Below are 57,671 nucleotides of genomic sequence, written 5' to 3' on the forward strand. Positions count from 1 at the left end.
GCCGTAAAGAAAGATTTTTTTACCTACTTGGGATTCGTTTAATTCTCCGGCCCAAGAACGATTTTTATAGTTTTGCTGTTCCAATGAATTCCGTTTCCTCATTAATCTATATTATCAAATCTGCTAAGCTCGGGCCTAAAGGCAAGATGAAAAGAGCCGATAGGACCGGAGCGGTTTTTGGCGATGATAATTTCCGCCTTCCCCCGCATCTCTGGACTGATCTCGTCTTCTCCTTTTACTTTTTCTTCTCGATAGATAAACGAAACGATATCCGCGTCTTGCTCGATCGCACCCGATTCTCGGAGATCGGAAAGTTGCGGTTTTTGATCCTTAGATCTTTGTTCCACCGCTCGGGACATCTGAGAAAGGGCGATGATCGGACATCTTGCTTCCTTGGCCATCTGCTTAAGAGAACGAGAGATCGAAGCTACCTCTTGTTGACGACCTCCATCCTTGTTTTTCGGATCACTCATAAGTTGTAAATAATCCACAACAATCAAACCGATCTTTTCTGTGGTCAAAAGTTTACGCACGCGACCTTTGAAATCGTCTATCGTCAAACCACCCGAATCGTCGATATAGATCGGAGCCGCGGTGACTCGAACGATGGATTCTAAAAGCTTGGGAGCATCCGCCCGGGTAAGTTCGGATTTTTTGAGCTTCATGGATTCCACTTGGGCGTCGGCGCAAACCATCTTGAGAAGAAGTTCGATCCGACTCATCTCCAAAGAAAATATGACAACGGGCTGATTGTAAACAAGTGCAACGTTAGACGCTATGTTGAGAGCGAATGTGGTTTTCCCGTTCCCGGGACGAGCGGCAAGAATCATCAGCTCGTGTTCTTTGAGTCCCGAAGTCGCCTCGTCCAACTTGGTGAAGTTGGTACGAAGTCCGGTGATCTGTCCCCGATTCTTCATGATCTCCATGATGTAATCGGAAAGAGCGGTCTTATCCGAAGAGACCGGAAGCAGACCCTTCGCGTCTATACTTCTGGAGATCTCGGTAAGATTCTTTTCTACCGTGTTAAAGACGGATTCGTTGTCTCCGGGTTCTTTACGAACGAACTCTAAGGATTCTTGAAGAATTTTGGCGTATGTCCTGCGTTCGGAAAAACGTTTGATCCGAGCGGCATAATACGTAAGCGGCTGAGTGACTACCGTATCACGGTAGAGAGAATAAATATAATTGAATTCTTTTTCTTCGTCTTTAAGAAGGGAATTTTCCTTCAGGAAGTTCAGAACGGAAACCGGATCGATGGTGATTCTCTTATCAACAAGATCACCGATCGCCCGATAAACCCTTCTGTGAAGGTCCACATAAAAGTCTTCGGGAGCGACTGGAATATCGATCAGATTGTCCGTCCCTTTGAGAAGCAGAAATCCTAAAAAGGCCCTTTCGGATTCCGGTTCGTATAAAGAATCGGACTGCATGTCCCTAAAGAAAAATCACTCTTCTTCTTTTTTAACGTGAAGTGTAATTACGGGCTGAATTCCTTCCGCAAGACGAATCTTGATTTTGTAGGAACCCAGGTTGCGGATCGGTTCTGCGATTTCGATCTTTCTTTTATCCAGCTCAAAACCGTTTTTCTTCAAGATAGAAGCCACATCGATCGGAGTCACCGCTCCGAATAATTTCTCGCCCCCTCCGGTTTTTACAAGAATATCGTATTCTTTCCCGTTCAGGTTTGTCGCTACGGCTTCCATAGCTTTTTTACGTTTTTCCTTTTTTAATTCGCCCAGTCTCTTTTGATGAAAAGCGGCTTTGGTATTTCCTTCGTTGGCACGGACTGCAAGTCGTTTGGGAAAAAGAAAGTTTCTCGCGTAACCGTCGGCAACTTCCCTTAAATCTCCCGCGTCTCCGAGATTGATAACGTCTTTTTGTAGAATCACTCTCATGTTCGTACCTCAGTTCACCTTGTAAGGAAGAAGCCCGATACTTCTCGCTTTGCGAATTTCGCGAGCGAGAACTCTTTGATAACGAGCGCTCGTTCCAGTGATTCTTCTAGGAATAATCTTTCCACGATTTGTGATAAATCTTTCCAAAAGTTCGATGTTCTTATAATTGATTTGTTTTGCAAGTTCCGGATCGGCCGTAAAACGACAGACTTTCTTCTTGTATTTATTTTGTTTTCTTTGCGGCTTGCCTTCCATTTCGACGGAAGCATCGCCTTGTTCCGGTCTCTCGGAACGTTCTTCTTTGATTTCATTCTCGCTCATAAATGTACCTCATTAAAACGGTATGTCGTCGTCTCCGTCCGGTGCAGGAGGGTTATAAGATTCCGGAGAGGACGAATTTCCTCCGAATGTCGAAGATCCGCCGGAAGAAGATCCGCTCATCGAATTAGAATCGTCTTTAGAACCTAAAAGTTGAAAATTCTCCACGACGATACGAATTCGAGACGCTTTTTTACCTTCCGGTGTTTCCCATGTGTCCTGCTTTAATCTTCCTTCAATGGCAATCTGTTTTCCCTTTTTACAATACTGTTGAATGATATCGGCCGGTTTTCCCCAGACCTCACAATCGAAAAAATGAGACTCCTCTCTTTTTTCTCCGTTAGACACATAGGTCCTACCATTGGCCAGAGAGAAATTTACAAGAGAAGTACCATTGATCGATTTGAACTCCGGGTCCCGTGTTAAACGACCGACCAGAGTCACTCTATTGATATCATTAGCCATCGAGGCGAACGACCATGGAACGAAGGATGTTCTGATTGATTAAAAATTCTTTTTCCACTTTTTCAATGGCACTCGGCTCGGCGCTACATTTGTAATGATGGAAAATTCCCTGTTCTTCGTGTTTGATCGGATGCCAGAGTTTTCTTTGGCCCCAATCTTCGTCGGCGGTAATACTCACGGAAAATTTATTCAAAGTATCCTGAACTTCAGACTTTGTAACTTCCCGAGAGCTCACAGGTGTAATCGTGGTGAGTTCGTAGTTTCTCAAAAGTTTCTCCTATGGTTATAAGCCCGCCTACAATTTGCGACGAGCAGAAGAACCGATAATTTAGCCTATTTTTTGCGCCGAAAGGTCGGGGTCAAGGGGGAATTTGTCGGAAGATCTAGAAACGCTCTGTCTCCCTCGATTCGGAATCGAGTACCAAATTCCGCCGAAAGAACCGCGATTTCATGTAGGAACTCCTGTGCTTCCCGACCTATTACCGGTCGGATCCTATGATCTTCTTTTTGAAATTTTCCGAAAATCGGAACGAGCTCTACCCGCTCCAAACGGTTACGACGGATATGAAAGATTGCAACTAAGTTGTGATTAAGATAGGAATTTCTACTTCCGAAAATCAAATTCCCCAAAGAATAGAGAATCACCCCACCTCTGTAAATCTCGACACCTTGCGGAATATGAGGATGATGACCGATCACGATCTTTACGCCGGAATCGATGAGAGTCCTTGCAATTTTCCTCTGATCGGAAGTCGGAAAGGGAGAATACTCAATTCCCCAATGCAAAGAAACGATCCGAATCGGAGAAGAATGATTTTTAAAACGGGAAGGATGTTTTTCAAAAAACGCCGCTTGCAAAGAAGAAAGCATAAAAGGAGCGACACCCGACTTCGTGGGAGTCGCATAGTGAGACCGTTCGGCAACCGCGGTCACGGAATGAATACGTAGGTCCGTACCTTTCAAACTTAAATTCAGAGGATTCAAAACCTGCGGGAGTTTTTTTCCCGCGCCCACGTTCAGAATATTATTTTTATTTAATATACTAAGAGTCTCGTCCATTCCTCTTTGACCATGATCGAAGGAATGATTATTTCCGAGGAAAACCATATCCACTCCCAAAAATTTGAGAGAATCCAAATCTTTTTCATGAGCGGTAAAAATATAAGCTTTTTTAGATTCTTCCGTTTTGGAGGCAACAACAGGAGTTTCCAGATTGACCATTCTGAAGTCGGCTTCTCTAAAAAGGGATTTTAGACCTTTTACGGGCGCAATCTCTCCGTGTTTTTGAATCGTATCCCGGATCCCCCAATTAAACATAACGTCTCCTCCCGCAAGAACTTTGAGTAATTCCGGATCGTGATTATGTTCTGGATATAAAACGGAATCGATTTTGTCTTGAAAAGCCGTGAGAGTTGATGGGGAATTCGTCTCGGAATTTTGAGAAGAAGAATGCTTTAAGGATTCGGAAGAACAATAAATAGATAAAAAGAAAAATACCAGAACCCATCCTAATAAAGGAAACTTAGAAGTCACTCTTATAGTCACAACTCGGATCGTAGAATACGACGCGAGAACATTCTGAATCTTATTTGGAAATTTCTGACGATTTATACGGCACCGTAGAGCACTCTTACGTTTGAGAATCCAAAAAATTGAAAAAGCTGAGAAAAAAAATCTTAACGCAAGTTCCGATAGGAAACAGTAAAGTTTTCCATTTGATATTCCCAAAAGACGAATCAAACTCTCCGAAAAATAAAACCGATTCCAGCTTTTTTGATTTCGAACCCTTAATACCGGATTTTTAAAAATTTCACGGATCTGGAAAAGAGAAAAAAACACTGAGGATAAACTATTAATCTCATTCAAGATTGGAAAGATTTTTTTTAGAATCGAACGCGAAACACTTTTGAATCTGCCCTTTTTAAATCATACGTAAAAAGATAAATTCAGTCGTATACCGTAGATCGCTTGCATCAAGAATTTATGGACTTATTTTCTACAAAATTTTTCTTTTACAAAAGTTCAGGCCAACTTCAGGAAAAAATCTAAATCTTTTCAGATATATTTATCCTCATATCGAAATCTCTACAATGAGATTATCTTTAGGGCACTTCTATAAAATACAATTTTTTGTAAAGGACATCCGACCAGTGAAAATTGATTGAGCCTGAATGTAGCTTTTAAGTAAAAGATCTACCTTTAAAAAATAGAACTATCTCAAAAATACTTTATCTTTGTTTAAAAGACCGATTATTCTAAAATATTCTTGAGACGGCTTCTAATAAAAAACAGAACTGCGTTTAGACAAAATAATTCGAAATCAACTTCCTAATTCATAAAACGTTTCTTTTCGTTCTAATATCTCCAAGGCTACTTCCCACGTTTTTTATTTTTTTATATCTTGAATCCAAAAAAGGACCATTAACATTCTTTCTCCGAGCCAAAAACTTTTTCATAGTTTGGGTTTTGATTCAAAATTTTTGATATAAGAAAGTCTGGTCAAATCGCTTGCAAACTTCATAGCTAAAATGGCTCGCGAGTTGAAACACTTTCGTAAAAAGCATTTCACCTGAGTTTTTTAAACTAAAGTGTTGCTCTCTCCGATGTATCTCGCGTCAGCCCTTTTGCAATTTTTTTTTACATAAGAGCATATTGAGCTAATTTTCGCGCCAACACCACTCCAGGCATAGAATCAAAAAGTTCTCCCATATAAATCATTGTATAAAAAATTGCGATCATTTGTGAGAAGTCGCTATGATTGATTTTTTAGCACCTTTTTTAGGATATAATCTTTGATAGAATTCCTTTATCTTTTCGCCATATTGACAATGGACAAGACTCCAAGCCACCTGAACGATCATTCTTCGAATCGAATGGCTTACGATCCTTCCGTATCGGACCGTGTCTCCTGGAGATATCTGGGAACCAATCCCGCGTAGTAAGCAGCTTGTTTAACCGAAGAGAATCGTTTACAATCATCCATTTAGATTTAGAGTCTATCCCAAAACTGGATACATTCAGAAAACGGAATGATATAAATATAAAATGGACAAATATTCTTCAGAGGTTCCAGATGCACTTTGGAAAAAAACAGCACCATGAATCCCGAAAGATAAAACGAATCTCCAAGAAGGGCGTAATTGTGTTTTTGCAAGAATAGGAATCATCCATCAAATGAAAACAAGATGTCAGTGGCGTGTAATTCTCAATGAATTTGGATTTGGCCAAACTTGTCATAGAAAATTTCAAGAATGGGAATGAGCAGGAGTATTTAAAAAGATCTACAGCACGTCTCAAAACCTGCGGAAGCGATCTTTAGAAAGCAGCACTTTAGCTTTCTGCTTTATCAGAAAGTTCAAGCTGGTAACTAAAGCGTCTCGTTTCCATTGGCGCTCGACGGGCCCTACAAATCCATTTTAAAATATTATAATATGCAGAATAAGATAGCACAGGACTGAGTCTCGGTGGATTCCGTAATTGTTAAAGCTCCCAAAGGGAAGTTTAATCGGGAAAACTCTACAGACTGTGCCGAATTAGGGGCTAAATAGCATATTCCTACAGATAGAAATGGAAGCCTACTGGCAATTACATTGAGCGGAGCCAATGCTCACGATAAACACACAATGTAAAAGATATGTTGGATTCAATCCTACTCATTCCTGCAAAAATAAGTATCCACAAGTAAGAAGAAAAAAGATGGTTATATGAAAAATGAAAAGAGATTCAAGAATTTATAGAGAAGAAGACAAAAGGGAATTCGTTTACTTGAGAAAAGCTACACATGTTATGGAATAACCAAAGAACTTGAAGTTAGTAAACAATCAGTAATGCGTTAGCTTGCTCAATATGAAAAGGAAGGAATAGAAGGAGTCAAATGGGATTGCATTCTTGGCAGACCGTATAAGTTAATGCTTGAACAAAAAAAAGAATTAAAAAGAATCATCTTGAAGAACCCGATAAGTTATCCGCTCTCCAAATGAACTCTGGTCAACGTATCGTATATCAGAAATCATACAAAAAGAATTCGAAGTAACGTTTCATCAAGATTACGCAGGAACCCTCTTACACCAAGAGTATATCTGGCGTATGGTGTAGCCGGAAGAGAAAGGGCATGCCAATTTTTGTCTGGAGAATCTTGGCCCATTGATTCAAAGAGCAAAATCTACTTTAGGAAAATTGAAATCAACTACGAATAGTTTTGAAAGTCATCGGAAGCAAATTGACATTTAGGCGCTTATTTTTATAAGGATGAGTAAAATAGAATCTACAATCGATTGTGGAAAAGATCCACCAAGCGGAGCTAAGGAGGTGTGGAGCAAATTAAAAAAACGCAAAATAGCTGGACAAAACGACAATCAAACCAAAAATCCCAATCGGCAAACCAGCACGAATCATATCCTTGATTTCAATCCCCCCGACCGAATATGCAATCGCATTTGGAGGAGTGCTTACAGGGAGAGACATAGCCAGAGAAGCACTAAGAGCAATTCCTAAACATACTTCCAAAAGATACACATTCGATCCGGGAAAAAGTATCGCAGAAAACGGAAACGCAAATGGAACCAGAAGATTTGTCGCAGCGGTGTTCGACATAAAAGTGCTCAACAAAAGAGTTAGAACACAAAGAAAGAATAATATACTTATTGCATATTCTGGTTTAGCAATATGCTTTAGGATTCCCGAAAACCAGGGGCCCATTCCGCTCTGCTGAAAACCTACTCCGATACCGATTCCACCCGAGATTAGAATTAAAACGGACCAATCCAAGGAGTTTATATCTTTCTCGTTCAAAATTCCGAACATCGGAAATAAAATCAAAGGAAGAAGTGCAACAACTCCCGCTGGAATTCCGTGCAAATTTTCGGTAAACCAAAGGACAACTGTTCCCAAAAAAATCATCGAAGTAACTCGGAACGAAAAGGATTTCATTCCGCTTTCCGGTTCTTGAAACTCCACCACTAAGTCCAAGGAATCCTTCTGCGGAAACAATTTCATAAGAAGTATCCAAGCAAATAAAATTAAAACGACGACAAGAGGAACCGCAAAAAACATCCAAGTTCCGAAGGGAATGACAATACCTTGTTGCCTAAGAATTCCCATCGCTATGATATTCGGAGGAGATCCAATCGGGGTTCCCACTCCTCCTATGTTCGCCGCAAATGGAATTCCCAGTATCAATGCTTTTCGAAAGGGTTCCTTTTCCGGTAAAACCCGTAATAAGGGAAAAGAAAGGGCAATCATCATAGAAGTGGTCGCCGTATTGCTCATCCACATTGATATAAATCCGGTTGTGAACATAAAACCGAGAAGCACCTGATGACTCTTTACCCCGAATTTACGAATGATTCGATTGGCAAAAAAACGATCCAAACCCGTCTTTACGCAAGCTTTTGCCAATACAAAACCGCCCAAGAACAGTATAATCGAAGAATCCGCCAAAGAAGAAAGAAAGACTGCAGCAGGCGGATTTTTATTTTGAGGAAATACAAAACCCGGAATGCCGATAGGATTCGCAAAAAAGATAATTTCCAAAAAAATCACGAGAATCGAAGTGGCGTATCCGGGAATCGGTTCGGCCACCCAAAAAACAGCGGCCAAAACGAAAATACAGATCATAATGGCAACGCTTAAAGGAAATTCAAAAATAACCTGAACGAAAAATAAAATTCCAATTAAAAGCAAAGTTCCAATAATTAAAATTAAGTCGCGCTTCATTCGGGTGTTTAAAATATAAAAATAGAATTTTATAATGTTCTAAATAATCTTCCAGCCGAATTTCATAAAAAATCGATACGCGGAAACAATAAAAAGTTTAATGTGCAAAAAACCTTTCTTGGAAGAGTTTCCGCCCTTGTGAAAAATTTGGATCTTAGGAAAATAATCCTTACGACTCAAACGCATCGAAAGGTCAAAATCCTCGAAATACAAAAAGAACCTCTCGTCAAATCCTCCGATTTGTTTTAAAGATTTCGTTCTTGCAAAAATAAAACAACCGCTAATCAAAGGTACGTCTTCCTGAGTTTGATTCCAATCCCTTTCCCTTAGGTCGTATCGGTCTAAGTATTTTCGAAATATTTTTTTTAAAACATTCGGCGCAAAAGACCTCAAAAATAATACAAAAACTGTGGGATAAGATTTTACTAAGAATTGAATATTATGTTTTCCATCAGAACCACTTTCCCAATCCCAAACGGATGGAACCACCGCATCGCAGCCTGGGTGTTCTTCCAGATAACGAACGCATAGATCCAATGTTTCCGGAATCATTTTAATATCCGGATTGAGAACTAAGTGGAATTCGTTATTTGATTTCAAGATGGAGCGATTGTTGGCCACCCCGTATCCAGGATTTTCAGGAAAATGAAAATACTGAAATTTAACTCGATCTTTAAACGAAAACTCATTTTCTAAATCGTTTACTATATTTTTTATTTCTTCTCCGTATCCCGGAGTATTATCCAATACTTCGATTTTATATAGAATCGTTTTCGAAACATTAGAAATTTGATATATGATCGAATTCAGAAGAGACGAAAGCGATTCTTTAAAAATTAGTGCATTCTGCTTATATAATACAATTGAAATGGTAACTCCAAATTCCAAAACTCAGTCCTCAAGTAAATTTTATCAGTTTAATATTTTAGAAATGTGGGAACCCACGCAATTTCCGGGTTTGACAGTTGAACTTAGAAATGTAAGAACTCATACTTTTAGAGAATTCTTTCTCATTTTATTTTCAATTCTCTAAAAATTCACAAATAAGTATTTGAATTTAGATTTGATCTAGGTTGTAGAAAAAGTTTTACCGACAATATGTTTGTAAAAAGAAGATTCTCTTCCGGTAATTCCATCACGAATCCCGCAAAGAATATGAAGATACGTTTGATATTTAGAATCAGAAAAAATAGGCAAGATCAAAAATCGAAAGAATGTTTTCAGAACAACTTCCAGTTTAAAGCAAAACGGAATATGTGACATTTTACAAATATACACTCCATTCCTAAAAAGGAAATACCACCTAAAGGGAGAATGAATTGCAACTTTAAAAATTCCGAATATACTCCTGGAATCAGTTCCTATAGAATGTTTCATTTTCACATCGGAAACGATTTTATGAATGTAACCTTTATTATTGGCCCGAAAACACCACTCGTAATCCAAATAATCTATAAAGAAATCCTGATATAACAAACCTACCTCTTTTAAAACTTCCAATGAATAAAAACTTCCAGAAGTTATTAGAAACTTTGCAGTTAAAATTCCAGTTTGGTTTTTAGGAATTCCATAAATATTACGATTCTTGATTGTATCAAAAATATTAGGGCCGAAAGATGCGACTTTCTCGTTCCGGGACTTTTGTGTCCCATACTCTCTGACTTTTTGCAGAAAAGTTCGGATCGCCGACGTTTCCAAAAAACTATCTTGATCAAATAACCAAACATGTGTATATCGATTCGTTTGTGCGTATTCGATTCCTCGATTTAAAGCAAATCCCAAACCTAGATTGGATTCGCTTTCCACAAGAAAGTTCTGTTTTCCAATCTTGGAACGGATTAAAGATACGTTTTTAGATCGGTTATCTACGATCAAAACTGGAATTGAATTTGAATTCAGATTTTGAACGTTTTTGTAAGTTAAAGTTATATCAGGATTAAAAGTAACAATAACAGCTAATGGAGAAAAATTTTCTGGCATATTCCTACTTTTTACGAAAAGGGGTAAACCATCCTCGGCTCATCCATATTAAAATTTCGTCAGATCGATAGTTTGCAACATTACAAATCTCAAATCTTTTACGGATGATTCCAGGCAACATCTTTAAAAAACCGAAAGGTACCCCCAACATTTTAGGGCTCGTAAAGATCGCATGAAAACAAATACTTGCTCCGAAAAAAAACATATGATGAAATATATAACGCAAAGCATAAGACAGCGGCATATTTTTCCAATAAACGACTAACGCGTTTCTCAGGCCATAATAAAGGGAAAAAGCGCTTTTTTCTTTGGTGGATCCAAATCCGTGATGATAAACTTTAATGTTCGGACTAAAAAGTACTTTTTCTCCCGTAAGTCTGGCACGAAAACTTAAATCCACGTCTTCCATATAACAAAAAAAATCGGAGTCAAATCCGCCCATTCTTTTATATACTTCCGTTCGAATTGCCATCGCACCGCCACACGCGGAGAAAATTTCAGATTCTCTCAAATACTCTTCAGAAAGAACTCTCTTATATCCCCTTCTCCATGCAGCCCCAGAAACGTGATAAATATCGCCCGCTCCGTCTATTAACTTCTTTTCCACTTGATTGTCTTTAAGCATTAAAAAGGAAACAATAGAATACTCCTTTCCTTTCGATTCAAGTGTCTTCTCACATTCGGAAAAGAAATCGTCACTCAAACGAGAATCCGGATTGATCAGTAAGGTCCAATCCGACTTAGGCGCTATTTTGATCGCTTCGTTGTTTCCACCCGCAAAACCTAAATTCTTAGGGCTAAAATGAATCAATCTTCTATCTTTTTCAGAAAGTAATTTGAGTTGTTCCTGCGTACCATCCTTGGAATCATTGTCCCAAATCACCCAAGTCCAATTGGAAGGCAACTTTATGGACCGATCCAATGCAGATATGTATTTTTCAGAATTATATGTAACTGTTATAATATTATAATATTTCATTCATTAAAATGAAACCGCCTTTCAAAATCACGGTTCAAAAACTCATCCACCCGGAACTATATACTAAACTAAAATATCCGACCCAATAGTTTACATTTCAAGAGCGTGAAGTTCAGCGAAAGAAAGCTTGGGCAAATCCAGCCTTTTGTACCGCACTTTCAGCTTCGATCGATAAATTGAGGGTTCGGTTGAAAACAAAATCCTCTTCTGAATTCAATTTGTTATAAAACGCAATCCGTCGAGCGATCTGGAGAACTCAGCGAATGCCACTCCAAGAATCGACATTCAGGGATGAGACAGCTTGAACTTCCCTACACCTCAATCGCGTTCACATTGGGTTATAACGAACCTACGTTAAACGGTACTTCACCACAACATGTACTGGTACTCAACTTTATAGGAATGATTGATATCAATCCTTAGGAAATTGAGACCTTAGATTTTAAGGCAAATCACGATATTTTAGAACAGAAACTTCCAGGAGAGTTAAGAACACGAAACGTCTATAAGTCATCGATATGACACAATCCATGGGAACTACTACTTTTTATATTGAATTTACTAAGATGACTATAATTGATTTTTTTCAGGTTTTAGGACAGATTTTTTATCTCAACAGGAATTTTCGATAAATTCAAACTGCGTTAGTAAGATTCAGCGATTCTATAAAAATCTACATTCAGTTGAATTCAATTTTTGAACATACCGAATAATACAAATCGTTCAGAATGAAACTATCCTTAAGCGCTGCCAAAGTTAGACATTGTTATGAAGGAAAATATTAATATTATATCAATACCCTAGATTCAAAAGGTAAACACTTATTATACGATCAGACAATAACCAAAAAATGATATACTGATAGTAAAATCAAAAAACAAATAGTTTGAAAATGTAAAACCTCTATGGAATTTAGTAAACCTTTTCCTGAAGTATTTTCACAAGATATTCTCCATAACCTGTTTTTTTAAGAGGAACTATCAATTTTTCTAATTGAGACCCATCTATAAAACCTTTTCTAAATGCGATTTCCTCCGGGCAGGCAACTTTAAGTCCCTGTCTTTTTTCAATCGTTTCTATAAATACAGATGCCTCTAAAAGAGATTCGTGAGTCCCAGTATCCAACCAAGCGTATCCTCGTCCCATCACTTGAACGTTTAAAATTCCTCTTTCTAAATAAATCCTATTTACGTCCGTAATTTCCAATTCTCCTCTTGCAGAAGGTTTAATGGACTTGGCTATACTCACAACCTCTTCATCATAAAAATATAATCCAGTGACTGCGTAATTGGACTTCGGCTTAAAAGGTTTTTCTTCGATCGAAACCGCACGTCTTTCCGAATCAAATTCCACCACTCCATACCGTTCCGGATCATGAACCGGATACGCGAACACAGTAGAACCCTTAGTTTCTTTAGAAGCGTTCTCTAAAAGAACAGCAAGATTATGACCGAAATAAATATTATCTCCAAGAATCAATACGGACGGATGCCCGTTGACGAAATTTTCTCCGATCCAATATGCTTGCGCCAATCCCCCCGGTTCGGGTTGAACCGCATATTCGATAGAAATTCCCCATTGTTTTCCGTCCCCTAACAGTTCTTTATACATAGGAGTCGCTTGGGGCGTGGAAATCAAAAGTATTTCTTTAATACCCGCTAGCATAAGCGTTGTTAGTGGGTAATAAATCATCGGTTTATCGTAAACCGGCAAAAGTTGTTTGGAAACAATGTATGTAACCGGATAAAGCCTTGTTCCAGAACCGCCTGCGAGTATAATCCCTTTTCTCGATTTCATCTAATGTTTCTCATACTGATTTTGATAATATTCTTTATATTGACCGGAAAGAATTTCCTTCCACCAAGACTCGTTGTCTAAATACCACCGAACCGTCTCTCTGAGAGCCGATTCGAACACGAACTTTGGTTTCCAGCCCAGTTCTTTTTCAATTTTGGAAGGATCAATTGCGTAACGAAAATCGTGTCCAGGCCTGTCCTTTACATATTGAATCAATTTAGAATGCGGAACGCCGGAAGGATGAAACTCATCCATGATCGAACAGATCGAATTTACTATATCTATATTCTTTTTTTCGTTTCGAGTCCCTATATTATAAGTTTCTCCCGGCAATCCCTGGAATAAAGCAAGACGCAATGCTTCGCAGTGATCCTTAACATATAACCAATCCCTAATATTCTTTCCATCTCCGTAAACGGGAAGAGGTTTTCCCTGTAAACAATTTAAAATCATCAAAGGAATCAATTTTTCCGGAAAATGATAAGGTCCATAGTTATTGGAACAATTTGTGGTCACTACCGGCATATGATAAGTATGATAATAGGATCTTACGATATGATCCGAACCGGCTTTAGAGGCCGAATAAGGAGAGTTAGGCGCATAAGGGGTCTCTTCAGTGAAATATCCAGTATCACCTAACGTTCCGAATACTTCGTCTGTGGACACATGAAGGAACTTTTTTCCTTCGTAAGATCCATTCCATTGTAATCTAGCTGCGTCTAAAAGATAAAAAGTACCGAGTATGTTCGTTTTGATAAATTCTTCCGGACCCAAAATAGAACGATCCACGTGGCTTTCCGCAGCAAAGTGCGCCACGTAATCGAAGTTATGTTCTTGGAAAATAGAAGATACATTTTCTTTATTGGCGATGTCCGCCTTTATAAAAATAAACCTAGGATCTTTTTTCCAAGATTCCAAACTTTTCAAATTTCCAGCATAAGTCAGTTTATCGAATACGATTATCTGATATTCTTTACTTTCGTTTAAAATGAGATTCACAAAATTGGAACCTATAAATCCGGCTCCACCGGTGACTAAAATTTTTTTCATACTTTTTTTCCGGAAATTTCTGCGATTTCTTTCAGACAGAGAGTTAAATCTTCTTTCCAATGCGGAACGGGGCCAAAAAATTTTCGAGTTTCATTTAAATCTAAAATTGAGTATCTAGGTCTCGGGGCAGCTGTAGGATAACTTTCCGTAGGAATCGGGGAAATCGGTTTTAAATTCTCTATCAATGAAAAAGAATGCGAGATATCTCGAATTGCAATCGCAAAATCATACCAACTCGCAATTCCGGAATTGGAAAAATGCAAAATCTCCGGATACCCCCTCCCTTTTAGAATTTCATAAATTAAGAATATTATAAAGTCAGCAAGCCTACCCGCCCAAGTAGGCCTCCCCAATTGATCTTCGATTACTTTTAATTCGGTACGCTTAGGGTCTTGTAAAAGTTTCAAAATCGTTTTAGGAAAATTATTTCCATAAGAGGAATATACCCAACTTGTTCGGACTATATTCGCTTGTTTAGAATCCGCAAATATTTTTCGAATCCACTTTTCTCCTTCCGCTTTCGATAAACCATAAATTCCTTTCGGGGAAAGTGTAGAATCCGGTTTCCAAAAACGAATTGTATCCCCGATCGTTCCCGAATTTGCATCGAACACAAAATCAGTGGATATATAAATCAGATGGATTTTTCTTTTTAGACATTCTTCCGAAATTTTTTTTACAGATAAGGAATTGATCTTGTAAACGTTCTCCGAATCGGACTCTGCTTTATCCACAGCGGTATAAGCTCCACAATGAACTAAAATTTTAGGAGAATCTTTTAAAATTTTTTCTACAGAATCAAGATCAGTAAGGTCCCATTCTGCTCTACTAAATCCTATAGATTCCAAATCCAAAGATTTGAATCTTTTGGTCAACTCCCAACCTAACTGACCACTTTTTCCAGTATAATAAATCATATTCTAATATACGAATGGGCTTTTAAAGCTCGCAAGAAAAGGAGTTTCCTGATCCCTTTGAGACACTATAAACTCAGAATCAGACAACCAGGTTTTCCAAGGAATGCCTAATGTAGGATCGTCCCAGCGAATTCCAACTTCATTTTGAGGACTATATTCTTTCGTCACCTTATATAAAAAATCCGTTTTATCTTCTAGGGTTAGAAATCCGTGAGCGAATCCGGGAGGAACCCAAAATATATTTTTATTTTCCTCCGATAGTTCCACGGAAAACCATTTTCCATAATTAGGAGAACCTATCCGGACGTCCACCACCACGTCTATCACCTTGCCTCTCACTACTCGGACTAACTTTCCTTGTTCGTAAGGAGGAACTTGTAGATGCATCCCCCTCAATACTCCTCGAGAGGATCTAGAATGGTTATCTTGAGAGAAGTGAGTCGGTATACTCTCACTTTCGAATAGTGACGTCTTAAAAGTCTCAAAGAAAAAACCTCGTTCATCTCCAAAAACTTTGGGTTTGATTAGAACGGGACCTTCTATGGAAAATCTTTTAAATTGCATATAAATTAACTTGTTTTAGGCGATAGGGTCTTTCAAAAACTATGGCAAAAACATTTCGCCTTCGAATAAAATTATTTCGAAACTATAATAAATTATTCTTGAGATAAGTTATAGTTTCGTAAAGCCTTTCGATCTACATCCCAGGATTACCACAAAATCCTAATTGCTTAAGATCGCGATCAAAATTTTCATCTTTCTCATTCACAAAAAATATCAATTTATTTCCGACGATTTCTTTGGAAATTCTAAGTTTTGGTGTAAAACATAAAGTTTTTTTAAATCGATTTTTTTACATTCACTTTCTCAGCTCAGGTCCCATTTCCTTCTGCAAACCCTATACTGCAAACTATGAAAAAAATTTCTAGGATACATATCAGATCCTAATAAGTCGCTATGAGGAGAATAAAATCTGTCGGATTCCAATGAACTTCCCCATTTTCCAATTAGTAATTTTCGATCCGATCTACCAACTTTATATTTAGGATCATATTCTTGAAAAGATCTCTTAAGTGTATAAGAAGAGACAAAACTTGAGAAAGGATTACTTACGATCCTAAAATTTTCCTCAAGGAGTCTTAGAGAAAAATCCACGTCCCAATAATCGTTTTGAAAAGATTCATCAAGTCCCTTTAATAAATCCCAATTCTTTCTAGATACCAAAAACACATTACGCGAAATTACAGAAACGTTCTTCTCGATAAATTCTCCAGACCAAATTTTAGCTTCCTCTACCCTAACCTTATTACCCGCAACGCCAATGAATCCTTTTTTTCCGAGAAGCAAAGAAGAATAAATGAGTTCATTTTTCTGATTGAAAATAATCGGACAAACTGCGCCTATTTCCGAAGATTGCGCATGTTGTAGCAACTCATACAGCCAATTCTCATTCTTCGGTTTAAAACAAGGATTCCAAAATAAAACGTAAGAACCTTGTGTATCAGAAACAATTGAATTGATATTTTTTGCGGAAAGATTCGGCTCAAAAAACTCAAGTATTTTAAATAGAACTCGACCTTGAAATTTTTTCAAAACAGACTGAGGGATTTCAAACTTCGTCCGATTATTTCCAACGCTTAGAAAAATTTCTAAGTGAAAATCGGAAGGAGTCAATCTAATCATTTCATAAATATCTTGAAATCCATTCTCTAGTATAGCCTCTATATCGAGAACAACAATCGAAATCAATTTGTTTGGCTTCAACCTACGGATCGGATGATAGGTAAACGGATAATACCCTGGAACGATTTCTTTCACCGGCTCATTTTGATCTTTATAATATTCTAATATAGCTTTTTTAGAGCTTTCTTCGCAGATCTGCGCCCTTTGTTTTGAAAAACTTTCCCCATGAAGACGCCATACGTATAAAAAATATGGAAGTCTTCTAATACGATCGGTATGTCTACACGCGCGAAGTACAAATTCATGATCCTGACTTCCGTCGAAACCTTCCCGAATACCTCCCATTCGATAGATTAAGTTTTTTGAAACTATCACAAAATGACAGATATAATTATAAGATATCAATCTTTCGGGCGAGAATTCCGGTTTTGTAGAAAGTGAAAAAACTCCCGGAATTTTTGATTGAAAAATCTCATCGGAATAAAGTAACTCAGGTCTATTTTCTTCTTCTTGGAGAGCTTCCAATACGATCAATAACGCGTTTTTTAACAAACGATCATCGTGATCTAAAAATGCCACGTATTCCCCCGCGGCACATTCGAACGCTTTCCGAGTCGCTAAACTGATTCCTTCATTTTTATCCGAACGAAAATATCGAATTCGAGAATCTGTTTCACATCGTTCTTTCAGATAATTCCCGGGACTTTCATCCGGAGAGGCATCATCAAGAAGAATTAATTCCCAGTTTTTATAAGTTTGCATCTCAACGGAGCGAACCATTTCCTCTAGATATCCTCTTTTGGTGTTGTAAACGGGCACAAGTATGCTAATTAAAGGTTCATAATAATATTCTGATTTATAAATATTCTTATCCCACGAATAGAGGAAAAAATAATATTGATACTGCCTCAGCCAATAGAGAATTTTCCTTACGAAGGCCTTCATTCAAACCTCTTCAACACTGCAATACGATATAGATCAACAAAATGCTTTTAAGCCCAAAGCGATTTCGTTCTTTGAACATCACATTTGATACATTTCAAATAAGTAAGGATCAATTCGAATCCTAATAAAGTTTTTAACTGAATTTGTTTTCGAATAATTTTACGTGAGTTCGGCGCAAGAAAACAGGAGCATGATTTAAATACCGAGACTTCCACAAAATCAGAATTGCTTATTACTGCATTATCCCGATTATCGTTAATTGGTGTAAGAACCTGTCGAGACTGCATTGTGAAAAATTCTCTAAAACAAGTAAAGAAACGTAATTTACGGTAACGGACTGCTCTTAAAATGATTAGAAGTTCGTTTCAAAATCTGAAGAAAAACCTACTCGCAATAAAAACGCCGGGTTCCTATAGATTACGTCCTTTTGAGGATTTATGGACTTCATTGCTGGAGTGCTTTGCGATGAACTCCGACATTTTATTTTTATAGAAAAATGAACATATGAAAGAAACACTAAATTTACGTTATTTTAGCTTTGCTACAGTTAAAAATGTAAGAGCTACTTTTTTAGGGAACCTCTATAGAATGAATTTTTCATTGATGACGGCTCCCAAAGCTACGGAAATTCGATTTCAAAATCGCTCTTTTAAGATTTTTTTAAGGTCTTTCTGCCGTTTACAGTTAAACGAAATCTCAAGCCTTACATTTAATTTTGAATCAGACGTTTAAGAATTTTCTTTTTAATAGGGAAAGATACTTTAGAAAAGTTATCAGCATCTTTATAAACGAGTAAACGAATGGATTTTTAGTCAAAATTAAAAATTCGTCTTCCAGCCGCTTAGCCTCCAAATGTCTCTGAAATAAAAATTGAATATTATTTAAATACAATTCTTTATGATTTTCATATAGTTGCATATATAATGGAAGAAAATGTTTGAGAGATCTTTGCGAACGGGACGAATGCCCAATCCTATAGTAAAATAAAACCTTGGGAATTCTATAAACCTTTCCCCCTTTTTCAATCAATGAAAGCCAAAAATCATAATCCTCCCATTCGTTTTTCATATTTTCATTAAATCCACCGACTTCCTTCCAATCCGACTTTTTAAATACAGCGGACACAAATATACAATTGTCCAAAAGTATATTCGGAAAACGATATTCAGGAAGATTCCATTTCCCTTTTATAGATCCGAAAAACTCCGCTTCGCAATATACGATTCCTAAAGACGGATTCTTTTCGTAAGCGGATATCGCCTCCAAAAGATAATCCTCGTGAATCATATCGTCCGAATCCAAAGGAAGTATAAACTCTCCTTGAGCCGTATCAATCCCAATATTACGTGCTGTAGAAGGTCCAGAACGCGGAATAGAAAGAACCGTAAAACCGGATTTATTCTTGTATTCCTCTAGAATTGAAATTGTAAATGGATCGCTAGACCCATCATCTACGATTATTACTTCCCAATACTTATATCTCTGCCTCAATATACTCTCAACGGTTTCGTGAATATATCGACCATAATTATAACATGGAATTACGATAGAAACTAAAGGATTCATTTAGGTAAAATTATATTATTTTAATATCTCTTTTTAAGAAGCACTAAAGATAATCCAACTTATATATCTCTTACTTTGAACTTGCCAAAAAACATCCCGGCAAAAAATAAGATTCAAATAAATCTAAAACATCCACCAAGATAAATAAAAATACTTTATGCCGTCTCTATAAAATCCAAATGCAAAGGTTGTAGAAATTAAATTTCCACATAGATTGCCGTTTTAGCAACTACCATATAATGAAAAATGTATTTGTTAGAAGACTTGTCATTTCAAGTAGACGTTACTCCCCAACGCAATAAAAAAGTTTTTTCGAAAACAACTCGAAGAAAAAATTCTGATTCTACGGCGCAAAAACTAACTCTTGCAAATTGAATTATGAAAATACCATCGGAATATATCAAAGTCTGCACCAAAAACTTAGAACTGTATGTTATTTAACGATGAGAAAACGATTTAAAATCAAAACGTAAATCAGCGAAAACTACTATGTTTTGCCGTTGGGGACTTAAAAATCATAATTAATCGTGGTTTCCTCTTCAGACTTTAAGACAAGTTCTTAATAAAATAAATGTTTTTCTCAAAAAAAACCTTCCTAACGAAAATAAAAATCGAATTACCTTCAAAAGATCTCTATATAAAAATAAAGTTATACGATTAAAATAAAGTGATTGAGCCTTCTTCCTCTCTTGAAGAAGAACATTCTGATTTTGCGGTGCAGAACTCAATCCTTGCAAATTGAATCGAGAAAATATTACAGGAATATATTTTGTTGAAACACCTGCTGAAAAAACCTTCAGCCAAAATTCGTAATCCGCAGCAATTCTAAAATTAAGATCATACAACCCGTACCGTTCAAACAACTTTCTTTTTATCAAACACGCTGGATGCCAAATTGTATCAAACAGAAGATGACTTAACGTCATCACAGGAGGCTGCCTACCCAAACGTAGATTCCCCTCCTTAGACTCAATAAGCATATCTCCATAAATCAAATCGGAACTCAGTTCGAATGAAAGTATCTCAGTAAGCGTATTCTCACTCGCAAGGGTATCGCCCGAATTTAAAAAAAGGATATATTCTCCTTTCGAATTTAAAATCCCTTTATTTTGACCATAGTAGATACCTAGATCTGGTTCACTAAGCCAAAATGAAAATAGATCGCTATACTTTTGAATTACACTCAAACTCCCATCTTTGGAAGCCGCGTCTATTATGATATATTCAATCTGTTCAAAACATATCTGATTACGCACGGATAAAATAGTTTTTTCTAAACCGACACGGTCATTATAGTTGATAGTAACAATCGAAATCTTAGGTTTTTTTTCGGCCATTTATCGAAATATCTTTTTGAAACCATCTCATACGATAAAGTTGTTGAAAAGTTCGGCTTAACAAAACTGCTTCAATCGACCATTTCCATGAAACAGAAACAAATGAAAATTAATTTTTCAACAACTTTACTATTAGTTATTTTTTCCCTTTTATATTAAGATCCTCTGGATTGATCACAATACTCTAAATTATTTTCCTCTTTTGTTTCTAAAAAAGTATTCCTCAAAAAGGAATCGATTTTTATTTTGTAGTAGATACTCTTGATTTTATTCAAATCTTTTTTTAAAATCTATTCATGATCTCGACAACTTTATAAATATCGTTTTCAGTGTGAAAAGTTGAGATTGGAAGACTGAGCGTAGTACGATGAACCTGCTCGGAGATAGCAAACTCGCCTTCTACGTATGGAAATACGTCCTTCATTGCAACTTGTTTATGAGGCGGAATCGGATAATGAATTTCAGTCTTTACGCCGTTTTTTAGAAGATAGTCTCGCAGCCCGTCACGTCTTGTATGGCGAACATTAAAGATATGATATACGTCGTAAGTTCCTTCGTCAATTACCGGTTTTATAAAATCGTCTTTTAGATTTTCCAGATAAATCTTGGCTAAATTTCTTTTATGTTCGTTCATTGCATCCAAATATTTCAACTTGATATTTAAGATTATAGCCTGCAATTCATCTAAACGAGAATTATATCCGAGTAAATCATTCTTGTACTTGATTGAAGAACCGTAATTTCTTAGTTTCTTAACTTCGTCGTGATATAGATCGTTATCCGTCACGACAGCTCCCGCATCTCCAATAGCCCCCAAGTTTTTAGTGGGATAAAAACTGAACCCGTTAATTTCTCCAAACGTTCCCGTTTTCTTCCCCTTATACAAAGCGCCGTGAGATTGTGCACAATCCTCTACTAAAAACAGATTATTTTCTTCCTTAATCTTCAAAATAGAGTCCATCTCGCAAGGTTTACCATACAAATGTACAATCAGAATTCCTTTCGTTCTGGAATTAATTTTTTCCTCTATTCTTTCGGGATCGATATTATAGGTTCTAATATCCGGTTCAACTAAGATAGGTCTCAAACCTGCATGCAAAATTGCTAAAATAGATGCTATATAAGTATTCGAAGGAACTATAATTTCGGAGTCTTTTTCTATGTTTAACGCTTTCAAGGCGAGTATAAGTGCATCCAAACCATTCCCTACTCCGATACAATACTGGTTTCCATTGTATTGGGCGAATTGATTTTCAAAACTAGAAACTTCCTTCCCTAATATATACCACCCGCTTTGGATGGTTTCAGAAAGCCGCGTTTTATACTCTTCAAAGAACCGTGTATTCGCTAAACGCAGATTTTCGTATTCGATCATATCGAATTTTTCTCCGCCAAACGGATAAAATCAGAATAATTTCTTATGTAGTCGTCTTCTCTATAATAATCGGAAGCAGCAACAAGAAGAACACAACCAGAAGAAAAATTTTCCATAGTATGCCAAAGCATCCTTCCCAAAAGCACCCCAACATTATCCTTATTCATCAATATTTCCTGCCTTGTCCTCCCATCATCCAATTTTAATGTAAAACTTCCGTTAATGCAAAAGATCACCTGTTCAATTTCTTTATGAGCGTGTTGTCCTCTAACACTCACAGAATTTTCTAAATTGTTAATATAATAAACTCGTTTTATTTCGAAAGGCACATCTCTCATGCTCTCTAATATGATCAAATTTCCGTCTCTATCGTCTCTGACTTTTTTTAGATTTATATAACTTGAATTTTTAACTATAATTTCATCCATAAAAATCATCCAAACACACACTACCGCAATGATACCTTTTTAAATTTCACACCAACTGAATTGATGAACCGCATACGATGATCTATACCAAAATAAGGTCTAATTCAATGTAATACGAGCATTTAATTCTAAGGCACATAGACACAAACCTCAAAATCTTAAAAGATATACAAACTACTATATAACTGTAACATTATACGAAACCGCTCCAGAACATTTATATCATGGCAACTTCAATATTACGTTAGAAATTATCTCAAGAATATCTTCAAATGACCGAAATCAACATTTTAAGTGAAGATTAGGCATCCCAAAACCTTTTGAAAATCGTTTTAATCATTCGACAAATTCGCAACACACGTTGAAACTCTGTAGATACGTTCCTTTGCGGAATTTACAAGCTTTCAAACAGATTTTTTTTGTTCAATTTTTATAGAAGTCCCAAATTTTTACTCAGAACTGTATAAAAGAGTACTTAATATTTTACACTAAAACAGGGCTTTGGAACTTAAATTTACGGTTTTATATCTTATAGAGATCAGTAAGACAAACTCCAAGTAATTCTTGAAGTAGCTCTACAAGTTTATTGATTACAATTGATTTTTAAAATTTAAAATAGGTTTCGAATCATTTCTTACTTAAAAGAAAACTTTGACTGCTCCTTAGGATCTTTTTTAAAATCACCAAACTACAAAGCAGAACATTCCAAAAAACTCCATTCAAAGTGGAGTAAGAATAAAAATTCTCTTTCTCCATCATGATACACATTTCCCAAATATTCAAACTTCTTAATTTCAGATTAAAACGGGAAACCACATCGATCAATTGTTCCACATAAACATCATAAATAACCTTTAACACCTTGTAATTCAATTTATAATCGGAAATTCCAGTCCCATAGATGTTCCCCTCGTAGAATTTAAACATATGAAAATGATAAAATATGAGAGGGCTTTCATTGATCAAAATTTTTTCGTCTTTCAATCGAATCTTATATTTTTCAGCGTTCCAAAGCGCAACACCGGCTTGTTCATTTTTTAATACACATATGTTTTTATAAGTTTGCGGCCATACGTCCAAATATTTTTGATCTCCCAAACGACCGTCTTCTACTCGGTTATAACACCACTCCAAACACTGCTCTCTCCAACGGCTGAGACATTTTATTCCTATCTCGTCCCGTTTAAAATATACCATTTGCACATTGTAAATTCCGTTAGCTTCGAGATGTTTAAGACGATCCGGAAAGCGATGTGGTATGATCATTATGGAATGCTCTCCGATTTCATCGTAAATCGGACTCACGTCGGAAAAAAAATATATGTCGGAATCCAAATAAGTAACGTGATCTATATTTGGATTTTCTTTTAAAATATAAGTAGGCAAAACCGGAGAAAGAGTCCAGCAATATTCCTGCCAAGTCCGATTCCCTTTTGCAACGAGAACGTCCTCGGACTCAATATCGCCTAATGAAAGTATTGTGACATGATCAAATGAATTCTCCTTAAAAAAAGTATAAGTTTTGTCGTCCATTGCAAGCACCCAAAGATGGAAGTCTCCGAAATGGCGCCGAACAGACTCGTACAGAGATAATCCCAAAGGTAGGTAATTAAAATCAAAAAGTGTACAAAGATACTTCATTGTCGGATTTTTTTCAATTAACGTGAGTTCGATATAAGGTTCTGCCCAGTTTTGGAACAGAACCTTGCAGCTTTATCTTTCTGACAAAGCAGAAAACTAAAGCGCGTTCGCTCCCTAAGGGCCCTCGGGTAACTAAAGCGTCTCGCTTCTATTGGCGCTCGACAGGATTTTGGGACGCGCTGTAAGAAAGTTTGGGTGAATCTATCCTTTGCTTGCAAAGGCTAGACCGCGCTTTAACTCAATGTTGCTGCCTAAACTCAGTGAAACGGCTTCCTAAGGGGCGCCGTTTCAGGTCGCAACATAATGTTCCAATTCCTTCGGAATTTTCAAACTAAAGTGCGCTCTATGGGTCGCTGCATAAGTATCGCTTTCGCATTTGTTAATGCCGAACTCACGTTAATTATATAGATAATCATAAATTCAGCAAAATCTGCCTATAGAAATTATCTCAAAAAGATTTTTACCTTTTGTATGTTGAGTTACCGACGACAGATAGAAAATTTTTGAGTATATTCTATATGAGTGTAAATCGTATCGATCGATCTCTTCGAATTTTGAGCCTATTTCAAAATCCTAAAAGAAATTAGCCTCCATCTTGGAACAAGTTTGTAGCAAACAATATAGGAGCATACGTTTTAAGATCTTGAAATAGACGCCCTAGAAAGATTTTCTGAACTCAAAAATCATTCCCATTTCCCGAGTCTGTATTCCTTTTAAGATATCCGTTGCTTGCAAATAACTATTAAAATCTGCTACTAAGTCGTATTTAACTTGAAACAACGAAACGAATTCTTCCAAATTAAAGAACCAAGCGGGATAAGAAGCATCGTAAATTTCAAGAGGAACATGTTGAACTGATACGATAGAATTCGGCAAGTCTATAAAATAAGTCCTATCTATTATAATATAAGGAAAATCATAATTTATTATTTTTTTGATTAACTCAAAAGGATCTTTTACATATGGAAAGGAACTCGATGCTAAAAACACATTAATTTTTTGATCTCTATCGTTAACACAAGACTCGATGGAATCATAAAAATTTAGGATGCCGTCTTCGAAGTGTTTTTTGCCAACTTGAACAAAATTAGATTGTTCTACTATATTCCAAGATAGCTTTTGTATTCCTTGTAAAAAGTTTCTATTCTGATAATAACTACTTCCTAAGGATCCTCCAAAATCTAAAACATCCAGCCTTAAATTGGACTTAGTCGCCGAATAAAGTAAACCGGCAAGCAATGGCCAAGAATATTGAATTTTGTTGAATAATACAGAATCTCTTTCGTAAATCGCCTCGCCTTGTTTCACTTTCAACAGTGATTGTTTGCACTTTTCGATAATTTGCTCTGAATCGTAAGATCCACACAGTGCTGCTGCCTCGTCCCAAGTTTTATACACTCCGTTAAAACCGTTGCGAAAAATTCCACTGCGCATTTCGGATTTAACTCGGTTACAAAATTCTCTCTTTCCGAAGGTCAACAAATCCCAAATAATAGGAGGCAAAAATTTATATGCTATTTTTTTTATATAGCTTCGCAAATCCATTTCCTTATCTTCAGCAATAATTCACTTTTTAAAAAAATTAAATTTTCCATATTCGAACTTTAAACTTTAATAATTAACGTGAGTTGGGTGTAACAAATACGAAAGTGATTATCATGCTGCGATCCGTAGGAGCAGTATTTTAGAGCCGATCTCAAAACCTGAAGAAAAATATCTCTAAACGATCCGGCAAGTTTTTAAAAAACGTGAAAGTTCCCACAGAAACCGTCGTATTGAAGGTTTTTCCTGTCGTTTAAGATTGTAATAGCTCCTACATTCCTAAGGTTTTGAGACCGGCTCTTAGTCTCGGCAAATCCAACCTTTGATAGAAATATCATAGTGAATTTTTCATAAAGCAAAGGAGTTCTCGCAAATTACTTTCCTTTGACTATTAATTGGCTCTTGAATGTGCTTTATTCTTGTCAAACTCCCGTAAGGGCTTTCTACATTCTGAGACTTTGGGATAAACTCTATTATAGATATTACTTCTATAAACATACAAAACCAATTTGTAACAAAAGACAATGAAAAAGCATTTTTTAGGAAACAACTTAAATTTTGGACAAACCAGGATTGTAATATTCAAAATCGTTTTATAAGACGCACCACCTGATCGAAAATCCTGTCTTTAACACTCGATCGACTAAGTTTATGAAAATAATCTCGATATAAATTTCTTACTTTAACGTCTTCTTCAATTTTAATTTTTTCAATTCGGATCGGCGATAAACTCAATTCAACGTCGTATTCATTCGTTGTATCGCAATGTGTTCCGGAAGCGTCCAACCCAATATTAAACACTAGAGATCTGGCCGGATACAATGTTAATCTATTTTGTAAAAAGGCGGAGGCATACCATCGTATAGCCCAGGAATCGTTTTTACCCGCAATTTGATCCTTTAACATTTGAGTATAAGGGTACGAACCCTGCATATCAAATTCATACATTAAATTTTCTGAAATTAAGTTATCTAAAAGTTTTTTTCCATCTTGTTCGAATAAATCCCAGCCCCTCTTCCAAGTCGCCCAGCCCCAACAATCGGCACCTCTTAAAAAATACGTCTCGGGGGTTTTTGCGGTAAACGGAAGCCGATAAGCGTGTATGGAAACCACCCGATTTAAATTCTCATAATATTCCAATCCATGATTTAAATAAGTCAAAAAATATTTCGAGGTTATCATATCGTCTTCTAAAACGATAATTTTGCCATATTTTGTTACTAGTTCAGTCACTCCAGATATAATGGATTTTGCTAAACCTACATTGTCTTTTTTTTCATAAACGATAACTTTTTTAAAACCAGTCGCTTCTTTGACAATCGATCTGACTTCTCTGATCTTGTCCATATTTGTATCAGGCTTAGGCCCATCACAAAATACAAATAATTCAGACTGCTCCGCATAATCGTTGTTTGATAAAGAATCGATCGTTCTTTTTGTATGCTCCGGTCTATTATAAACAAAAAGTGCAATCGGTGCTAATACCATTTTTCAACCATCCTTAAGGAGCCGACTTCTAAGATGATTGAGACGACTTAACATCTTCCAAAAGAAAACCGATTCTAATTGGATAAAAAATATTTCGCGAGTACGTTTGAACAATAGATTGAATAAAGTGCTCGCTACAAATTGAGAAATTACCGTAGCAATCGCGGCCCCTTTAATTCCGTAGAGTGGAATCAAAAAGTAATTTAGAATTATATTCGTCAAACATCCGGATATACTTTTATACAATTCCCCTTTTGGTAAATTTTCAGTTAGATAATAACGGCTACTAGCCACTCCTAAAAAAACAAAAATTCCAGCCCAAATATGAATCGCCAATACGGCACCCGCTTCTGAAAATTTTTCTCCGAAAAATAGACGTATAATCGGATCCGATAAAAATGTCATCGGTATCGCTATCATCAGGGCTAGTAAAAACATAAATGAATGCAAAAGACCTAAACGCTCTAGATATAATTCTTGACTAAACTCTTTCGCTTTTAAAATAGCGGGAAATATCGACGAAGCAACAGCCATAGGGATAAAATACCAAACTTCGCTAATTTTAACAGCCGCGGTATATATTCCTACTGCTTCGTCTCCCATCATCTGACCGATCATAATCTGATCGATTCGCATATATACAATTACAGCCAATCCGGAAAGCAACAACATCCAACTATCTCTCAATAACGTCCGCGCTCTTCTCCAATTTGCGTGAAGAACGGATAAAGATCCATTATGATATTTATATAATAAATAATAACCAAATAAACTAATAGATGATTCGATTAGAGCAGTCCAAATGAAAGGAAATATTCCCAAACCGTTCAAAATCAACAAAATCCTTACTCCGGAAAACACGAAGAACAATCCGTTATCAAGCCATACAAAATATTTGGATAGCACTTGCGCTTCGTACCAATACCTTACGACACCGACGGCACGAAAAATTAACGTTAGTCCGACAAGAAATACCATCCAGAACAAATCCAACTCATCAGGTCTAAGAAGGGGAATAAGTAGAATTGCTACTGCAAATGCAATCATCCCAGCAATAAGTTGTAGTAAAAACGAAGTTGAAAGAATCTCTTCTTTATGGGCCTTCTCCTTAATGAGTTCTCTTACGACAACCCCATCGAGTCCTAAATTTGTAAAACTACCGATCAACGCTATATATGCGATTACATAATTTAACTTTCCATAACTATCGGGACCTAGATAGCGGGCGATCCAAACTCCTAAGAACATTCCCATGCCCATTCTGAAAATTTTATCAAAAAAAAGCCATCCGCTGTTATACAGTATGTCTTTTAAATTCGGATAACGGGAGTAAAGTCTATTGAGTAAAATCACAAGCTTAGGTTTTATTTTTTAAAATTAAAGTCTTTATTGAACGCCAATTCGGCACCAAATATTTCTAAAAAAGCAATGTATATTTAATTTTAGTAAATTCAAAATTTTGAATTTAATTATCACATTTCCTAAAACTCGAAGAGAAATCAGGGGCTATACTGAAAATATCCTATAATGTTCGAAATCGACATTTTAAACAAAGATAAAGTATTTTTAAGATAACCTCTAAAATAAAGCCGCACTGTATATTCTCGGGATTTACCTCAAAAAAGCATACGTTTTTGCTGCTTCCGAGGCGTCTTTTTCTTCTTAATCCTATACCTAATTCTTATTTTATGGTTTTTGAAACAGATTTTTAAATTTTAGAAGCTTTATCATCTACTGTAGTGATTAGTGCTCCCAAACCTGTAAACAATGCCATCATTTGGTGTTCGGAGGATTCCCAAGGAATTGTTGTTATTAAATAGGGAATAAAACAAATATAGAAATGAAAATATCGGAACGATTTATTACTTCTCTGTAAAGAATTTTTAAATGCGATTATAAAAATAAAAAATGAATAAATATATAATATTAAAGCAGTGATGGGACCAGAAGTTTTATGGGAATCGAAAAAGACATTATGATACCAAAATGTATATTCAGACCCGATCGTAATTTTAGGATATACAAAAAAACCTTTTTTAACAGTGTTCCAGTAATCGATATGATGATTCAACTTCTCGGAATAAATCCCGTTCATAATTCTCTGACCGATGTATGTTTCTTTTAAGAAAAAATAAATAAAAGAACCAGAAATGAACAGAATTAAAAGTCCAATGAAAAATTTATAATATACGCTTTTATCGGGAATCGAATAAATTTTCCACAATCGAATTAAAACCAATACAATTATATTTGCAATGATCAGAAAAAAAAAGGTTCTCGCACTAAATAAAAATGAAATAGAAAGGCTAATCAAAAAAACGACAATAAAAAATACATTCTCCGATTTTAATTTTTTATTTATTTTCAAAAGATAACCGTTAAAACAAAAAAGGACAATAGGAAGCATACTGGCCAAAATAGTAATTCCCGGTGAGTTATATTTAATTTTATAAAAGAAGTGAAACGCCTTTCCGTAATAAGGTGATTCCAAGTAAACTACGGTCGCAGCGGAATTGATTATTGCAAATAATAACATACCCAAAGCAATTCCCACAAAAAAAAGCCTTTTCTGCTTTGAACTCGGAAGCGCAAAAATAATGAAAAATGAAAACAAGACAGGAAATGCTTTAAATACATAAAGAACAGGATTCAATTTGCCATCTAAATGCTGAGGCATGTTTGGGGTTTTATAGAAAAAGAAGTAAGTCAATAAAAAAGAAACAATCAGCAATAATGAGAAAATTGAAGAGATATTCCACTTTATATTCTTTAACAATAAAATACTGATTAAAAAAGACAATCCTAAGGTAAACAAGGAAAGACGTCCATTTACAGTTCCCAATCCTATTAAGATTGAACAAATCCAACAAACAATAGGAAGAGAAAAAATTCGAAATTTAAGTATATAATCTGCTATTAGAAAGGTATCTTTCAATAAAGAACAAGTCATCATAGATCTAGTAAGAATTTTTCCAATTTAGAATTATTAAAACCTATTTTAAAGAAAACTCACTATAAGTTTTACTAAAATGGCCCTTATTTTTGATATTATACATTGAGTTCTTAAAAACAGATAAAACACTTTTAAAAGCACTTTATTTTTGCTCACGACGAGGACACATGAAAATAGCACTATGTGCCTGTTTAAAAAGTTAGAATACTCTTTGTAACAAAACTTCCAAAAGTTTGTTTCAAAGCCCATTTGCACTTTACGTATAAGCCTATAAAATGAAAACAAAGTTAGTTCGTTCAGATATATCAAGAAAGATCTGAAAACGACTTTAACCATTGCTGTCTAGGAGTCCCACAACTCTAGGATTTTAGGACAATTTCCGACTCCTTTACATAAGAATGAATGAGAAGTCTTGAATAACCTATTCATATATGGAAATCGTATCTTACCTACCACCATTGTCGGACAAAAAAACATTAGGTCTTATTCACATTGCCTTTTATTTATTTTATAAGTTTTTATGAAAAATACTCAAGTTTTCATAATGAAAATTTAAAGTAAGTTTCCAATTTTTCTACCTAGCCCCAAAACCTGTCAGAATCGTCTTAACGGTTTTAAACGCAATCAACATATCTAACCAAAATGAAAAATTCTTTATATAATAAAAGTCGTACTCTAACTTCACGTTCATTCCGTCCACTTCAGCGGCGTAACCCTGTTCTACCTGCGCCCAACCGGATATACCAGGTCTAACAACATGTCGATAAGCAAAAAAAGGAACATCTTTTTCATACCATTCTGAAAGTTCCATGGACTCGGGCCTAGGTCCTATAAAACTCATATCTCCCTTTAGGACATTAAAAATCTGTAATGTTTCATCAAGTCGATATTTTCGCAATACTTTCCCGATTTTAGTAATTCTTAGATCATTTTCCCCTTGAGTAAATCCTTTTCCTTTTTTTTCAACATACATCGTTCTAAATTTATAAAGAGTAAATATCCTTCCTCGATACCCCATTCTTTTCTGAGAAAATATAACCTTTCCTTTACTTTCCAAACGGATAAGTATCGCTATTAAAAGCATAAAAGGAAAAAAAATTGGAAAAACGAACAAGGCAGCTATAAAATCTATAAAACGTTTTACTGTTTCATAAAATTTAGAAGGTAATAAAGAACCGAATTCGTTTTCAGAAAGATAAGCAATTTTCACCCTTCCGGTTAATGATTCTATAATTTGTTTAGTATGATAAACAGGTATTCTGGATAAAGTACATCTTGCTAAAAACTTTTCCCATTCAGGAGTCAAATTTTTTGCACGTAGATCCGCCACTACTGCATCAAATCTTTCTTTTCCCAAATCAGGTTTTTGCAAAAAAACAAACTGAGTTCCATGGGTTTCCCTAAACTCCAAAGCTTCTCCAAATGGAACTAATGCAAATCTTTGCAAACGGTACCGATGTCCTATAAAATATCCTATATAACACCAAGTTAATGTAGTAATAAAACCGAACAGAATTACCTGAATACTATATTCAGCTCGATTCATTAAATTGAATGCAACTAGAATCCCGAATACGATTGCAGTCGTTGGTAAAATGTAAGCAGAGGATTGAGCTCCGGGATATTTTAATAATCTTCTCAAGGAAATAAAGGTAATATTAAAAGCGATTAAAACACCCATCGCCGAATTGAAGCTATTTTTATCTATACGATTCCAGAAGTCGAATCCCCATAATGGAACTATAGTAATACAAGAAACGAATAAACTACCAGCGGTTAATTGAAAAAGTGTACTTAAAAGTACTTGTTCATGAATTCTAGAATGCCTTCGAACGTACATAAATTAGGAAAGAATTTTTAAAACTGTCTCCACAGCATTATCAACAGAAAATTTACTCTTAAGAAGTAAATTTGCATTTCTACCCATTTGTTTTCTAATCTTATCATCTAACAATACAAGTGCATTTTTATAAAATTTTTCAACATCACCTGCAATTGCGACCAAACCAGATTGAGAATCCTCTAATATATTCTTAAGATCATTCCCAGGATTTACGGCACCTAGAATCGGCTTTTCCTGAACCATATATCCTAAAATTTTACCTGGAAAATTATGCGTCTTATGATCAAAGTGTAAAGTAAAAAGCCCAATATCAAACTCGGCTAACATGAGTTTAAACTCCTCTTGAGACACAGGATCCAAGAGAATCATATTATTCAATTGTAAATCTTGTATTGACGTTTTAACTAATTCAACTTCGTCCCCTGCTCCAACTAACAAGAATACAACATCCGTGTAGGTTTTCATTTTTTCAGCCAAACGGACTATATTCATCATATCTTGAGCTTTACCTATATTTCCACCATAGAAAAAAACAGTCTTTCCTTCTAAATTTAACTTTTTGCGATAAAAGTTGTTCTTATTTAAAACGGGAGAATCGGTAGCCCAATTATATAGAAGTTCAATATTTTTAAATTCAGGAAACTTCTTAGAAAACCATTCTATATTTGCAAGAGATTGTATCCCTATTTGATCTGCTGCTCTATAATTTAGTTTTTCATAATATTTAAAAAAACATGCGATCAAAGACTTTTCACGGATCATTCCATTGTCAATAATCCATTGGGGAAAGAAATCTCTTAAAATCAGGTAAGAAGGAGCTTTCCATAGATTTTTTAAGCGAAAAACTAGACTTCCCCAAAAAATAGAAGGAGAGTAGTAAATGATTAGATCATGATGGTTTTGGATAAAATATTTTTTTAGATATTTCCAAGCCCTTCTGGAAAGTATGAATTCGTTGATAAGACGTTTCAGCTTTGAAACATTTTTAATTTTACCCGATGAAAATTGTAAAATAGTAACTCCGTCTAAAGTATCTTTTTTATAATTTTGCTTTAAATCGACTCCAGGCGTAATAATCGTTATCTCGTTTTCTTTCTCCTTTAATTTCACCGCCAATTCATGCATCATCTTAGCAGCGACTTTTGTACTTTTAGGAAGGTAATCGTCGACGATGATACAAATTTTCAAAATAATATCCTAATACTTTTTCCAGATAACTCGGTTCACGTAATCTGTATAACTATGAATGATCCGAACGACTTTTTCAGAAACGTTCGGCATAATGTAATCACTAACATTGCGTAAAAGTTTTCCTTCACCTTTAGGCTGTTTTTCTAAAATTTGGAGAGCTTGTAATATTCTTTCTTTTTCCAAACCAATCATCATTACACTAGCCTCTTCCATTCCTTCTGGCCTTTCATGCGCTTCTCGAATATTTAAAGCCGGGAAATTGAGTATAGAAGACTCTTCTGTAATAGTTCCGCTATCGGAAAGGACCGCCTTGGCAGATAACTGTAGTTTATTATAATCTTTAAAACCTAAAGGTTTTAAAAGTTGAACCAACGGATTAAAGGAAGTATTCGACATATTGATTTTTTTTTGAGTTCTAGGATGAGTAGAAATAATGACCGGAAATTTAAATACTTCAGCTATTGTATTGATAACATCTACCAATTTGGCAAAATTTTTATCCGAATCTATGTTTTCTTCTCTATGCGCACTTACGACAAAATACTTTCCTTCTGAAACTTTCAATTTCTCTAAAATATCTGATTTCTTAATTTCTTCCAAATAATAATTTAGAACTTCAAACATAGGACTTCCGGTCTTGATCACCATATCGGAGGGTAAACCTTCTCTTAAAAGATATTCCCTAGCAATACTACTATAAGTTAAATTAATATCGGCGGTATGATCAACGATTCGTCTGTTGATTTCCTCAGGAACACGTTGGTCGAAACAGCGGTTCCCAGCTTCCATGTGAAAAATAGGTATCTTTCTTCTTTTGGCGGGAATTACCGCCATACAACTGTTAGTGTCTCCTAAAACCAAAACAGCATCTGGTTGAATTTGAGCAAGCAACTCATCCACTTTAATGATTACGTTCCCGATAGTTGCCGCTCCCGAAGCACCGGCGGCATTTAAAAAATGATCTGGTTTTCTAATTTCCAAATCATTAAAAAAGATCTCATTAAGCTCATAGTCATAATTTTGACCGGTATGAATCATGATATGATCACAATATTGATCTAGTTTCGCAAGGACCCTAGATAGACGAATGATTTCCGGTCTTGTGCCTATAATTGTGGAAACTTTTAATTTTTTCATAAATCAATTTTACAGGAATATGTGTCAGGTTTAGATTTATCGAAAATTTCACTGGCCCAAAGCATTACGACCATTTTCTCCTGACCGACATTAGTAATATCGTGCGTCCATCCCGGTATAGATTCTACAATCTGCGGAATATCTCCTTCCGTAAAAGTCTCAAAATATTCATTTGTTAGAATATGCCTAAAACGAAATTTTGCTTTTCCGGTAATAACAAGAAATTTCTCAATTTTACTATGATGATAATGCTCCCCTCGTGTTACACCTGGGTGAGCCGTAAAAAAAGAAAATTGTCCCGCGTCTTGAGTCTTAAGCATTTCTACAAATACGCCTCTTTGATCTTTATACTGGGGAATGGAATATGAAAAAGAATCGGTGTCCAAATAACTAGTAAACGTAGCGTATAAAGCGCGCATTAAACCAGTTCCTACATTAGGAATTGTTAAATCTTTACGGCTTTGTTTAAAAGATTGTAATATTTCATAGAGTTCGCCTAAAGTTATTTTATAAGTGATAAGATTCTGTTCAAAGCTTTGGGAGGGCTTTTTTATAACACTAATAAACTTATCTACTACATCATCGATATAAGCTAAAACTATATTTGTATCCGGATCGTTAATTTTTACAGGTAAATCTCTGACGATATTATAACAGAACGTAGCGATTACAGAATTGTAATTAGGCAAACACCATTTCCCAAAGACGTTCGGTAAACGAAAAATAAAAACAGGATTTCCATTTTCCGTTTGCAAACGATTCAGAATACGTTCCGCTTCTAATTTACTTTTACCATATTCGTTGTCCAGTGTCGCCTGAATCGAAGACGAAAAAAGAATAGGTGTTTTTTTATTTTTTTCTTTTAATAAGCTGCAAATAGATTCGGTTAAATCCGTGTTTACTTTTTTAAATTCCAGGGTTTCTTTAGGACGATTTACTCCGGCCAGATGAAAAATAAAATCTACCTCAGAAATAAATTGGGACAATTCTTTTTCAGCAGATTCCTTGACATAAGAAAATATTTTAAATTCTTTTCTCTCCTTTAGCTGAAGAGTTAGATTTTTTCCAATAAAACCATTTGCACCCGTTATTAAAATATTCATAATAAGTTAATCAATTATTTCTGCTGGCTTTCCTTCTATCACATTTCTAATAAATTGCAGCTTCAATAACATATCCTTCATTTCTTCTAAATTCAATCTTTTAGTATTATGAGAATTATAATCTTCTAATGTAGAAATCCTTTTTTCCCCCTGATCAATAAACTTTCCATAATTTAGATCTCTTAGATCGGGCGGAATTCTATAGTAATCTTTTAGATCCTCTACACTGGCCATTTCTTCACGACTGAGAAGAGTCTCATAAAGTTTTTCACCGTGACGAGTCCCTATAATCTCAACAGGGTGACGAGATTTATTCAGTAATTCTAATAAAGCTTTTGATAAAATCTCAATCGTTGCCGCCGGAGCTTTTTGTACAAAAATATCTCCATTATTTCCATTTTGAAATGCGTACAATACAAGTTCCACTGCATCTTCTAAAGACATCATAAACCGTGTCATATTCGGATCTGTTATAGTAATGGGTTTTCCATTTTTAACTTGTTCTATAAAAAGAGGAATCACAGATCCTCTAGAAGCCATCACATTTCCGTAACGAGTTCCACAAACTATCATATCTGATTTTTCGATACTTCTAGACTTAGCTACCATAACTTTTTCCATCATAGCTTTTGATATACCCATTGCATTAATAGGGTAAACCGCTTTGTCAGTGCTCAAACAAACTACTTTTTTGACATTACATTGAATAGCCGCTTCAATTACGTTTTCAGTTCCCAATACATTTGTTTTGACCGCTTCTAAAGGAAAAAATTCACAAGAAGGAACTTGTTTTAGAGCAGCAGCATGAAATACATACTCAACTCCTCGAAAAGCACTTCGAACTGAATCCAAGTCCCTAACGTCTCCGATAAAAAATTTCAGTTTAGAATTATTGTGTTTCTTTCTTAAATCATCTTGTTTCTTTTCGTCTCTGCTAAAAATTCTAATTTCTCTAATATCACTATTTAAAAATCGATCTAAAACTGCTTTTCCAAAAGAGCCCGTTCCACCGGTTATTAAAAGAGATTTGTTTTTAAACATTCAATTCAACTCCGCTACTTGTTCGTTATCTATTTAAAACATCATAAAAAAATTTGAAAGTGGAATCTGCAGTCTTTTTCCAGTTATAAATTTTACTTCTTTTGTATGCATTTCGAGCTAATTTCGTTCTTAGATTAGGCGACTCTATCAATTTAACTAAAGAATCGGCTATACTGGCTGGAACCTCAGGATTAAAATATAAAGCATTATCCAACAAGATTTCTTTCATAGAAGACATGTTTGAACAAGCAATTGGCAAACCTGCTGCCATTGCTTCCGTTACGATTTGTCCAAAAGTTTCACAAGAAGAAGCAAAAACGAAAATGTCAGCAGAATGATATTTTTTTTGAAGCTTTTCATGTGCTATTTGACCTGTATAATAAATATACTTTCCTAAGGGATCGTATTGATTCATTTTATTGATCAATAGTTTTAAACTTGGCTCATAAGCAGAACCTATAAATTCAATTGAAACGGGAAATTTTAAGTCATGTAAGATAGAAATAGCTTCAGCGACATTCCATTGATGTTTATACATATCAACTGTTGAGACATATAAAATTTTTAGAGGTTTCGAAAACGTGTACTCATTTATTTTCTTTTGCTTTTTTGTTTCTTTTGAAAACCTGGAATGAATGCCATGAGGTATAATTGCAGTTCTATGTAAAATTTTCTTAATAACCTTTTGTACTAAATCCTTTGCATACCTTGTTAAAAAAATGATACCATCCGCTTTTCGAAAAGTTGCAGATTGTAAAAAATAAAGAATTACATTTCGAATAAACTGCCAAGATAGCCCATAACGTTTCATCTCTTTCCATTCAAAAGGTAGAAGATTTTGATTGATGGTAACAAAAGGTCTAAAATTTCCTAAATAATATCCACCGGGTATAAATAATAAATCACAGTCCTTTACTTTTTTTCTGAGTATAAATTTCTGCCAATAAATCCTCCAAAGAAGGGATTTATCCAAAAAAGGCTCATGACTTTTTTTTAACCAATTTCGATTTTCTAATTTGTTTAAGATTTTTTCTCCGCCCCATACTATCACTTTTTCAAAACCGTAATGAGTCGGATCAGCCGCTCTTAAAAGTTCAACTAGATGAGCCACTCCCCCACCACTATAAATATTTGAAGCATCAATTCCTAAAATCATTGCGAAAATTTAAACAGTCTTATAAAAGTAAATCAAAAAGTCAAAATTATTAAGTATGTAAGATAATTGTAATGTATTTAAATTCGAACCAAAATCAATCTTTCTCCTAGATAGAGATAATTCTATTTTTGATTTTTTGAATTATCAAACCAGAATTATAGAGCAAAACGCTTTGAATTACAGTAAATTCAAGTATATACTTAATAAGTGTATTCGGAAAATCTCTAAAAAAGAAGAAAGGAAGAAAAGAACAAATCGCTATGTAAATACCGGACAAACTCTCGTTTCTCTTTAGAAAATTCAAAGTTAAAGATAATAAAAACATAAAAATCATAGAACCAATCAATCCAAAGTTTACCATTAATTCTACGTAGTTATGAGTCGTTCCTTGAAATACACTGATTGGTTTTCCCATTTCAGCTATAGCCTGGATGTATTTAAATTTCTCTGGAAATAGAATGGAAGGAATCATTCCAATTACATTACTTAATAAAGGAATTGGAAATTCAATGAGATGAAGTTCGTTCTTGTTTAAGAAAGAAATCAATGTCATTCCCACGTATCCAGGTTCCATCAAAAAGTTTTGAGCAATTTTAAAAAAAGTAACGTCATATTTAACGCGAATCAGCCCCCAAATTGCATTCAAAACCGATAAACCAATTATAACGACAACAGAAGATATAAGTTGAAAACCTTTCAGCACTTTTTGCAAAACCAAAATCACAGAAATAATCGATAATGTAAAATATCCCCGATTCCCGGTGGAATACATTAGAAATCCAAACAATAAGGAAACGATTAAGTATTGACTAAAAAAATACTTATCATATCTTTTCGTTTTCGGGAAATATCATAAAAATCAGCACGACTAGATGCATAGATACAAAACAAAACGATCAAAGAAACATTTACGGATATAAACCAACCTCGTTGTAAAGGCCATTCCGGAACCGCAGAATATCCTCTAAACAAAACCGGAAGCATATATTTTAGAGATATAATACCAAATATTACTAATCCGTAAAAGAATAGATGAATTGGTGTTTTAGAAAAATCGTATTTACTTTTTAAAAAATCCCATTTATGAGATTTTTTTTTAAAAATGATTTCTCCTAATACAAATGAAAGGATTAAAAGCAAGGAAGTCACTAGATACAAAATTTTCGCTTCTAAGTTTACGAGTTCATAAGACTCAATCACATCCATGCTCAAAACTACATTTTTTCTATCTCCTATTTCATAGGGAATTAAAGGAAGATACCAATAATAGATAAATCCTGATATAAGTAGAAAATTATGATCTATGATTAATTTCCATTCTTTAATATTTATCTTTAGTATGTACAACAAAAGAAGCGCTATTATAAAAAGAACAAATCCGATAATCATCCAATACTCTCCAAATTCTAATTGATAAATAATTAGAGTCTTCTTATACTTTTAAAAAGATTTATCGTGGCTAGGCAAAAATTCGTAAACTTTTAAATACTCGAATCTTTAAAAACATTGCTTTAGCGTTTCAAACCACCAAAAGAGGAACCCATTTCCGTTGTAAAAAATGATTTACGGTTTAGAGTATAGAATTTGCACATTCTGGCAACTTACCGGACTGAAACTCAACGAGTATAGCTGTAAAAAAATCGTTTCGGTTAAACGGATTTCTAGTCGCCTGGCTACTTTTAGTTTTTCCTATTGTATTTCCTATACACCCTGAAAAAGGAATATTCTGAGTCGTATCTTCGAACATTAGGATGTGCGTCACATTTTCATCTTTTATTTGCTTTAAATAAGGACTAGCAACAGCAGAATTAAAATCCACAAAACTAGCCCAATCTAAAGACAAAGTTTTTCTCTGGGAAAGTGAAATCGACCTATGTTGAGATAATAAGACTGCATCTTTAGGTAAAACCAAATCTGCCCATTTCATTAAACTATATCCGTTCGCATATTGGCTCATAATTTTCTCTCTCATTGAAACCGAAAAAATACCAGGAAACAACTGATAAATTCCAACAGAAATAATGGCCAAAGTAGCACAAGCTTGCAAAAGAATTCCTGTGTTGACCACCTTTTTCATAAATCCAATATTCCATTTTCTAAATGAATTGAAGCTGATCAAAGAAATCAACATCCATACAAACGGTTCCAAAAAAAATCTGGAAGCTTTTTGCCCTATTAAACTTCCTAATACAACAAAAAGAAATATCATTACATTCAATAAAAGCGTCGGAGCTGTCGGTCTCACAAATATCACCAAAAGCAATCCCACGCCGATAACCGTCGTGATAACCCCAAATTGATTGGGAAAAATCAACGATAACGGAAAACTTAATGTACTGTCTTTATAGCTACGAAGTGCAACTTCAAACAAATCCACACCCGGTAACGAACCAGGTAAAGGAGAAACTAACGCATCCATTATAGAGCTATTATAATTTTCGATTTTCCAAAATATGGAAGGAAAAATTATCAAAATGAAGGAAAAGATGGCAATAAGAGTTCCACAAAAAAACAATCTGATAGAACCCAATAAAAAGATAGAAAAAAAGCCGATCAAAAACGCTGACAGAAAGAATGAAAATTTTGTCTGAGTGACAGACATAGTCAATAGGCAAATAAGATTAAAAATGAATAATTTACTTTTATCAGCTTTTGTTTTGGAAATAATTTCTAAAAATAATATTACAGCAAAAGAAGTCATTCCGATCTGAAGTAACTGAGGTTTCGGTGAACTTACTAAAAAAATCAAAACCGGAGATGAAAGAAATGCGATTATAATAATTTTTCTCCATACTGAATCATCATTTACTGAACCCTTCTCCACAAAAGAATAAAATGCTAATATTCCATAAATCCCGAGAAGACCTGAAAACTGAAGTAAAGAACCAAACTGCTCCGCTCCAATAGCTAAACCAAGAGCATTTAGCACTTCCCCATTTCCGGCCAACCTTCCATGAAACCAACCGGAGAATACTGGCATTTTTCCCTGATTTAAAATTTCAATGGCAACGCCAATATGATAATCTAGGGAATCTGCATTCGTAACAGGACAAAGAGCAAGAAATGCATAACCAATCGTTAATAACATTATAAATACGTTGAGCACATCATTTTTATTGATTGAATTCGACTTATTTTTAATAAGACCGATGACTTTGAATAGAAAAAAGCTTTTCTCACCCTTTTTATTATTTCCAATTTCTTCAATAGAAAGATGGTAATGAATATTCTTGAAGATATTGGAATAATAACTGATTGAAATTAAATTTTTAGTACCCTCTTTAACAAAAAAGCAAACATTAGTAAAACCGAGTACAGACAAAAAAATAGCCACACATTTCATCAAAAATCGAGGTGTAAGGCCAAACAAAGCTAAAGGATAAAATACAACACTTAATAATAACGCTCCAGTTAGCGGGGCCTGCCATCGAATCCATGAATTTTTAATTTGACCTAAGCTATTTTCGAACAACCTAAGTATATAAAATCCTAAAAAATCACAACCAAATATTAAAAAAATAGAATATACTACAGATAGTGGAGGATAAGCTACATTTGCGTCTAGACCAAACTTCATACTTTCCAAAACTCTCCCGAAAGTTCGTAGTTGTTTGCATTCATGCCCAATTTGAATTCCGCTATACCGGGAGTTTTTTCTTGATCGATTCCTCCTAAATCAAAATTAAGGTATCCCATTTGTTTTAACTGAATAACAGAATTCCATAATAAAAAATGATTTGCTCTTAATTTACGACCTAATTCCCCATTCCATCCTATGAGATAAGTGGCCGAAGATCCATGAGCGGCAATACACACACCGGCAACAAATTCATTTCGATATATCGCCCTCAAAATTAAGAAAGTGCCTTTTCCACTTTGGTCTTTTTTTATTTGCAATAACATATGCTTCGAAATTCCCGAGAAATTCTTACTCAAAGTCAATTCATCATATTTATCTAACATCCAATGAAACAAAAAATCGTTCGAACCAACTTCTAAAATTAAGTCATTTTTTTCGGAGCTATTAAGCATGTTCCGCCATTTTGAATCCAAATTCTGTCTTAGAAAATTTAAATCTTTTGTAAGATCGATGAAAGCAGAGGTCCAAGGAGAAGAACTACTCTCATAAAATCCGTTTTTTTTCATTAAAACTAAAAACTTTCCGTCTAACGCGACTTCGGGATTAAAAAATAATATAAAACCTTTTAATAAATTTCCAAATTTTGCTAATTCTTTAAACACCAATTCTTTAAGGTTCGAATCTACTTCGCTCAAGAAAAGAGGTCCTCTGTTGATGCGATAAACTTTAAAAATTCCTAAAACGGATTTTTCCAACATCTGAACAATTGCAACTTTCTGATTTTCGAAAGTAAATACGCCGCGATGAACTTTCCAGCCTTCACAAATTTCCTTACTTTCCCCATACACCCACGATTGCAAAAGATTAGAGTTTTCTAATTTTTTGAATAATTCTTCCCATTCATCACGTGTAATAGAATTCCATTTTACGTTTAATTTCAAAAAATCTTTTTTAACATCTTGAGAAACTTTTTGATCCTTGATCATTTCACGAATTGATAAGTTCGAATGTATCGATAAGAACAATCTTGAGTTCCTCAACTCAACCGCATTCAAATGGTTCTGCGGTTTATCGCATATTTCAGGGGGAAGATCGGGCCATGTTGAAACTGGAAGCCCATCTTTTAACAGGGCCTTAAACATCGGCTTAGCTGTATCAATCCCGTCAAAACAATATTCCGATAAATAAGGAACCCAATTTTCTGAACCTCTATCCGTATAAAACTTGTAACGATTTAACAAAATTTCGTCCCAAATTTTTTGATTTCGGATCTTTTGCCTTGCTATACCATTCAATCGTGGAACCAATACATTTAACATTTTCTTCGCAGGTAAAGAGAAGAAAGGGTATGACACTATCTCCGTAGATAAGTCATTTAAGAACTCCACATTAAAATCCCTATGATTTCGAAATCCCAATTTCTGAAGCAAACGTTTTAAAAACCATTTGGTTGAAAGGAATTTTGTATTACCGACCTGTTCGTAATGTTTTTTTAAAATTCTATTGATTCTATCTTCATCTTGTATATTCCAACAGACATTCGAAGGGCCAGAGTTTCGAACGATTAAAATAGCTCCGTCGGAAATAGGAAGATGTTTATGAGGACTATATAATACGAAGTCCGCTTTTTCGCCGACCCCTTTTATAGGCTTTAGAACGTGCGCGGCGTCTTCAACTAGAATTGCGTTTTTTCCCTTGCAAAATTCAAATGCACGATTCGAGTCACTTGGTTTTCCAAAATAATGAACTAATACGAAAACATCAATCGAATTACTCTTTAATAATTCTTTACAAGCCTTATAGTCGGGTTCTCGGTTTCTTTGAATCGGATAAAATACAAATTTTACCCCCCATGAACGAAGTAAAAATAGAGAAGAATTACAAAAATAGTCAGGGAACCAAAAGGTAATTTTTTGTTGACCGAAATGTATTCGCTTCCAAATGGCTATAGCCAACAAAGACCAAGCAGATTTTGAAAACCATAATGAAATATCGGAAGAGGTCGCCCATGTTTCTGAGATGAATTTCTGATCTATATTCTTAAAAGATAAAATAGAAAATAGACTCCTCCAACTTGGCAGCGGGGCCAGCAAATGCATTAAGTTGATCCCCAAAACTCATAAGTTCGTAGTTTACTCTTATAAAGAATATCTGCTCCTCCTTCCAAAATCGCTCCTATCAAATGATCCGTATCGGAAGGTGAAAACGATTCCCTGCGAATTGCCCATGTAGGAGAAATTTTATTATCTCCTCTCAAACCAGTGTGGATGAATTCGTAATGTTCTTTCGCCATTCTCAGAGCGTCTTTACTGAAGCTATCCAAATCGCCAAAAGTATATGCAAAATGATTAATGTATATTCCCAGTTTATTTTCCAGTTTTCTTTTCGAAGCCAGTATTTCATCCTGAAGTCGATCAACCGAAGCGATTTCAGAAAGCCTTGCATGTGTTTTAGTATGACTTCCGATCGAATGCCCCTTGTGCAATAATACTTCCAAATCTTCCCAACGCATAGGAGCCCAAAAATCTGGAACTTGTTCCACAGTGAAACTCGGGTAGATATTATTCGATATGAATTTCCTTATTTCTTGTTTTTTTTGAATATCAACAAAATCGGAAATGATAAAAAATAGGGCTTTTATACCAAGAGGTTCGAGAATTTCTTCCGCGACAATTCTATTGGAAAGATAACCATCGTCGAAAGTAAGTAAAAGATTTCGACCCAATATTTCTTTTTCTCCGCGAACCATTTCTGCAAAAACTTCAGGAGAAATAAATTTCCAATCTATAGAAATTTTCTCCAATTGAGTACGGAAGCGAGAACGCTCTTGTCCGGCAATATCGTGATATAGCAAAACTCTCAATTCAGAGTCGTCTTTAATTTTCAAAGAACGCCCAAGCACATTAAACATTCTTAAAGGAAGATAAGAAGCTGCTAAAATATTGTGAAAAAAAGACATTCAATTAAAAATTATCTGCGAGTAGCCGTAAAACTTTTCTGACGTGCTAAAAGTAAGTTGAACCAATAAATTTTAGAATAGTAATAATCCAAAATTCCAAAAAAATTATTTTTTCTACCGCTGAAAGTCAACCTAAGATCAGGATGGAAAAAACATTCAGAATAACCTTCCGTTACGTTTTGCTCACCATAGAGACCCGTCAGAATTTTTTTCTGCGTATCATTAGCTCTATTTAAAAAGAAACTTCCTTCCAATTTTCCTTCCTGATGAAATTTTTTTCCAAGTAAGAAGTAGATAATACGATTCATAGGTGTTGAACTCAAAGAATAATTGATAAATGTCCCTTCACTTTTCAGCACTCGAAACGCTTCACTGCAGGCTTTTTTAAAATCAGGAATATGTTGAAAGGTTTGGACAGTCCAAACTCCATCAAAAATTTGATCTTGAAACGGTAATGATGTTGCATCAGCGTGTACGAGATAAACATATTTTCCAATGGAATTCCCTAAAAAAATTTTCGCGTGATTCAAATTTTCTCGTAAAAAATCTATAACTACTACTTTCACATCGGGTCTTTCTTTTGGAATATTTCTCCAATGCCAACCCCAACAACCGCCAATATCCAAGATAATACCGTTGTGTTTTACTTTTTTTAGAAATTTTTTTACTTCCCGATCCATTACCGGAATTGAATGATTTTTGGAAATAATTTCGTAATAATCCGAATATTCCTTGGAAGCAACCTCACTTCTCATTTTCAATTCAACTTCCTGCTCAGAAGAAGGAATTTCAGCAGAATAAATTCCGTCTTTAGATAAATTCAGAAGTTTTAATATACTTTTCATTTTTCCACCATATGGGAGATATAAAATTCAAAATTTGTAATTCAATTTAGCGACAAATAAAGACAGAAAAACCGAAGGTGATCTAAAAAAAGTTCGAAACATTAGAAAGATTGCAAACACGACCTTTTTTTCTCGAAAGTAAACAAGAGCCTTGTCAAACGCCAATTTTGTCTGAAACTTCTTCCAAAGTCGACCTTTGTCTTTTTCAAAATCCTGAAGATGAAATACATGGTATTGAATTAAATTTTCAAGATGATTCAAATGTCTTTCAAGAGAAGCCGATTGGTTAAAACCGTGAATTGTATATTCGCCTAAAACTTCGGAAATAAAGAGAAACCTAGCCTTCTCTTTGGCCAATCGAAGCCAAAGATCATAATCTTCAACCGTAACAAATTCTGGATTTTCGTTGAACAGCAATTCTTTTTCTTTCAAAAATTTTTTTCTGACAGTAGTCGCGGATGTAGAAAGTCTGTTTCCATAAAACAACATTTTTCGGTAAAAATCATCCTCAAAAGGTCCGTAATTTAAAATCATTTTCTTCTTTGTTTTAAGTTGAACCATATGTTCGTCATTGCAAAGCACATCAATTTCACCTTCTAACTTTTGGATTTCAAAAATCACCCGTTTCAATTTATTCGGAAACCATAAATCGTCCGAATCCAAAAAAGAAATCCAATCTCCCTTAGCTTCTCTGATACCCATATTCCGAGAGACGGAAATCACACCATTGTTTTTTATTTTTATTAAGCGAATCCTCGAATCTCGAAAGGAAGAAACAACTTCATCCGTATTATCGTTCGAATGATTATCGATTATGATCGCCTCCCAATTTGGGTACGTCTGATTTACAACTGACGCCAAGGATAATTTCAAAAAATCAGCGTGATTGTAAGTTGGAATAACAACTGAAACGAGCGGATTCATAAAAAAATTTAACCTTTGAAATGCAACTTACAAAAAATTAACAGATCGTCAATTTCAGATGTAAACGTATCCGAATGACGAAATCCAGTTGAAAGAAGTTTTGTAGTATCGTAGTTAAAGTCCGCAGGAACTTCGTTCTTTTCGGGCTCAATTCTTTCTAATTCGGGCAAAAAATCGAGAACTTGTTTACAACGCTCCCGGACTAAATTCGCCATTTCCCATACAGTCAAAGACATTCCACCGCCGACATTATAAATATCATCTTTATGTTCTGATTGTATTCTCAAAAGATGATGAACCGCTAAACATACATCTTGAATGGAAATAAAATCCCTTCTTTGTACTCCGGAAGTTCGAAGCACCATTTTTTGTGTTATAACCGCCTGTTTGCAAAGTTCATTTACGAGCAACATCCAACAATTAACATTCGGATCTACCGGAGCTCCAAAAGCGTTGGATAATCGAATGTTGATCCCGAAAATTCCACCCAAGGCATTACGATCACTTACTTCCCTCTCCCCCGCCAGATTACTCATGGCATAAGGATGTTGATTTGTAAGAGGAGAATTTTCCGAAATATTTCCTATCAAAGGATTTCCATATACATGAGCCGTTGAAATATAGATGAACTTAAAGGAACCATTCTTAATAGCCGCGTCCATCAAACGCCCAGTAACATGTCCGTTAAATTCGAAAGCTTTTTGTGGATCTTTTGCCGCATCTTGAGCGTTTATCCCGGCACAATGAATGACATACTCCACGTTTTCGCAAACCGATTCCAACGAGTTTTGTGAATTCCAATCGATTAAAATTACTTTCCCGGATCGGATATAATTCGGTAACTGAAAATTTTTAGTCGTTCCCAAAATTAATTCGAATTCGTTTAACGTTCCGAAATATTTCGCTATTCTTCCTCCTAAAAATCCAGAAGAGCCTGTGACTAATATTCTCTTTCGAGTCATTGGCTCCAAGTAAATGGTATGAATGGATCATATTCCGGTAAACGCTCGGACTCAGCCGGGTCATGTGGGATGTCCGTAATATTTGCAACGAATGCTTTCTTTTCAGAAATACAAGTAAAACCGTACCAAATTCGAGGAGGGATTGTAACTCTTTGATAATTTCCCGGTCTTCCTAAAATGATTTCTTGAACCTTACCCTTCGTCTTTGAATCTTCTCGAGGATCAAAAAGAATCAACCTAATCTTTCCTGACGGAACCGTAAAATTTTGCGTTTGTTTTTTATGTATTTTCCATGCTTTTATCGAACCGGGATTAACTTCCGAAAAATAACATTCGCCGAAGCCGTTATATTCAGGATCATCGACACGAATCATATGTAGGACAGATCCTTTCGGATCGAATATTTCTTTCAGCGAGGTGATTACTATACCTTCTAATAACACTTCATTCATTCTTAATGAGTCCAAACGTAATTCTTTTTAGAAGCCAACTGACAATAAAGATGAATCTGCGAAAGAGTGAAATCATAAACGTTTTCTTTTTTTTCCACCCAGTTTCTATACCAGTTAACTGTAAAGTCCACCGTTTCGGAAAAGTCCAGAACCGATTTCCATTTCAAATGAAATAACACCTTGTCACAGGAAAGTTTTAGAAGTTTGGCTTCTTTACCTCCACCTTCATAGCCTTCTGGAACTTCCCATCGAACCCCGGGCCATCTTTTCATCATTGCATTTAATAATTCAGAAACCGTCTGATCAATACTTGCATCTGGGCCGAAGTTAAATGCCTCTCCGACCAACCCATCTTGACCGACATATAATTTTTCACCCAACAATAAATAACCACTCAAAGGCTCCAATACGTGTTGCCAAGGACGAGTTGCCAAAGGACTTCGAATGAAGACGGACTCATTTTTCGACCAAGCACGAATACAATCCGGAACGATCCTATCGGCAGCCCAATCGCCCCCTCCAATAACGTTACCTGCTCTTGTGATAGCAATTTTCGTTTTCGTATCCTTCAAAAAAGAATAATAATATGATTGTGCTATTAGATCCGCACAACTTTTAGAGCTGCTATAAGGATCATGACCGCCTAAAACATCCGTCTCACGATAACCCCAACACCACTCGTTGTTTCTATATGCCTTGTCACTGGTTATCAGAACCACAACTTCCACAAACGATTTAGTACGGATGATATCCAATAAATTCACCATACCCATAACATTGGTTTCAAATGTTCCGACTGGGTCCTGATAAGACTTTCTTACCAATGCCTGTGCAGCCATGTGAAAAATAATCTCGGGTTTGAACTCGTCTATAACATTGGAAAACTTACTTCGATCGCGAACATCCCCTCGGTAATCCTTGATCTTTTTATCTAAACTAAGCAATTCAAAATGATTCGGCAAAGTAGGGACATCAAGTGAAAATCCGGCCACTTCTGCGCCCAAAGAATGCAGCCAAATGACTAGCCAAGATCCTTTAAATCCTGTATGTCCAGTTACGAGTATTTTCTTATTTTTATATATATTCTCAAACATTTTTGCCCAATTTCCAAGGAGCCTTATTCTGTAACCACAACTCTTCTAAAGTCTGCTTATCTCTCAGAGTATCCATACATTGCCAATAACCGGGATGACGAAACGACATCAGCTGGCCTAACTTTGCAAGCTTTTCTAAAGGAGCTCTTTCCAACATCATAGATTCATCTTCAATATAATTGAGTATCTCAGGTTCAAAAACGAAAAACCCTCCATTGATCCATCCTTCTTCCGCCTGTGGTTTTTCTTGAAATCGAATGACTTGATCTCCGGAAATCGATAACTCCCCAAATCGGACTGGCGGTCTGACAGCCGTTACAGTCGCGAGCTTTCCATGGGACTTATGAAAACTTACAAGCTTTTGAATATCCACGTCCGATACTCCATCTCCGTATGTTACCATAAAGGTTTCCTTCAAATGATTTTTCAATCGTAACAACCGTCCCCCGGTCATTGTTAAAGCCCCGGTATCGATCAATTGAACTTTCCAGTCTTCCGCCGTCGGATTAGAATAATCCACAATTCCGGATTTTAAACTTATGGTAAGATCACTCATCCTCGCATGATAATTCAAAAAATAATCTTTGATCGCTTCTCCTTTATAACCAAGTGCGAGCACAAAATCCCCAAACCCATAGTGTTCGTAAATTTTCATGATATGCCAAAGAATCGGTTTCCCAGCAATTTCAACCATCGGTTTCGGTTTTACCGTAGTCTCCTCACTTAAACGAGTTCCCAAGCCACCGCAAAGTATTACTGTTTTCATTATAATCAGCCAACCTTGTAATCATAAGTTTAATGAATGTATATCATCTTGGAATATAATATCCGAAAGAACGAAAACCCAAAAATCACTGTAGGTGTAATTTTTTATAGATATATAAGCTTTTGATAATTCATTAGAGCTTAATACACAAAGATTTTACTCGGAGAAAACTGATCTTCAAATTTTTAACATCTATAAATGAAATTTCAAATAATATTCCAAACAATAAATTTCTCTATATGCAATCTCACTAAAAAGACATGCTCATAAATGAGATGAATGTATACTTCGGGCACTAAAGTCTTTTCAATCAACAATCATAATCTACTTCGATTAAAAAACAAAAATATACTTCAAAAACTAACCGGCCACCAAGGAACGCAGTCTATAGAAACTTCACGCCTTTTATTATAAACTCGCAGATCATTGTAATCGACTCATTTTAGGATTTCGGGAGAAACTTTCAATATTCAAAATCGAATTAAATAAATTTATAAAGTTTAGCTTTGATTTAAGTATTCTTGCTCAGGAACCTCATTTAAAAGAGGCTCTCCCTTAAAAAATCGAATGATCTCCTCAGCCGCCCCCTTTTCCATAAGTAATCGACAATCATAAGAGCAAGAACCCATATGCTGAGTTAACAATACATTTTCAAGTTTGCATAAATTACCTTTATAAGGTTCTTCCTCAAAAACATCAATCGCGGCACCTGCAATTCTTTGATTCTTCAGCGCATCATATAAAGCAGCTTCATTTACGATTCCGCCTCTTGCCGTGTTAATTAGAAAAGCATCTTTTTTAAATTTCGATAATTCTGCAGAAGATATTAGATTTTTTGTTAACTTGGTCAATGGCACATGAATAGAAATCACATCAGAAGCAGTATAAATTTGCTCTTTATCAACAAAAGCAAAAGAAACTTTAGATTCTTCCAATATATTTTTTACTTCATTCGACTTATCCATCAAATCATTAATTAGAATTTTTTTTGGAGCAAACGCCGAAAGAATCTTTAACACACTTAGACCAACTCTTCCTAAGCCAATCAGACCAATTACACTTTCACCCAATCTTTTACCGGTAAATCTAGACCATTCCCCCTTTCTTAATTCTCGATCCGCGTTTGAAATATATCGGGTAACAGAAAGCATAAGACCAACCGTTAATTCAACGACAGCTTTAGTCACAGCATCCGGCGTATATGATACCCTAATTTCTCGTTCTCTACATAAGGATAAAGGCACAGAATCCAAGCCGATTCCTACTCTTGAAATAAATTTTAATTTTTGATTTGATTGAATTAAGGGAATAAGATCCTCAGTTCCCGCAATAATACCATTCACATCTTTTGCAATTTCCGCCACTTCAGCAGACTTCAACTTTCTCTTAAACGGATTAGTTATGATTTCCCATCCGGTAGCGTTTAATAAATTTAAAGGCTCTGGGTCATAAATTCCAAAAGGATAGGTAGATATAAAAATTTTATTATTCATTTAAAATCACCTATCCCATAAACTCAGTAGAAAAATATTCCGAAATCAAACTTAGATTCCCAGGGTTCAATTCTATCTCATAAACTTCTAATTTACCGACTCCCCTACTCAGGATACAGGTTAAATTTGCATTTACATTTTTCTTATCTTTTTGTAAAAGTTGACAATAAGCATCAATTTGAAAATCAGAGAATTGGAAATTAGGAAAATTTAATTTCAGAAATGTTTTCATCAATAGATAATTTTCTTTCGAAAGTATTCCCAATCTATAAGATAAAAAATTGGCAAGATCCATACCAATACTCACGGCCTGGCCATGATTAATTTGGTAATTGGTTAAGGCCTCTATCGCATGACCGAATGTATGACCATAATTAAATTTACGTCTTTCACCGCGATCAAACTCATCAATTTCAATAACTTCTTTTTTGATGGAAAGACTTTCATAAATAAATGGAAGAAGCAAACTTCGATTGGAAAAAATTTGATCTCTTTTCAAATGAAAATCCTGAATCAAATGGGAGGCACTATACAGGTAATAATGATATATTTCACCTATACCAGACTTAATATCATCTGCCGTAAGTGAATTTAAAAATATTAAATCAATATAAATCTTATCTGGCGGATAAAAAGTTCCGATTAAATTTTTTACATTTTGAAAATTAATAGAAGATTTTCCACCAATACAACTGTCGGCTTGTGCCAACAAGGTGGTTGGTATAAAAATCCATGAAATTCCTCGAAATAAAATAGAAGCCGTAAAACAAACTATATCCTGAGTTATCCCACCACCAATCGCAATTATTTTACTACTTCTTTTTACTCCATTGGCAACTAAACTTTGAATCAGCTGTTGCGAAGATTCGATATTTTTATTTTGTTCCTCGGCATCTATTAGAAATACTTGTTTATCAATTAAAGTCGAATCGATATATCCTTTAAAATAGATTGTGTAAATTTTACTATCTATAGCTAAAAATTTTCCCTCATTGATCAAATCCTTGAATAATTTATAAATATCATCAATAAACAAAACTTCATAATTTTTGTAAGAGGAATTGATGCGAATTATTTTAGACATTCAAAAAACCTCCATCCACTATTATATTTTGCCCCGTTATATACGTATTGTAGTCACTACTCAAAAACAAAACTACTTTTGCAATTTCTTCCGGTTTAGCCAACCTGCGCATTGGGATCTGCTCTTCTAAATGTTTTATCTCTAATTCGCTTAGATTTCTTTTTGTTAAGTCTGTAATAACAAAACCAGGTGAAACTGTATTTATTAGTATATTATACTTTGCCAATTCATTTGATGCAGACACAGTCAAGCCTCGAATCGCATATTTCGTCATCGTATAAATGCTTCGTTTTTCTCTACTCACGGAACCGAAGATCGAAGCAATATTCACAATCCTTCCATATTTATTCTCTTTCATTCTCTTCGATACTGCTCTGGTTATAAAAAACGGGGCTCTAACATTGACACTTTGCATATCGTCCCAATCTCTATCTAAAGTATTCTCCAAGAAGTTGATTCGATTGATGCCAGCATTATTCACACAAACTTCGATTTTTTCTATGCTCTCTATATATTTTATAAAATCGTTTAGAGATTCTTTACTCTGAAAATCTACCGACTGATAATTTAAATTTGGATGCTTTAAATTTTCCGATAACTCTGAAGAAGTACCCGTAACAATAACATTCCCACCCAATTCGAGAAAATCGCTGGCAATTTGTTTTCCAATTCCCCTCGTTCCTCCCGTAACTATAATCGTTTTATTTTTAAATAAAATTTGCATTTATCTGTAAAAGAAATCGAGACTAATCTTAATCAGGATTAGGAATTGAATAAGCATTCCTCCAATTTGAATCTGCGTAATAAATGCGATGTACTAATCTCATGGTTTGGTAAGCATCTTGGCAGGATCCGCTTTTAATTTTTTTATCGTTCAAAACTGCATCTGCAAAATAAGCAATTTCCTCGTCCCAAGAAGGATCTTTATTATAACGAGTAGTTTGCTCCATTGGGTCTCCGTTGTCTTTATCTGGATCTGCCGTAACGACCGTCATCGTTTCAGCCCCATAACTTTTTGATCCAGATAAAATCCCTCCGAGTATAATACTTCCTCGCTCCAAATTTATATCCAGATGAAAACGATGTCGCCATTGTGTTGCAGATGAATGCAACATTCCAACAATCCCATTGGAGGTTTTCATGAGTGCATACGCATTGTCTTCTACATCGTAACCCCAGAAATTGTTTGATACAAAACTATGAACTTCCACAAAATCTCCCGCAAACAATCTCATCAAATCTACAATATGAATACCTTGGTCAAGTAGCACTCCGCCACCAGCGATTTCCCTTTTTGTCCTCCAATCGGGTTGATTGAACGTAATGAGTTTCGACTTACCGTAAACTCCGCGTAAATTGATGATCCTTCCTAATTTTCCGGAATGAATAATTTGCAAGGATTCCTTAACAGACTCGTGATACCTATGGTTGAAACCGTACATGAGTTTGAGATTTGAATTCTTTTCTATAACACACGCCACTCTCTCTATATCACTCATATCTTTTCCCGGCGGCTTTTCACAAAATACATTCAAACCTCGATTCAAACCTGCAATAGTAACATTAGCAGCAACATCATTTGTTAAGCAGACAAAAAGTACATCTAGTTCTTCTTTAAGTAAGCGAACGTAATCGGAATAGTAACGAATCTGATCGGGAAATTCTCCTTCATCTTTAAAGTTCTTATCACATACTGCAACGACCCTCATAAACGGATGGCGATCGATACAATCCCTTCTTCTTTTTCCAACTACACCGTAACCAGCAATTCCTACTTTTAATTCTCGCATATAATTTTCTGTGTTTAAATTAATACATTTGAAAGTATTTATCATGTTTCATATGATTTTCGACTAAAGTAATATCGGAAGGACTATCCACTGAATAAGACTTAACGTAAGGATAAGGTGCAATATATTGAGTGAAGTTCATATCCAGAATTCGATTACTATCACAGGCCTCTAACTTTTCAAGTCTGGTCTCAGGATGTTTTGTAAACTCTTGTAAATATTTCCAGCGAAACGCAAAAATTCCATAAATTCTACGAGCCCCCAATTCAGGAGAAAATTTACCCTTACAATAAGGTAGTGCCATCCTAGAAGTGTATAACACTTCTCCTTTCTCATTGTGAATAATTTTTACGGTATCTGGATTTTTCCAGATTTCTTCTTCCACTATATGCATTGCAAGCACGGTCGCTGGAATAAGTTTATTCATTTTTAAAGGAGCAATAACGACCTCCAGCATATCAGGTGAAAGCATCGGCTCATCACCTTGTACACAAACTACAATATCATCATCAACTAATTTTTGTGTGAACAGAGTTCCTGCTTCCGCTACACGATCTAATGCTCTTATATGGTGGGAGCCAGTCATAAAAACTGGAAAATTTTTACTCTTTGCAAAGTTTGAAATTTCCTCATCACAAGTTGCAATTGCTAATTCATCCCAGCCCTGATATAACTCTGCTCTACGAAATACATGTTCCACCATTGGTCTTCCCAAAATGGGAAACATAGGCTTTCCAGGAAAGCGGGACGCGGCCATTCGTGCAGGTATAATTCCAATTATTCTCATTCTTAAATCCTAATATTTCTAAAAATTATTTTTGTATAAAATCCAGTACATTCCTACCACTAAAGTTCCTACTTTTACTCAAAATACAATTTATTCCATATTCTTAGCATAAGTAATGTTTTATACATAAAGATTATTCATACAAACCTCCACAAGCCCATCCTACAAATAAGAAAACAGTTTCTATAAAGAGAAAATCTTCAATTCAATAAAACCATTAAAAACTTGTCCCAAAGCCTTAAAAGAAATCAGTTACAATCACTCAGCAAGTTCGTAATAAAATATAAAAATTCTCACAAATTACGTCTCTTTGGTAGGTTAAAGGATTTCGAACAGATTTTATAATTGTTAAATTTTCGTTGGAGTCCCCACAATACTGAGATTCCGGAATCGACTCTTAATAATAATTAATCGATAAACTCATTATTATTAATTCAGAATACTAAATTTGTAAAACGCTTCAACGAAAAATGATCAAGCTTAGTAAAATTTTCCTTTTTAATTTTTTCGCCTATCGATTTAAAACGATCATAATCATAATTTTTAACAAAACGAAATATAGCTTCTAAAGTTTCTTTTTCATCATAACATAAATCCCAAATCTCTTTCGTAATATTCTCAGAAAATGGCAAATGAGTCACACCACCATTCGAAGCTATGACCAAAACAGGAATACCAAAGGCCAAGCTTTCTAGACAAGTACTAGAAACAGAACTTATCAACAATTGCTTCCCCACCAAACAATCCTTAATATTATCGTTTAAAATAGGAAACCTAAAAACTTTATTCCTTCTTAATAATTTCTCAACCGAATCCAAAGAATAAGTAGGATGAAACTTCAAATAAAAAGAAATATTATAGTTCTCGAATATCCTAATATTACTTATGGTTTTAAGAATCTTCAAAGCTTGATTAAGCTCCATTGGCAGCGTTACCAAAATTTTAAATTCCCCAGAATCTCTAAAAATTTTTAAATCCTCCTTATATCCATCCTTCTGAAATAAATATGCATACCTAAAAGCAGGCATAGTATCGAGTTTCAATTCCTTGCAAGATTCAGAATAATCAAATATCAAGTTTTTACCAACAACAAATAAGTATCCGGGAGTTAACTTACGATCAAACTCTGCTTTCGTAGGGTATAAATGGAATTGAGTTTTAAAAGAAAGACTACCAAGACATCCGAAATACTCCACATTTTCGTAAAATTGTCTTAACCCCAAAGAGTAACCTCTATCAGTTTGCTGGTTTTCAAACCAATCAATAAACTTATTTACCGTAATACTTTTTTGCTTAAGCCTAAAGATAAATCTATAGTTTAAAATTGAATCAAATATAATTTTCGCAACAGAAGTTCTAATCAATTCATAACGAAAAGCCTTAGTGATATCAATATCTTCAAATATAACCCTTTTATTATGTAAGTATTTAAACATAAAAAAGGGCCTTATAGTGGCCAGGCATAAGTCAGATAATTTCAAAAATTGGTATCTATGTATAAATCGAATATTCGAATTTTTAAGTTGAAGAAGCTTAACCCTATACTTCTTCAATAAAATCGTGAATAAGTAAAATACCTTTGATTTTTCTCGAATTAATTCCTGAAGGCCTGGATAATATATGTCATTAAATCTGCCCCCGGAAAAAGATGATTCAATAAGAAATGAATCAAACAAGATAATCTCATTAGGAATATCATAATTGCAAATATAAAACCTCACCAATATAAATTCCTTAATCATCCGATATATGTTCAGGAAATAAGCAACTGGAATTAGAATTAATTCCTGGATTCTCTTTTTAATTGAAAACGAAATCCGAATTTTTTTTAACTCTGGGTCAGCCTTAAGCATTTTTTCGATTGTTAAATTTTTGACTTTGACTGAGTAAATTCGTTTTTCTTGGGAAATTTTTTTTAAAAGTTTAAGATAGCAAATAGATTCGTAAATACGACTTAAATAAACATCTCGAGTTGCAACCCCAGAAAGCAGATAATTTAAATCATTCGAATACTCTAAAATTCGAGAATCATAAAATCGATTATAATCGCTTATGCCATCCTTCCAAATCTGATTCAAAATTTTAGAGTGTTCATTTGATAGATTATTTAAATTAATTTCCATTTTACAATTTTTAACTTGTTCATAAATCCTAAAATTATAGGAAATCGAATAACAAAAATATCAATAGGTACTTTAGCAAAATCATATTCAATCTTTAACAAATTCCACCTATAAATTTATTTTTTAAATATAATTTTATCAAAAATAAAGAAATTAAATACGCGGAAATAATCAAATATCAAGTTTTAGTTTCTAAATTTTCATTTATACACAACTGAATAACATCAAAACTTAAAAGCCCTCTAATTTAATCTCGTGTTTCATGTGTAATAAAAAGCAGACACCAATAATTAGCAAAACTAAAATCAAAAGAAAATTATAATCTATAATCAACTTTCCTTTTTTTAAATTTGATTTTATTAAATATTCGATACTTTACGCTGGTAATTTAACCGAGTAATGAGCTGATATAAGATTATAGTCTTTTGTCCAAAACCCTCGTAAAAGATCTCCATAAAGTTTTTCATCAATGCTTTCTTGTAAAGGTGCAAGTAATTTATTAGGAACCGCAACGCCATACTCTCTAAACAAGGTGTGTCCATATCCAAACCATTTGTCTGTAGATGTATTTTTTTAAAACCATTTCGTTCATGAAGAGATTTATAAGCTTCCGTAGAATATAGAACTATATGTTGCTCTCCCATAAGAATTCTCTTCGGGTCCAACCCTGTTTTCCTTGATATATCAATTAGTAAAGATTGAGCATGAGGAACCTCAGAAACAAATAGACCACCCGGAACGAGTAAGCCAACAACTCGCTTCAAAAACACATCCGAGTCTAACACATGTTCGACAACTCCCCAAGCCATAACTACGTCAAATTTTTCCGTTGTCTTATAATTATCTAGATTACCATGAAAAACATTTTTATGCCTTCTCGACTGTAACTAAGATATGGCCACTTGATTCATTTCGATTGCATGGGTTTCCCAACTTTCCTCTTTAAAAACATCGACCACTTCACCGATACCAGCGCCTATATCGAGAATTTTCCCTTTTAAATTAGCAGATAAATGATTTATGATTTGCGAATACTTTTTATAACCTATCAGTTGTTTCCTTTTTTCAAAAATAGGCAACATCGAACGGGTATACATTTCGCTGTAATATTCGTCACTGTAAAGTTCTTCGATACAAATATCAGATAATCTGGGCTCACATATAATGTTTTACAATTGCCGCATGCGTTATGGTAAAAACCATTCAGATTAAAAAAATGATCGACTTCTTTTGAACTATAGAATGGACAAGTAACGCCTAAAGTATA

At 35.0% G+C, this 57,671-nt stretch carries 47 protein-coding genes and 5 pseudogenes (1 of these 52 only partly in view); 2 read left to right on the plus strand and 50 right to left on the minus strand.

Features of this window, described 5'->3' with window-relative positions; genetic code table 11:
* The 8 genes and pseudogenes from aspS to CLV95_RS01930 form a co-directional block, all read right to left on the minus strand.
* A protein-coding gene (gene aspS / locus CLV95_RS01895; protein WP_016749107.1) for an aspartate--tRNA ligase crosses the window boundary here: on the minus strand, nucleotides 1-102 show its start. The gene continues 1,713 nt to the left of window position 1, outside the view; only the first 102 of its 1,815 coding nucleotides appear in the window; it begins with the start codon at nucleotides 100-102; its stop codon lies off the left edge, out of view.
* Nucleotides 102-1,430, minus strand: coding sequence for a replicative DNA helicase (gene dnaB / locus CLV95_RS01900; protein WP_002725719.1), 1,329 nt, complete (start codon nucleotides 1,428-1,430; stop codon nucleotides 102-104). Before dnaB ends, aspS begins: the two co-directional genes overlap by 1 nt.
* Nucleotides 1,431-1,445: 15 nt before the next feature.
* Nucleotides 1,446-1,895: a 50S ribosomal protein L9 gene (gene rplI / locus CLV95_RS01905; RefSeq protein ID WP_002731198.1), complete on the minus strand. Its 450-nt coding sequence runs from the start codon at nucleotides 1,893-1,895 to the stop codon at nucleotides 1,446-1,448.
* A 9-nt stretch (nucleotides 1,896-1,904) separates the two neighbouring features.
* Nucleotides 1,905-2,216: a 30S ribosomal protein S18 gene (rpsR, locus tag CLV95_RS01910; protein ID WP_002725672.1), complete on the minus strand. Its 312-nt coding sequence runs from the start codon at nucleotides 2,214-2,216 to the stop codon at nucleotides 1,905-1,907.
* A 12-nt stretch (nucleotides 2,217-2,228) separates the two neighbouring features.
* On the minus strand, nucleotides 2,229-2,678 hold the full coding sequence (locus CLV95_RS01915) for a single-stranded DNA-binding protein (protein WP_011669979.1): 450 nt from the start codon (nucleotides 2,676-2,678) through the stop codon (nucleotides 2,229-2,231).
* Complete coding sequence (gene rpsF, locus CLV95_RS01920; protein WP_002733768.1) at nucleotides 2,671-2,946, minus strand: 30S ribosomal protein S6; 276 nt, start codon at nucleotides 2,944-2,946, stop codon at nucleotides 2,671-2,673. Before rpsF ends, CLV95_RS01915 begins: the two co-directional genes overlap by 8 nt.
* Before the next feature lie 65 nt (nucleotides 2,947-3,011).
* Nucleotides 3,012-4,544, minus strand: coding sequence for a CapA family protein (locus tag CLV95_RS01925; protein ID WP_369747130.1), 1,533 nt, complete (start codon nucleotides 4,542-4,544; stop codon nucleotides 3,012-3,014).
* Between the two features lie 771 nt (nucleotides 4,545-5,315).
* Nucleotides 5,316-5,661, minus strand: a pseudogene (locus tag CLV95_RS01930) (transposase); the annotation flags it as partial.
* A 119-nt stretch (nucleotides 5,662-5,780) separates the two neighbouring features.
* Here CLV95_RS01930 and CLV95_RS19990 point away from each other — a divergent pair.
* Together CLV95_RS19990 and CLV95_RS19175 are read left to right on the plus strand one after the other, a co-directional pair.
* Nucleotides 5,781-5,936: pseudogene (locus CLV95_RS19990) on the plus strand (IS5 family transposase); the annotation flags it as partial.
* A 497-nt stretch (nucleotides 5,937-6,433) separates the two neighbouring features.
* Nucleotides 6,434-6,749 (plus strand): annotated as a pseudogene (locus CLV95_RS19175) (IS630 family transposase); the annotation flags it as partial.
* Nucleotides 6,750-6,998: 249 nt separating this feature from the next.
* On the opposite strand, the gene CLV95_RS01945 reads toward CLV95_RS19175, so the two are convergent.
* The 42 genes and pseudogenes from CLV95_RS01945 to CLV95_RS02160 all read right to left on the minus strand — a co-directional run bounded on the left by CLV95_RS01945 (nucleotide 6,999) and on the right by CLV95_RS02160 (nucleotide 57,501).
* Nucleotides 6,999-8,393, minus strand: coding sequence for a DASS family sodium-coupled anion symporter (locus tag CLV95_RS01945; RefSeq protein ID WP_002727930.1), 1,395 nt, complete (start codon nucleotides 8,391-8,393; stop codon nucleotides 6,999-7,001).
* Nucleotides 8,394-8,432: 39 nt separating this feature from the next.
* Nucleotides 8,433-9,281 carry a glycosyltransferase gene (locus tag CLV95_RS01950; RefSeq protein WP_002733543.1) on the minus strand — a complete coding sequence of 283 codons (849 nt, stop codon included), beginning with the start codon at nucleotides 9,279-9,281 and terminating at the stop codon, nucleotides 8,433-8,435.
* A 180-nt stretch (nucleotides 9,282-9,461) separates the two neighbouring features.
* Nucleotides 9,462-10,373, minus strand: a complete 912-nt coding sequence (locus CLV95_RS01955; protein WP_002733618.1) for a glycosyltransferase family 2 protein — start codon at nucleotides 10,371-10,373, stop codon at nucleotides 9,462-9,464.
* A gap of 4 nt (nucleotides 10,374-10,377) precedes the next feature.
* Nucleotides 10,378-11,352, minus strand: a complete 975-nt coding sequence (locus CLV95_RS01960; RefSeq protein ID WP_002727925.1) for a glycosyltransferase family 2 protein — start codon at nucleotides 11,350-11,352, stop codon at nucleotides 10,378-10,380.
* Between the two features lie 912 nt (nucleotides 11,353-12,264).
* On the minus strand, nucleotides 12,265-13,149 hold the full coding sequence (gene rfbA / locus CLV95_RS01965; RefSeq protein ID WP_002727921.1) for a glucose-1-phosphate thymidylyltransferase RfbA: 885 nt from the start codon (nucleotides 13,147-13,149) through the stop codon (nucleotides 12,265-12,267).
* On the minus strand, nucleotides 13,150-14,199 hold the full coding sequence (gene rfbB / locus CLV95_RS01970) for a dTDP-glucose 4,6-dehydratase (protein WP_002727919.1): 1,050 nt from the start codon (nucleotides 14,197-14,199) through the stop codon (nucleotides 13,150-13,152). It lies immediately after the preceding gene.
* Nucleotides 14,196-15,116 carry a dTDP-4-dehydrorhamnose reductase gene (gene rfbD, locus CLV95_RS01975; RefSeq protein WP_002733754.1) on the minus strand — a complete coding sequence of 307 codons (921 nt, stop codon included), beginning with the start codon at nucleotides 15,114-15,116 and terminating at the stop codon, nucleotides 14,196-14,198. The genes rfbB and rfbD overlap by 4 nt, the downstream gene beginning before the upstream one ends.
* A gap of 3 nt (nucleotides 15,117-15,119) precedes the next feature.
* Nucleotides 15,120-15,680 carry a dTDP-4-dehydrorhamnose 3,5-epimerase gene (gene rfbC / locus CLV95_RS01980; RefSeq protein ID WP_002727916.1) on the minus strand — a complete coding sequence of 187 codons (561 nt, stop codon included), beginning with the start codon at nucleotides 15,678-15,680 and terminating at the stop codon, nucleotides 15,120-15,122.
* Nucleotides 15,681-15,983: 303 nt separating this feature from the next.
* A complete protein-coding gene (locus CLV95_RS01985) occupies nucleotides 15,984-17,744 on the minus strand; it encodes a glycosyltransferase family 2 protein (RefSeq protein ID WP_002733605.1) in 1,761 nt (586 codons plus the stop codon).
* 720 nt (nucleotides 17,745-18,464) lie between these two features.
* Nucleotides 18,465-19,310, minus strand: a complete 846-nt coding sequence (locus tag CLV95_RS01995) for a glycosyltransferase family 2 protein (protein WP_002733776.1) — start codon at nucleotides 19,308-19,310, stop codon at nucleotides 18,465-18,467.
* Nucleotides 19,311-19,849: 539 nt separating this feature from the next.
* Nucleotides 19,850-20,647 (minus strand): glycosyltransferase family 2 protein, encoded by a 798-nt coding sequence (locus CLV95_RS02000; RefSeq protein ID WP_002727913.1) that lies wholly within the window; start codon nucleotides 20,645-20,647, stop codon nucleotides 19,850-19,852.
* Nucleotides 20,648-20,930: 283 nt separating this feature from the next.
* Nucleotides 20,931-22,022, minus strand: coding sequence for a DegT/DnrJ/EryC1/StrS family aminotransferase (locus tag CLV95_RS02005; protein ID WP_002733556.1), 1,092 nt, complete (start codon nucleotides 22,020-22,022; stop codon nucleotides 20,931-20,933).
* Complete coding sequence (locus tag CLV95_RS02010; protein ID WP_002727923.1) at nucleotides 22,019-22,450, minus strand: sugar 3,4-ketoisomerase; 432 nt, start codon at nucleotides 22,448-22,450, stop codon at nucleotides 22,019-22,021. The genes CLV95_RS02005 and CLV95_RS02010 overlap by 4 nt, the downstream gene beginning before the upstream one ends.
* Nucleotides 22,451-23,077: 627 nt before the next feature.
* Nucleotides 23,078-24,091 carry a glycosyltransferase family protein gene (locus tag CLV95_RS02015; protein ID WP_002723123.1) on the minus strand — a complete coding sequence of 338 codons (1,014 nt, stop codon included), beginning with the start codon at nucleotides 24,089-24,091 and terminating at the stop codon, nucleotides 23,078-23,080.
* 657 nt (nucleotides 24,092-24,748) lie between these two features.
* Complete coding sequence (locus CLV95_RS02025; RefSeq protein ID WP_016749102.1) at nucleotides 24,749-25,636, minus strand: TIGR04325 family methyltransferase; 888 nt, start codon at nucleotides 25,634-25,636, stop codon at nucleotides 24,749-24,751.
* A gap of 579 nt (nucleotides 25,637-26,215) precedes the next feature.
* The gene (locus CLV95_RS02030; protein WP_002733577.1) at nucleotides 26,216-27,121 is read right to left on the minus strand and encodes a glycosyltransferase family A protein; all 906 of its coding nucleotides are present in this window, start codon (nucleotides 27,119-27,121) and stop codon (nucleotides 26,216-26,218) included.
* Nucleotides 27,122-27,124: 3 nt separating this feature from the next.
* Nucleotides 27,125-28,474 (minus strand): flippase, encoded by a 1,350-nt coding sequence (locus CLV95_RS02035; RefSeq protein WP_002740298.1) that lies wholly within the window; start codon nucleotides 28,472-28,474, stop codon nucleotides 27,125-27,127.
* 355 nt (nucleotides 28,475-28,829) lie between these two features.
* Complete coding sequence (locus CLV95_RS02040) at nucleotides 28,830-30,074, minus strand: DUF1229 domain-containing protein (protein ID WP_002733711.1); 1,245 nt, start codon at nucleotides 30,072-30,074, stop codon at nucleotides 28,830-28,832.
* 574 nt (nucleotides 30,075-30,648) lie between these two features.
* Complete coding sequence (locus CLV95_RS02045; protein ID WP_002733636.1) at nucleotides 30,649-31,914, minus strand: sugar transferase; 1,266 nt, start codon at nucleotides 31,912-31,914, stop codon at nucleotides 30,649-30,651.
* A 3-nt stretch (nucleotides 31,915-31,917) separates the two neighbouring features.
* Nucleotides 31,918-33,105, minus strand: coding sequence for a glycosyltransferase family 4 protein (locus tag CLV95_RS02050; protein ID WP_002721297.1), 1,188 nt, complete (start codon nucleotides 33,103-33,105; stop codon nucleotides 31,918-31,920).
* A gap of 9 nt (nucleotides 33,106-33,114) precedes the next feature.
* On the minus strand, nucleotides 33,115-34,245 hold the full coding sequence (gene wecB / locus CLV95_RS02055) for a non-hydrolyzing UDP-N-acetylglucosamine 2-epimerase (RefSeq protein WP_002721301.1): 1,131 nt from the start codon (nucleotides 34,243-34,245) through the stop codon (nucleotides 33,115-33,117).
* The gene (gene wbjC, locus CLV95_RS02060; RefSeq protein ID WP_002733572.1) at nucleotides 34,242-35,348 is read right to left on the minus strand and encodes a UDP-2-acetamido-2,6-beta-L-arabino-hexul-4-ose reductase; all 1,107 of its coding nucleotides are present in this window, start codon (nucleotides 35,346-35,348) and stop codon (nucleotides 34,242-34,244) included. The genes wecB and wbjC overlap by 4 nt, the downstream gene beginning before the upstream one ends.
* 6 nt (nucleotides 35,349-35,354) lie before the next feature.
* Entirely contained in the window at nucleotides 35,355-36,389 is a 1,035-nt protein-coding gene (locus CLV95_RS02065) for a polysaccharide biosynthesis protein (protein WP_002733698.1), read from the minus strand.
* 25 nt (nucleotides 36,390-36,414) lie between these two features.
* On the minus strand, nucleotides 36,415-37,545 hold the full coding sequence (locus CLV95_RS02070) for a glycosyltransferase family 4 protein (RefSeq protein ID WP_002733553.1): 1,131 nt from the start codon (nucleotides 37,543-37,545) through the stop codon (nucleotides 36,415-36,417).
* Nucleotides 37,546-37,651: 106 nt separating this feature from the next.
* A pseudogene (locus CLV95_RS02075) lies at nucleotides 37,652-38,934 on the minus strand (hypothetical protein).
* A gap of 181 nt (nucleotides 38,935-39,115) precedes the next feature.
* Complete coding sequence (locus CLV95_RS02080) at nucleotides 39,116-41,122, minus strand: DUF1420 family protein (RefSeq protein ID WP_002733575.1); 2,007 nt, start codon at nucleotides 41,120-41,122, stop codon at nucleotides 39,116-39,118.
* Complete coding sequence (locus CLV95_RS02085) at nucleotides 41,119-43,224, minus strand: lipid II:glycine glycyltransferase FemX (RefSeq protein ID WP_002733777.1); 2,106 nt, start codon at nucleotides 43,222-43,224, stop codon at nucleotides 41,119-41,121. The genes CLV95_RS02080 and CLV95_RS02085 overlap by 4 nt, the downstream gene beginning before the upstream one ends.
* Nucleotides 43,224-44,084 (minus strand): polysaccharide deacetylase family protein, encoded by an 861-nt coding sequence (locus tag CLV95_RS02090; RefSeq protein WP_002733584.1) that lies wholly within the window; start codon nucleotides 44,082-44,084, stop codon nucleotides 43,224-43,226. The genes CLV95_RS02085 and CLV95_RS02090 overlap by 1 nt, the downstream gene beginning before the upstream one ends.
* Nucleotides 44,085-44,095: 11 nt before the next feature.
* Nucleotides 44,096-44,929: a class I SAM-dependent methyltransferase gene (locus tag CLV95_RS02095; RefSeq protein WP_002733622.1), complete on the minus strand. Its 834-nt coding sequence runs from the start codon at nucleotides 44,927-44,929 to the stop codon at nucleotides 44,096-44,098.
* A 27-nt stretch (nucleotides 44,930-44,956) separates the two neighbouring features.
* On the minus strand, nucleotides 44,957-45,853 hold the full coding sequence (locus CLV95_RS02100; protein ID WP_002733661.1) for a glycosyltransferase family 2 protein: 897 nt from the start codon (nucleotides 45,851-45,853) through the stop codon (nucleotides 44,957-44,959).
* An 8-nt stretch (nucleotides 45,854-45,861) separates the two neighbouring features.
* Nucleotides 45,862-46,815, minus strand: coding sequence for an NAD-dependent epimerase/dehydratase family protein (locus CLV95_RS02105; protein WP_002733546.1), 954 nt, complete (start codon nucleotides 46,813-46,815; stop codon nucleotides 45,862-45,864).
* Nucleotides 46,812-47,267 (minus strand): dTDP-4-dehydrorhamnose 3,5-epimerase family protein, encoded by a 456-nt coding sequence (locus CLV95_RS02110; protein WP_002733619.1) that lies wholly within the window; start codon nucleotides 47,265-47,267, stop codon nucleotides 46,812-46,814. The genes CLV95_RS02105 and CLV95_RS02110 overlap by 4 nt, the downstream gene beginning before the upstream one ends.
* Before the next feature lie 2 nt (nucleotides 47,268-47,269).
* Nucleotides 47,270-48,361 (minus strand): CDP-glucose 4,6-dehydratase, encoded by a 1,092-nt coding sequence (rfbG, locus tag CLV95_RS02115; RefSeq protein ID WP_002733757.1) that lies wholly within the window; start codon nucleotides 48,359-48,361, stop codon nucleotides 47,270-47,272.
* Nucleotides 48,354-49,127 (minus strand): glucose-1-phosphate cytidylyltransferase, encoded by a 774-nt coding sequence (gene rfbF, locus CLV95_RS02120; RefSeq protein WP_107694855.1) that lies wholly within the window; start codon nucleotides 49,125-49,127, stop codon nucleotides 48,354-48,356. The genes rfbG and rfbF overlap by 8 nt, the downstream gene beginning before the upstream one ends.
* A 500-nt stretch (nucleotides 49,128-49,627) precedes the next feature.
* Nucleotides 49,628-50,620, minus strand: a complete 993-nt coding sequence (locus CLV95_RS02125) for a phosphoglycerate dehydrogenase (protein ID WP_002733651.1) — start codon at nucleotides 50,618-50,620, stop codon at nucleotides 49,628-49,630.
* 10 nt (nucleotides 50,621-50,630) lie between these two features.
* Nucleotides 50,631-51,704 (minus strand): AroB-related putative sugar phosphate phospholyase (cyclizing), encoded by a 1,074-nt coding sequence (locus CLV95_RS02130; RefSeq protein WP_002733685.1) that lies wholly within the window; start codon nucleotides 51,702-51,704, stop codon nucleotides 50,631-50,633.
* Nucleotides 51,697-52,428: an SDR family NAD(P)-dependent oxidoreductase gene (locus CLV95_RS02135; RefSeq protein WP_002733582.1), complete on the minus strand. Its 732-nt coding sequence runs from the start codon at nucleotides 52,426-52,428 to the stop codon at nucleotides 51,697-51,699. Before CLV95_RS02135 ends, CLV95_RS02130 begins: the two co-directional genes overlap by 8 nt.
* A 28-nt stretch (nucleotides 52,429-52,456) precedes the next feature.
* Nucleotides 52,457-53,494, minus strand: a complete 1,038-nt coding sequence (locus tag CLV95_RS02140) for a Gfo/Idh/MocA family protein (RefSeq protein ID WP_002733544.1) — start codon at nucleotides 53,492-53,494, stop codon at nucleotides 52,457-52,459.
* Nucleotides 53,495-53,513: 19 nt separating this feature from the next.
* The gene (locus CLV95_RS02145; protein ID WP_002733600.1) at nucleotides 53,514-54,281 is read right to left on the minus strand and encodes a 3-deoxy-manno-octulosonate cytidylyltransferase; all 768 of its coding nucleotides are present in this window, start codon (nucleotides 54,279-54,281) and stop codon (nucleotides 53,514-53,516) included.
* A gap of 434 nt (nucleotides 54,282-54,715) precedes the next feature.
* Nucleotides 54,716-56,404: a hypothetical protein gene (locus CLV95_RS02150; RefSeq protein WP_002733722.1), complete on the minus strand. Its 1,689-nt coding sequence runs from the start codon at nucleotides 56,402-56,404 to the stop codon at nucleotides 54,716-54,718.
* A gap of 359 nt (nucleotides 56,405-56,763) precedes the next feature.
* Nucleotides 56,764-57,249, minus strand: a pseudogene (locus tag CLV95_RS02155) (class I SAM-dependent methyltransferase); the annotation flags it as partial.
* A gap of 42 nt (nucleotides 57,250-57,291) precedes the next feature.
* Nucleotides 57,292-57,501 (minus strand): class I SAM-dependent methyltransferase, encoded by a 210-nt coding sequence (locus CLV95_RS02160; RefSeq protein WP_002733603.1) that lies wholly within the window; start codon nucleotides 57,499-57,501, stop codon nucleotides 57,292-57,294.
* Nucleotides 57,502-57,671: the final 170 nt, after the last annotated feature.

Source organism: Leptospira borgpetersenii serovar Javanica (genome assembly GCF_003046425.1).
Classification (GTDB): Bacteria; Spirochaetota; Leptospiria; order Leptospirales; family Leptospiraceae; genus Leptospira; species Leptospira borgpetersenii.

What these genes read in the sequence shown, in the direction of transcription:
- CLV95_RS02010 (WP_002727923.1), bottom strand. Translation starts at nt 22,450, where the DNA reads ATGGATGAAATTATAGTTAAAAATTCAAGTTATATAAATCTAAAAAAA.
- rfbD (WP_002733754.1), bottom strand. Translation starts at nt 15,116, where the DNA reads ATGATTTATTATACTGGAAAAAGTGGTCAGTTAGGTTGGGAGTTGACC.
- CLV95_RS02080 (WP_002733575.1), bottom strand. Translation starts at nt 41,122, where the DNA reads ATGAAGTTTGGTCTAGACGCAAATGTAGCTTATCCTCCACTATCTGTA.
- wbjC (WP_002733572.1), bottom strand. Translation starts at nt 35,348, where the DNA reads ATGAATATTTTAATAACGGGTGCAAATGGTTTTATTGGAAAAAATCTA.
- rfbA (WP_002727921.1), bottom strand. Translation starts at nt 13,149, where the DNA reads ATGAAATCGAGAAAAGGGATTATACTCGCAGGCGGTTCTGGAACAAGG.
- rpsR (WP_002725672.1), bottom strand. Translation starts at nt 2,216, where the DNA reads ATGAGCGAGAATGAAATCAAAGAAGAACGTTCCGAGAGACCGGAACAA.
- CLV95_RS02100 (WP_002733661.1), bottom strand. Translation starts at nt 45,853, where the DNA reads ATGAATCCGCTCGTTTCAGTTGTTATTCCAACTTACAATCACGCTGAT.
- CLV95_RS02160 (WP_002733603.1), bottom strand. Translation starts at nt 57,501, where the DNA reads ATGTATACCCGTTCGATGTTGCCTATTTTTGAAAAAAGGAAACAACTG.
- CLV95_RS02140 (WP_002733544.1), bottom strand. Translation starts at nt 53,494, where the DNA reads ATGCGAGAATTAAAAGTAGGAATTGCTGGTTACGGTGTAGTTGGAAAA.
- CLV95_RS02045 (WP_002733636.1), bottom strand. Translation starts at nt 31,914, where the DNA reads ATGTACGTTCGAAGGCATTCTAGAATTCATGAACAAGTACTTTTAAGT.
- CLV95_RS02005 (WP_002733556.1), bottom strand. Translation starts at nt 22,022, where the DNA reads ATGATCGAATACGAAAATCTGCGTTTAGCGAATACACGGTTCTTTGAA.
- CLV95_RS02070 (WP_002733553.1), bottom strand. Translation starts at nt 37,545, where the DNA reads ATGATTTTAGGAATTGATGCTTCAAATATTTATAGTGGTGGGGGAGTG.
- CLV95_RS02090 (WP_002733584.1), bottom strand. Translation starts at nt 44,084, where the DNA reads ATGTCTTTTTTTCACAATATTTTAGCAGCTTCTTATCTTCCTTTAAGA.
- rfbB (WP_002727919.1), bottom strand. Translation starts at nt 14,199, where the DNA reads ATGAAAAAAATTTTAGTCACCGGTGGAGCCGGATTTATAGGTTCCAAT.
- rfbF (WP_107694855.1), bottom strand. Translation starts at nt 49,127, where the DNA reads ATGAAAACAGTAATACTTTGCGGTGGCTTGGGAACTCGTTTAAGTGAG.
- CLV95_RS02065 (WP_002733698.1), bottom strand. Translation starts at nt 36,389, where the DNA reads ATGTTTAAAAACAAATCTCTTTTAATAACCGGTGGAACGGGCTCTTTT.
- CLV95_RS01945 (WP_002727930.1), bottom strand. Translation starts at nt 8,393, where the DNA reads ATGAAGCGCGACTTAATTTTAATTATTGGAACTTTGCTTTTAATTGGA.
- CLV95_RS01960 (WP_002727925.1), bottom strand. Translation starts at nt 11,352, where the DNA reads ATGAAATATTATAATATTATAACAGTTACATATAATTCTGAAAAATAC.
- CLV95_RS01985 (WP_002733605.1), bottom strand. Translation starts at nt 17,744, where the DNA reads ATGAAGGCCTTCGTAAGGAAAATTCTCTATTGGCTGAGGCAGTATCAA.
- CLV95_RS02135 (WP_002733582.1), bottom strand. Translation starts at nt 52,428, where the DNA reads ATGCAAATTTTATTTAAAAATAAAACGATTATAGTTACGGGAGGAACG.
- CLV95_RS02030 (WP_002733577.1), bottom strand. Translation starts at nt 27,121, where the DNA reads ATGGTATTAGCACCGATTGCACTTTTTGTTTATAATAGACCGGAGCAT.
- CLV95_RS02130 (WP_002733685.1), bottom strand. Translation starts at nt 51,704, where the DNA reads ATGTCTAAAATAATTCGCATCAATTCCTCTTACAAAAATTATGAAGTT.
- CLV95_RS02015 (WP_002723123.1), bottom strand. Translation starts at nt 24,091, where the DNA reads ATGAAGTATCTTTGTACACTTTTTGATTTTAATTACCTACCTTTGGGA.
- CLV95_RS01955 (WP_002733618.1), bottom strand. Translation starts at nt 10,373, where the DNA reads ATGCCAGAAAATTTTTCTCCATTAGCTGTTATTGTTACTTTTAATCCT.
- CLV95_RS02085 (WP_002733777.1), bottom strand. Translation starts at nt 43,224, where the DNA reads ATGCATTTGCTGGCCCCGCTGCCAAGTTGGAGGAGTCTATTTTCTATT.
- CLV95_RS02000 (WP_002727913.1), bottom strand. Translation starts at nt 20,647, where the DNA reads ATGGCCGAAAAAAAACCTAAGATTTCGATTGTTACTATCAACTATAAT.
- CLV95_RS02040 (WP_002733711.1), bottom strand. Translation starts at nt 30,074, where the DNA reads ATGATGACTTGTTCTTTATTGAAAGATACCTTTCTAATAGCAGATTAT.
- rfbG (WP_002733757.1), bottom strand. Translation starts at nt 48,361, where the DNA reads ATGTTTGAGAATATATATAAAAATAAGAAAATACTCGTAACTGGACAT.
- rplI (WP_002731198.1), bottom strand. Translation starts at nt 1,895, where the DNA reads ATGAGAGTGATTCTACAAAAAGACGTTATCAATCTCGGAGACGCGGGA.
- CLV95_RS02145 (WP_002733600.1), bottom strand. Translation starts at nt 54,281, where the DNA reads ATGAGAATAATTGGAATTATACCTGCACGAATGGCCGCGTCCCGCTTT.
- CLV95_RS02105 (WP_002733546.1), bottom strand. Translation starts at nt 46,815, where the DNA reads ATGACTCGAAAGAGAATATTAGTCACAGGCTCTTCTGGATTTTTAGGA.
- CLV95_RS01915 (WP_011669979.1), bottom strand. Translation starts at nt 2,678, where the DNA reads ATGGCTAATGATATCAATAGAGTGACTCTGGTCGGTCGTTTAACACGG.
- CLV95_RS02110 (WP_002733619.1), bottom strand. Translation starts at nt 47,267, where the DNA reads ATGAATGAAGTGTTATTAGAAGGTATAGTAATCACCTCGCTGAAAGAA.
- CLV95_RS02125 (WP_002733651.1), bottom strand. Translation starts at nt 50,620, where the DNA reads ATGAATAATAAAATTTTTATATCTACCTATCCTTTTGGAATTTATGAC.
- rfbC (WP_002727916.1), bottom strand. Translation starts at nt 15,680, where the DNA reads ATGCAATTTAAAAGATTTTCCATAGAAGGTCCCGTTCTAATCAAACCC.
- CLV95_RS02095 (WP_002733622.1), bottom strand. Translation starts at nt 44,929, where the DNA reads ATGAAAAGTATATTAAAACTTCTGAATTTATCTAAAGACGGAATTTAT.
- CLV95_RS02150 (WP_002733722.1), bottom strand. Translation starts at nt 56,404, where the DNA reads ATGGAAATTAATTTAAATAATCTATCAAATGAACACTCTAAAATTTTG.
- CLV95_RS01995 (WP_002733776.1), bottom strand. Translation starts at nt 19,310, where the DNA reads ATGAATCCTTTAGTTTCTATCGTAATTCCATGTTATAATTATGGTCGA.
- wecB (WP_002721301.1), bottom strand. Translation starts at nt 34,245, where the DNA reads ATGAAAAAATTAAAAGTTTCCACAATTATAGGCACAAGACCGGAAATC.
- CLV95_RS02025 (WP_016749102.1), bottom strand. Translation starts at nt 25,636, where the DNA reads ATGGATTTGCGAAGCTATATAAAAAAAATAGCATATAAATTTTTGCCT.
- dnaB (WP_002725719.1), bottom strand. Translation starts at nt 1,430, where the DNA reads ATGCAGTCCGATTCTTTATACGAACCGGAATCCGAAAGGGCCTTTTTA.